This is a genomic window from Nocardia sp. NPDC050630 (assembly GCF_044457245.1).
In the GTDB taxonomy this organism is placed as follows: Bacteria; Actinomycetota; Actinomycetes; order Mycobacteriales; family Mycobacteriaceae; genus Nocardia.
Genome location: NZ_JBITGN010000007.1, coordinates 1 through 57671, shown reverse-complemented (window position 1 = coordinate 57671; position 57671 = coordinate 1). Strand labels below are relative to the sequence as shown.

The window sequence follows — 57671 nt, the reverse complement described above, 5'->3', positions numbered from 1 at the left end:
CCTGCCCGACGCCCACCGAGTAGTTCTCGATCCGTACATCTGGCAGACACGCATGATTCATATTCACCGGCGATCCCGGGTCGGTCAATCACCCGCACCGCCGCCCCTGGAGTGATTCGCAAGGTGTCGGGTCCGTGATCGAGCAGGCCTCGGTCGATGGGGTTGTGCACTCGGCCGATCGCGAACTCGATGGCGACGAGGTCGGTGGGGAGGGGGCCGTCGATCAGTAGACAGGCCACCCTTGGCCTGGCCGACGGGAGCCTCCGGGCCGTCCAGGTGGTCGCGTCAGCCAAAGACTTCGTGGCGAGAGGTTAGCCAGCGGCGCGCACCACCGCGGTGCTCAGAGCGTCGACGTGGGCGCAGGCGTCGGATGGCAGTGGTGGCCAGCTGCCGTCCGTCGGGTGATCGGGGTCGCCGTACTGGGCAAGAGGGACCGCGGTCCAATCGACCGCAAGCTTGATGAGATGGCCGTTCAGGCGGCCGTCGCTACTCGGCCGGTATGTGAGGCTGACGGCGCACCGGGACGGGACAGGGCCGTACACGTTCGATCGGAGGATGATGCCGTTCAACCCCGCTGCCTGGTAAGGGCCATTGCCGGGACTGGACGGTGCCTTCTGCTCGGTATCCATGCGGTATTCGAGATCGACCTGCAGGCTGTATTTCGCACCTGGCTGGGTGAAATTCAGTTGGCAGTAATACGGAGCGATCCAGCTGGTCGAGCTCGAGGTCCAATCGCTGTACTGAGCTTTTACCGCATCCGTGGCCGTGCAGGGATTCTTGCCGTACAGCACGGTCCCATCGGATGGTTTGTCGCGGGGTGTCAGGCTGTCCAGCCGATCGACGATTCTGCTGACATAATCCTTTGCTACAGCGCATTTTTCGGGCCATGGCGTCTTGTCCGGTGCGCCGTCGGCTGGAACTTTGCGCAACCGCATCCGGTGTGCGTAGCCGGTGTGCCCGGCAGGCACGTAGTAATAGCAGGTGTCGGGGAAGGTGGGATCATCGGACAGATGGGATCGGTAGATCGTGTGTCCGTTGACCGTTTCGACCTTGTCCTGCGCACGGTCCGTGTCCTCGTACACCTCGCCGAGTGACAGTTCGAACAGGTAGAGGCCAGCCTTCGAGTCGGGCTCGCCCACGTGATCGCCCACCCTGAGTTGGCACCCGGCGAGCCCCGGCCCCGCACGTGTCGCCGACTTCACCCCGAGATTCATCGATTTCAACGGTTCCGGGTCCAACATCGAGCACGGATCGGTGGCGCGGATCCTCGCCATCAGCGGCTCGGCGTCGGGGCCGGTGACGATGGTGTCGTGCTTGCCTACCGAATCCGCGGGCGCGGATGGCCCGGCGGTGGTGGATGGCGTGGAAGTCGTTGTTCCGGTTGCCTTGGTGCTGCTCGCCGCTACCGGGTGCCCGGCCGCATTCTTTCCGCAGCCGGTCGCCGCGCCCACGCAGAGGAGTGTCAGCGCGGCGGCTGTGGCCAAGGTACGTAGTGTCATTACATCCCTGTCGACGTGCTCGCGGAGCAGAATACCTCGAACCCGGCGTCTCGAAAATATCTCATAATTCGCTCGTCTTGCTCAAGTGCCGGTAGAGCGTGGCACGCGAGACATCGAACTCGGCGGCGATCTCGTCGATCGGACGGCCGGAATCTCGCATATCGCGGGCGGATTCGATCATGTCCGAGGTCATTGCGCCGGGGCGGCCACGGCGGTTCGGGCGGGTCGGCGGAACCTCGGCGGCGGGTATGTGGACAGGGGCGCCAGCGGCGGAATCGCCGAGTAATCGCCGTGCGCCATCCAGAATCGCCGTGCGCAACTCGTCGGCGGGCCGGTCGGCGAAGATGACTACCGGATCACTCAGTGCCGCATAGACCTGCGCGGCCCGCACGCGGATGGTGAAATCGGCATGCGGCCCGGCGATCAGTTCCTGTGCCGAGAGCGCGATGGTCCGCAATCGCGCGAAGGTGGCCTCGTCGGCGGATAATGCCTGGTCCTGCATCTGCATCCGCAACAACTGACCGTGTGAAAGCCACACCTCCAGCAGCCCTGCCACCACCGCCCAGCGGCGCGCCTGGGCGTCCCGCCCGCGTGTCGCGGCCTCGAGCACTTCTTCACTGTCGACCAGCAGCGGCTCGACGAGTGCGGCGACGATCTCGCTTTTGCTCGGGAAGTGATAAAGCACAGCGGTTTTCGTCAGCCCGACCCGTTCGGCAATCTCGCGCACGGAAACCGTGTGGTATCCGCGCTCGGCGAACAGGTCGAGCGCGGCCCGCAGGATGCGGGCACGTGAATCGTCGGCCATGGTGACCGATGCTACCGCTTGACTGACCGTTGGTCAGCGACATACAGTGGCCATACTGACCAGCGGTCAGACATTTCGAGACAGGGAGTAGGCAATGCGGATTCTGATCTCAGGTGCGAGCATCGCCGGACAGACATTGGCGTATTGGCTGGCACGGCACGGCTTCCAGCCGACCGTCGTCGAGCGCGCGGCAGCACTGCGCATCGGTGGCCAAGGGGTGGACGTGCGGGATCAAGCGATCTCGGTCGCCGAGCGCATGGGCATCATGGCGCAGATCCGGTCGGCGGCCGCCGATGTCGCCGGTATGCGGTTCGTGAACGCCACCGGCGATCCCATCGCCGAGGTGGATATGCAGAAAATCAAGGACAAATACGGTAGCGCCGAGGTGGAGATCATGCGCGGCGATCTGGTCCGGATCCTGCACGATCGCAACGTCGACGTGGAATACCTGTTCGGCGAGTCGATTCGGGCCCTCGATGAGGACGAGGACGGCGTCACCGTCACGTTCGAGCACGCCTCCCAACGGCGGTTCGACCTCGTCATCGGCGCGGACGGCCTGCACTCCACCGTGCGACGCTTGGCCTTCGGGCCCGAATCGAATTTCGTCCGTCACCTGGACCACTACTTCGCCTTCGGCAACGCCGATGCCACGCTCGGACCCGACCGCTGGGTCAGCGTCTACAACACGCCAGGCACGATGGCGGGTATCTACCGTTCCGGCAAGCACGCACAGGCCAAGGCGTACTTCATGTTCCGCAGCCCACTGCTCGACCTCGATCCGCGGGATACCGCCGCCGCCCGCGCCTTGCTGACCGAGCGGTTCGGCACCGAATCCGCATGGCATGTGGCACAACTGCTCGACGGCGCACTCGCCGATCCGGACTTGTATTTCGACTCCCTCGGGCAGGTCCAGATGGCTAGCTGGTCGACCGGCCGCATCGCCCTCGTCGGTGACGCCGCCTATTGCGCCTCGCCCGCCTCCGGAGCCGGTGCCGAACTCGCCCTCGTCGGCGCATACCGGCTGGCGGGCGCACTCGCCGCCGCGAACGGCGAGCACCGCACCGGTTTCCACCGTTACGAGCAGAGTCACCGCGCACTGGTCGAGCGCAAACAGCAGATCGGACCGAACCTGCGGCTGATGGTGCCGAAAACCCGCTCGGGCATGGCAATTCGGAATACCCTCACGCGGCTGCCCGTGCTGGAGTCCATGGCAGGTCTGGCACGGATCATGGCGCCGAAGACAAACGAGTCCTTGCCCGAATATCCCGAGATTCCGGTCACTGCCAAGGCGTGCCGTCCGGCGTAGGGTCTATCCGGATCGCTGACTCAGCGGCGTAGGAATTCGAGGGTGGCGCGTTCGAAGGCCGCCTTGGCTTCGATCATGACCCAGTGCCCGCTGTTCGGGAATACGTGCAGTTCCGCATTGGGGATCTGCCGCATCGGCACCAGCGCCATATCCGGCGGACTGACGCGGTCATCCAGACCCCAGGTTAGCAGGGTCGGGCACTGCACCTTGTGCAGCATCGACCAGTAGGGCGGCGTATTCGAATTCGCCAGGAATTTCTGCTGCATGGCCCAGGCGGCCGAACCGTACATCATGGCGGCGGTTTTCTGGGTATCCGGATGTTGCGCGGCCGCCCAGCGTTCCTCGATGATCTCATCGGTGATCACCGCGGGGTCGTAGACCATGGCACGCAACCAGCGCAGCAACTTGTCCCGATCGGGTTTGTCGGCGAACTCCTGCAGCAGCCGAATCCCTTCGCTCGGACTGGAACTGAAGATATTCGGGCCGATCCCGCCGATGGTGACCAGCTTGCGCACCCGCGACGGATGCTGGATCGCCAGATTCGCCCCGACGACGCCACCCAGCGAATTGCCGACCATGGCCGCGGATTCGATGCCGAGCCCGTCCATGAATCGCAGCACCGCCGCGCCCGCGGTCAGCACGGGATGTCCGTCCACCGGATCACTGACGCCGAAACCGGGAAATTCGAGGAGGTAGCAGTGGAAGTGCTCGGCGAAGACCGCGAGATTGCCGCGATAGTTGCGCCACCCGTTGACGCCGATTCCGGAGCCGTGCAGCAGTAACAGCGGCGGCCCGTCGCCCGCCTCGTGATAGCGCAGCACGCCCTGATCGGTGGCGAGCTCGCGTTTCGTGCCTTCGTATGTCACGTCCATACCCGACACGTTAGAACACGTTCTAACTTGGATCGGGTCCGACCGGGGATATCGACCCGTAAACCGAACCGCCGGGTACATAATTGCGAAAACGCTGGGCGATTCAGGACGCAGCGCTCGGCGGACTATCTATGATCTCCGCAACTCGGCACCCCACGACGAGGACCGAATTATGAGCTACCGAACGATCATGACCGCGACCGTGCTCGGTACCGCGATCGCCGCGGCGTGCACAGCGCCGACGGCGAATGCCGCGGTGACCAGGGTTGGGGTGATGCCGGATTCGAACTACGGTCTGGCGACCAACTACGGCACCGACTGTCCGGCCACTGCGGAGGCCTATGTCGACAATGCGACGGAACTCGTCTCCTTCTACGACAACGGCGTCCTATTCGGAGTGGTCCGCCCGCTGGGCGGCATCGCCTTGGTGACCTGGATTCCGAAGACAACGGGTCCGCACACACTCAGCGCCGTGCAGGCCCCCGACGTCACGCCCATCGGAACGGTGGATGTTCGAGTCGGCACCGGCGTACACGTCAGCTTCGCTTGCGTCGTCTTCGGCAGCTGATCCGAGCGGGCCCCGTGACGGGGGCTCTCACAGCACCCCGATGGCCTTGAGTAGTAGCAGGGTCAGACCGGCCGTACCCGCGAAGGCAACGCCGCCGTCGCGGATCACGATGCCCGCGGGCGAGCCGCTGACCTTGGAGAGGATTCCGGAAATCACCGCGACGATGATGCCGACGAGCACGGCGACGACAACGAACAAGACCTGAACGGTAGTGGACACTCGACGCTCCCTCGATGTGGATCGTCGCAGTGTAAAGAGTTCGATGGCTATCGCGTAGCAAAGTTGCGGGAGTCGTTGCTGCTAGGCCGGTTTGGTCGCCGCCAATCCGTACAGCAATGGGAGGATGGGATCCGGTGGCGGGAGCCGGAACCAACCGTTATCGGTGCGGATCATCCGCGACCAGCGCGGCCACGGCAGCATCTCGGTTTCGGTGAGATCGGTGATGCGCAGCCCCGCGCCGATCAGGGCGTTGATCACCTCGCCGAGCCCGTGGCGCCATTCGTAGACTGTGGTGTCGCTGGCCAGTGCCGGACCGTCGGTGTAAGTGTGGTCGCTGTCGCGACGCTGAGGCCCGCGCCCTTCGAGGTAATCATCATGCAGGACAAGCGAATCCGGATCGACGCCAGCGGAAGGCGTGGGGCCGAGGGAATGCAGCAGCGGGTGGAATTCAACGATGTATACCAGGCCGCCCGGGCGCAGTAGTTCGGCGAGTACCGACGCCCAGCGCGGCAGGTCGGGCAGATAGCAGAGCGCGCCCTTGCCGGTGTAAACGATATCGAATTTCCTGTGTCGCAACGCCTTCGGAGCATCGTAGACATCGGCACACACATATTCGACGGCATCGGCGGCGAGCTCTCGGGCGTGCCGGATCGAGGCAGGGGAGAAGTCGAGACCGACCGCGGTCGCCCCGCGTTCGGCGAATTCGATTGTCTCCGTCCCCAGATGGCACTGTAGGTGCAGCACATCGCGGTCGCGCACGTCACCGAGGGCATCCCATTCGAAGGGCGCGAACCAATACGCCGAATCGCGATTGCGATAGAACTCGCTGGCCGCGTGAATCGGGGCACGAGCATCCCAGTTACCGCGGTTCGCCAGCAGCGGATCGAGGCCGTCGACGCTTTCCACCGAGCCATCGTATTCGGGAAACCGGGCTCCCACGGCGGGTGCGCGCAGGATTCACAGCGTTCCCTTGGGTAATTTTGGCACGGTACTTGGAAAACCGAGGTTCACTGGAGTTACAGAGTTGTGCGGATCGGCAGCGTAGGGGCAGGTCCAGCCCAAGGAGGTCAGACCTTGCAGACAACCGCTTCGATCGCCATCGTCCGCCCCGAGCCGGTAAGGCTCGGCATCACGCCCGGTGTGGTGAGCGCGCGTGGGCGGCGTTCACTCAATGCGGACGCCTTCGCCACCTATACCGACCCGGCCGTCGGCCGCACCGCATTCGTCGTCGCCGACGGTGTGGGCGACAGCCTGCCCGCGGCCAGGGCAGCGCGGACCGCGGCATCGGTCGCCGCGCGGGTCGGTGCGGGCAATGGCGCGCTGGCCGGGGTGGTCGCGGCCCAGCAGGAGTTGCTGCGGGAATTCCCGGAGGAGCAGGCCGACAGTGTGCTGGTGATCGCCGTGCTACCCGCCGCTGATCAGCCCGACGGCCCCTGCGATATCGCCTGGGTCGGCGACTGTCGCGCCTACCGTTGGAACGGCCGGGTACTGCATCAGATCACCACCGACCACACCGTCGCCGAGTTCATGCGTGCCAGGGGCGTGCGCCCGGCGAGCCGCATGGACCACCTGGTCACCACCTCCACCCGCACCGCCGGTCCGGATGTCATCGGTCGCGCCGCCACCGGATCGAGCCGGGGCCGACTGCTGTTGAGCACCGACGGCGTACACAAGCGGCTCGATATGGTCGCGATCAAGTCGATACTGGTCGCGGGTCGAACCCCGGCTCTAACCGCGGAAACCTTGGTGGACAACGCACTACAGGCCGGTAGCACCGATAATGCGACGGCACTCGTGGTGGACTGCCGCTGAACCCATTTCCTGCTAGAACTATCCGGTCGGTGTTTCTAGTGGAGTGTGGGGTTATGCGGGCGATTCAGATCAGTGAGCTGGGCGGACCCGAGGTGTTGCGGGAGGTGGAACTCGATGCGCCGACGCCGGGTCCCGGTGAAATCGCGATCGACGTCGAATATGTCGGGGTGAACTTCGCCGATCTGCAGGCTCGTTCGGTCGGGTATCGGGTCCGGGATCTGCCGTTCGTGCCGGGGCTCGAGCTTTCGGGGCGGGTGCGCTCGATGGGCGCCGATGTCGACGGGTTCACGGTCGGCCAGCCGGTGGCCGCGATCACCGAGGGCGGCGCTTACGCCGAGGTTGCGGTGGTGACCGCCGCGACGGTGTTCGCGGTGCCCAATGGTGTCGATTTGCGAACGGCCGCAACCCTTCCCACGGTCCTGCCCACTGCGTATGCGCTGATCAATACCGTTGGCAGAGTGCAGCCAGGGGAGATCGTGCTGGTGCAGGCAGCGGCGGGCGGCGTTGGCACCGTGGTCGGGCAGGTCGCCAAATTGGCGGGCGCGGGTGCGGTATATGGCGTGGTCTCCAGCGAAGCCAAGGCGGACTACGCACGCAAGCTCGGCTACGACGATGCCTTTCTGGCCGAGAGCTTCGAGACCGATATCCGGGAGGCGACCGGTGGACGCGGTGTCGATGTAGTGCTCGACCCGGTCGGTGGGCAGACCTTGCGGCGCGGTCTCGAATCGCTCGCACTGTTCGGGCGGCTGATCTCCTACGGCAATGCCAGTGGTGAGCCGGGCTGGCAGATCGGCCAGCCCGAGCTCTACCCGAGGGGCCTGTCGATCTCCGGATTCTCGATCCTCGGGCTCACCGCCGATGCGCCGCAGGTATTGCGGGAGATCGCCGATCGCGCGTTCCGGTTGGTCACCACGGGGCAAGTCGAGCTGCCGATCACCGCGGAGTTCCCGCTGTCCGAGGTCGCCGAGGCGCATCGGTTGATGGCGAGTCGTACCTCGACCGGCAAGCTGGTGCTCGCGGTCAACGGCTGAGATCGGGCCCGGTCGCTCGCCGAGCGACCGGGCGGCACGAGCCGGAATCCCCCGCTACCAACAGTCCAGGGGTCTCCGAATATCTTTCGAACCGATAGTCGCAGAGACCTTCGAGGATGAATATCAGGACGCCATATTGTTGAATTAGAGAACTATCTTCATCAATATGGACCTGACCTTGAATGATCTTCATACTTACCCCGAGGTGATCGAACGATCACATGTTGCCAATCCCATCGGATCGACGTACAGGAGTGTTGATGAAGATCGGAATTCCCCGCGAGGTCAAAAACCACGAGTACCGGGTCGCATGGACACCCGCAGGGGTGCACGAGCTGGTGTCACGCGGGCACGAGGTGTATATCGAAGCCGGTGCCGGTCAGGGGTCCGCGTTCGAGGATATGGCGTACGCGGCCGTCGGGGCGCGGGTGCTGGATACCCCGGATGAGGTCTGGGGTACCGCGGAAATGGTGCTCAAGGTGAAAGAGCCGGTGGCCGAGGAGTATTCGCGCATGCGCGCGGGGCAGTTGCTGTTCACCTACCTGCATCTGGCGGCCTCCAAGGACTGCACCGACGCGCTGCTGAACTCCGGGATCACCTCGATCGCCTATGAGACCGTCACCGGTAAGGACGGATCGCTGCCGCTGCTCGCGCCGATGAGCGAGGTCGCGGGACGGCTCGCGCCCCAGGCCGGCGCATATCACCTGATGCGCAGCGGCGGTGGCCGCGGCGTGCTGATGGGCGGTGTGCCGGGTGCGCGTCCGGCCAAGGTAGTAGTGCTGGGCGGCGGTGTTTCCGGGAGCAATGCGATCGCCGTCGCGGTCGGTATGCACGCGGACGTAACGGTGCTGGATCTGAACATCGCGCGCCTGCGTGCGCTGGACGAGCAGTATCACGGTCAGGTGCGCACCATCATCTCCAACAGCTTCGAGGTGGAGAGTCTGGTCCGGGAGGCGGATCTGGTGATCGGCGCGGTGCTGGTACCCGGCGCGAAGGCGCCGACGCTGGTGTCCAATGATCTTGTCGCACAGATGAAGCCGGGTTCGGTGCTGGTCGATATCGCCATCGATCAGGGCGGCTGCTTCGCGGATTCGCGCCCGACTACCCATGCTGAGCCGACCTACCGGGTGCACAATTCGGTCTTCTACTGCGTCGCCAATATGCCCGGTGCGGTGCCGTACACCTCGACTGTCGCACTCACCAATGCCACACTGCCGTATGCGATTTCGCTCGCAGAGCACGGCTGGCGCGATGCGGTCGCCGCGGATCCGGGCCTGGCCGCCGGTCTGAGCACGCACCGCGGGCACCTGCTGTCCGAATCCGTTGCGGCCGCACACAATTATGCCGCAGAGACGCTAGCAGCCGCCTAAGCCATCGGGCTGGTTCGCGGGCGCACATGCTCGAAGATGAGGATCGTCTCGGTGGAGGCGACCGCGGGATGTGCGCTCAAATGTTGCAGTACGAAGACCCGAAGTCCCTCGGTGTCGGCGGTGGCGACATGGATCAGATAGTCGTCGGCGCCAGCGATGAAATACACGTTCAGCACTTCGTCGAGTTCGGCCAGTTGCTCTCCGAACTCGGCGAGGTGCGGACGTGCATTGCCATGCACCCGAACCGCGATCATGGCCTGCAGATTCCGGCCGAGCGCGGCCGGATCGATATCGGCGTGGAATCCGCGAATCACGCCGCGCTCCACCAGTGACCGCACCCGCCCCAGACATGTCGACGGCGCGATCCCCGCGACATCGGCGAGGGCGCTATTGGTCATGCGCCCGTCCCGTGCGAGCTGATCGAGCAGTATCCGGTCGATGTCATCCAATTGCACCGCCGGACCGGGTGTGGTCCGCACGGCACCGATCGGCGGTCCGATCGGCGAATCAATCTTCCTCACCGGGCCAACTGTATCGAAGATCATTCGATACAGGGCCGGTCATCGCGTTAGGATCGTCGCGTGGATATCTACTGGCATGCCGTTACGCCGCCGCCGTGCGCCTGATCGGGCGCACCTGCTGAATTCCTGATTCGCGGTCCGGGCTGTTCGTCGAGGGCAGTCTTGGGGTGATGTCGTGCGCCCGTTTCGAATCCCTGTCGAATTCGATGACGGAAGTGCATGGCCTTGTCTGATATCAAAGATGTTGTCGCGGTTGGTGGTTCGCGTGCCGGGGCGTTCAGTGGCCCGGTTCCCATCCTGACCGCGGCGGTGCTGTGGGGGACCACGGGAACCATGAGTTCATTGGCTCCCGCGGGTGCGTCCGCTGCGGCGATCGGATCTGCCGGGTTGGTGCTCGGTGGGCTGTTGTTGTTCTTGTCCACTGGTGCGCGGTTGCGGTGTACGCGCGGTGAACGGTGGTTGGTTGTGGTCGGGGCGTTGGCGGTGGCGGGGTATCCGGTGACCTTCTATCCGGCCGTGGCGCGGACTGGCGTGGCTGTCGCCACGGTGATCGCGCTCGGTAGCGCGCCGGTTTTCGCCGGGCTGCTGGCCTGGGTTTCCGGACAGGGTAGGCCGAACCAGCGGTGGGTCGGTGCCACCGTGGCGGCGGTAATCGGCTGTGCGGTCCTCGTGCTCGGACCCGAAGTGACGGGCGGGACCGCACCGGTCGATCTGCTCGGCATTGTGCTGGCCGCATTCGGTGGACTCACCTACGCCGTCTATTCGCTGATCGGCGGCAGACTCATCGCGCACGGTCATTCGTCGAATGCGGTGATGGGTACGATGTTCGGTGTTGCCGGATTGCTGGTGCTGCCGGTTGTACTGGGCACCAACACATCCTGGCTGCACACTGGTCGCGGCATCGCGGTGGCGCTGCATCTTGCGGTATTCACCACCTTCGTCGCCTACCGCCTGTTCGGTTACGGCCTGCGGCACACGACTGTGCAGGTGGCGACGACATTGACGCTCGCCGAGCCTGCCGTGGCAACGGTGCTCGGTGCGGTTGTCGTCGGTGAGCGGTTGCCGATCATGTCATGGGGCGGGTTGGCCGTGCTGGCACTCGGTCTCGCATTTCTGACACTCGGCGCGCGCGAGCGCTGATGGCTGGTGCGCGACGCCGCCACGCGACCGATTCGCTTGGGCCCGTGGCGGGTTCAGCGGCGTCGCGCACTTTGCCGGAGGAGTGGGAATTGCCGGTTCGGGGCACACGGTTGAACCAGGCGGCGATGAAGGGCAGGCCCGCTTCGGCGGTGGTGGTCCAGGTTACCTGCGTGCCGCCGTCGACCTCGGTGAGCGCGGGACGCGAGACCTTACTGACCCGGTGCAGGCGCTTTGGCGCGCAACACCTCCAAGAAAGCGCGCATCCACTGTGGATGGTCTGGCCAGGCGCGACCGGTGACGATATTGCCGTCGACATGGGCCGGACTGTCTTCCCATTGTGCGCCAACCGCGTTCAGATCCGGTGCCAACGCCGGATAGGCGCTCGACGAACGACCGTTCAGCGCGCCGACGGCAAGCAGGATCAACGGACCATGGCACAGTGCCGCGATCGGCTTGTCCTCATCGACGAAATGTTTGACGACCCGGCGGCACTCCGCATCGCCGCGCAGGTACTCCGGCGCCCGTCCGCCGGGCAGTACCAATGCCGCGTAGCGACTCGGATCGACATCGGCCAGCGCGATATCGGCAGGCCAGGTGTGTCCGGGTTTCTCGGTATAGGTATCGAAACCGTCGACGAAATCGTGCACCACGAACTGCAGCTGCTTGGCGGTCGGGGCGGCCACTCGGACCTCATACCCCTCCTCGAGCAGCCGCTGGTAGGGGTACATGACCTCCAAATCTTCGGCCGCGTCTCCGGTGATCAGCAACACGCTTGTCACGGCACATCACCTCCGGGGTGAATTTTATCGACAATGCCAGCGGAGACAGGGACTTTCGGGCTAAGCGGGGCGGGGATGCGGGCGGATTCGTTCGAGTTGGGCGGCGACGGACAGGATGGTGGTCTCACCATTCGACGGTCCGACCAGTTGGACCGCCAGTGGGAGTCCATCGCTGGCCATGCCCGCGGGTAGTGATGCGGCGGGATGTCCGGTCACATTCCAGAATCCGGTGAAGGCGACCATGGGGACCGAGGCGATTTGTGCGCGGACGGTATTCGCGTTGTCGAGGACACCGACCCGCGGCGGGCGGTGCGCGATGGTGGGGGTCAGCAACAGATCGCACTTATCGAAGATGCGATCGGCCTTGCGGGCCAGGGCGTCACCGCGGCGCATGGCCCATTCGACGACCGGTCGACGTGCCCAGGAAGCGAGCGCCAGGGTTTGGCGAGTACGGCGTTCGAGCCGTTCCGGGTGGTCGATCAGCGGGATTTCGGCGCGCACGCCCCCATAGAACTGCGGATAGAAGGCGACCGTGAAATCGGGATACTCCGGATCGATCTCGAATACCGTATGGCCCAGTTGGGCAAGGAGTTCGGCGGTGTCGTGCACCGCGCGCACATGTTCGGGCACCGCTCTCGCGAGCATCGTCTGCGATTTCGTGCTGTAGCCGATGCGCAGGCTCTCCGGGGTGCGCCGCGCGGCATCCTCGAACGACAGCATCGGATCGGGGGCCTGGAAACGGTCGGCCGGTGTGGCTCCGCAGATGACGTCGTAGATGATCGCCGAATCCAGCACGCTTCGGGTGAGCGGGCCGAGGACGCCCAACGCCCACCACAGATGTTCGTTCGGTGCGGTCGGCACCCGTCCACGCTGGGTTTTCAGGCCGAAGAGTCCGCAGCAGGCGGCGGGAATCCGAATCGAGCCGCCGCCGTCACCGCCGAGCGCGGCCGGTACCAGCCCCGCCGCGACCGCCGTGGCGGAGCCGCCGCTGGAGCCGCCGGTCGAGCGGGTGAGATCCCATGGATTGCGGGTCAAACCGTAGGTAGTGGATTCGGTGTATGGCCACTGCCCGAACTCGGGCATGGTGGTCTTACCGACAATGACCGCGCCCGCTGCCCGCAGCCGTCGCACCACCTCGGCGTCGGCGACCGCCGGGGTGAGATTGGCGCGGGTGCCGAATGTAGTCGGGACGCCAACCACGTCGATCTCGTCCTTCACCGCGATCGGGATACCGTGCAGCGGTCCGCGCTCCCCGACGTCCTGCTGATCCCGCTCGATGGCTTCGATGACGGCCTGTTCGTGCAGTACCCGAGTGAAGGCATTCAGTTCACCCGCCTGATCGATCCCGTCGAGCGTCGCCTCGGTCAGCTCACGGGCCGTCAGCACCCCTTGCTCCAGCAGCTGCCGCTGCTCCCACACACCCGCGGATACGACCTCGCGAAGATCCATCTCCACCGCTCCTCCCGACCCACATGTCAGCGAGTTGCGAGCCGTCGCAAAGTATCGTGACCTGCGGAATCAGTCCTCGATCCGAGCACCGGTCAACTGACCATTCCCGCAATCGATACGGGCCGCGCGTGCGCTGGGTTCAAATTCTGAGATAACAATATTTCCCACGCTACAACCAGGGCACCCCGGCCCGCAGCAACACATTGGCATACGGGCGGGCCTCACCGGTGCGCACCACGAACCGGCACGCCCCGATGCGCTGTTTGAAGTCGTCGTGGTCGATCAACTCCGCGTTCAGGCGGCCGTTGAGCAGTGCCGCGGCCTCCGGATTCTGCTCAGCGACATCACGGCTGCCCCAGGCCGCTTCGACGGTGACCTCCTCGAGGATCAGCTCGAGCACGGGCTCGAACCTGGGAAATCCGTAGCTGATGCCCAGGTCGATGACCGGCACGCCGACAGGTGTCGGCAGACCGGAGTCGCTGACGGCGAAGAGGTCGGTATGGCGCAGCGCCGTGAGCGCGGCGAGTAATTCGGCGTGAATGAGTCCGCTGGTGCGCACAGTGCGATTCTTTCTCGAAGAGGGCTTCAGACGAGCGGCCGGGCTGTGGGGATGGCCGCGAGCGCCGTGACGATCTGGTCCCCGGTGGGGTAGGAGGCGTGAGTTCCCGGTGTTTGGACGGCGAGCGCACCGGCCGCGGTGGCATAGGCCACGGCGCCGCCGAGCGGCATACCATCGGCGAGTGCGGTGGCCAGCGCGCCGACGAAGGCGTCGCCCGCACCGGTGGAGTCCACCGAATTCACCTGTGGCGCAGCCTGATACCCACCCACGACCGGCGCGGGCACATCGCAGCGGTGCGCCCACACCGACCCGGCGGCACCCAAGGTGGCGACGACGGACTCCACACCGCGCGAGCACAGCGAATGGGCCAGGTGGAATGCCTGCTCGGGGGTCCGCGCGGTGGCTCCCGTCAGTGCCGACAGCTCGGATTCGTTGACGATCAGCGGATGGCACCGGCGCAACAGCTCATCCGGCAGCGCCGTCGCCGGAGCGGCATTGAGGACGAAACGGCGCGCCCGCCGCGCGGCCCATTCGACCACGTTCGGCGGCACTTCCAACTGTGCGACAACGACTTCGGCCGAGCGCAGCAGATCGGCCTCGGCCATGGTGTCGAGTTCGGATTCGGGTTCCCAGCGGAAGTTGGCGCCGGGGTCGACCACGATCTGGTTCTCGCCATCGGCGACGGTAATATAGGCCGTGCCGGTTCGCGCATCCCGCACCTCACGCAGCGCGCTGAGCTCGACGCCGTACTCGCGCAACGATTTTCGCAGTCCAGGATCGGCATCACGCCCGATTCGGGCGATGAATTCGACTCGGCCGCCCGCTCGTGCCGCCGCGACCGCCTGATTGGAACCCTTGCCGCCCAGGTTGGTTCGCGAGCGCAGTGCCAGCACGGTTTCGCCGGGCCGCGGCAGCTGTTGCACCTCACAGACGATGTCCTGGTTGACCGAGCCGAGGACGACAACCGTCACGACTCGGCTCCGTTCGCGGTGAGCTCCAGATTGCCGGGTGCGGCACCGGTGATCAATGCGACCAGCCGGTCGCCGTTCACTTCGTTGATCCGATGCGCCGCCACGGATCTGCCACGCCGCAGCACCACGACGTTGTCACAGATCCGCATGACCTGAGCCAGATCGTGGCTGATGATCAATACGGTGATCCCGCGCTCGCGCAGGCCGCGTACCAACTTCTCGACCGCGGCGGTCTCACGCACGCCGAGTGCGGCGGTCGGCTCGTCCATGATCACCATGGATTTACCCCAGGCCACCGCGCGGGCGATGGCGATGCTCTGGCGTTGACCGCCGCTCATTCGGCGCACAGTGGTGCGCACCGAGGGCACATCGACATCCAGATCGCGCAGGATCTCACCGCTGCGGGCGATCATCGCCCTGCGGTTGACGATGCCGAGCGGATACACCAACTCCCGATTGAGAAAGAGGTTCTGCCATACGGCCAGATCGTCGATGAGGGCGAGATCTTGATACACGGTCTCGATGCCCATCTTGCGCGCATCCTCCGGTGAGCGCAGGCGCACCGGTTCGCCCTTGAACAGGATCTGCCCGGTATCCGGTGCCTGCACGCCGGTCAGGCAGCGCACCAATGTCGACTTACCCGCACCGTTGTCGCCGACCAGCGCGGTGACTTCGCCCTCGGGAATCGTCAGCGAGACCCCGGCCAGCGCCCGCACCGAGTCGAAGGACTTGGTGAGCTCGCGCGCCTCCAGCAATGGAATCGTCATGTTTTCGGCCTACTTTCGGAACCGGGCGATCCCGGCGGCCAGCAGCAGCACCGCGCCGACGGCGACCGGCTGGTAGTACTGCGAAATGCCGAGAATGGTGAACCCGTTGATCAGCGAGGTGAACAGCACCGCACCGCAGACGGTGCCGAGCACCGACGCCTTGCCGCCGGACAGTGACGAACCACCCAGCACCACCGCGGCGATCGAGCTCAGCAGGTAGGTGGTCTGCAGTGACGGATCCGCGCCGCCGTTGCGGGCGACCAGCATGACACCGGCGATGCCGCACAGCAATCCGGACATGGCGTAGGCGAACAGCCGGATCCGGTTCACGGAAATACCGGTGTCGCGCGCGGCCTCGAGTCGTCCGCCGGTGGCGAGCAGATGGGTGCCGATCCGGGTGCGGAAGATAATGCCCGCCACGACCAGTGCGGCCAGCAGTGCCAGCAGCCAGAACCAGCGCACCGGTCCGATGCCGTCGAGTGCGAGCCGCTGCAGGAAGCGGGAACTCACGGCCTCGGTATTGCCGTGCGTCAGCAGCAGGGTGATGCCGTTGAGCACGCTCAGCATGCCGAGCGTGACGACGAAATCGGTCATATGCAGTCGGCCGACCAGCACACCGTTGACGATGCCGACCACCAGTCCGGCCAGGATCGCCGCCCCGATGGCCACCGCCATCGGGTAGCCGTGGCTGGCCAGATACCCGAGAACGGCTGCCGCCCATGGCAAGTTGGCGCCGACCGACAGATCGATACCACCGACGGTGATCGCGAATTGCTGGCCGAGCGCGAGCACGGTGAGGATGGTCGAGGCGACCAGTAGATCGCCGATATTGTCCGCCGTCAGGAAGTTCGGGGTGGCGATGAAGAACGCCACCCACAGCACGACCAGTGCGAGCGGTGCCGCGAATTCGGCGACCTTGGCGAGGATCTCCGTGCGCCCCTCACGCGCGCGGAGCTCTTCGGTTGCCTCCGCGGTCACTTGTTCAACAGCCCTTCCACCGGGTTGTCGAAGGCGACGATCGGACGCGGGAACGCCGCGATCTGCTGCTCGACATTGTCCTTGCCGATGAAGGCGATGGGGGAGACCACGCGCTCGGGCAGCTTCTTGCCCTGATGCTCGGCCAGGCAGCTCTGCACCGCGAGTTGACCTTCGGCATACGGGTATTGGGTCACCGTGCCGGTCAGGGTGCCCGCCTTGACGGCGTCCAGCGCAGCTTGGATGCCATCGACGGAGATCACCTTGATCTGACCGGTCCGGCCCGCGTTCTTGATCGCCTGCGCGGCGCCGAGGCCCATGGTGTCGTTGGCGGCGAAGATGCCGGTGATATCCGGATGTGCCTTCAGGATCGCCTCGGTGACCTGCAGGCCCTTGTCCTGTTCGTAGTCGGCGGGCGCCTTCTGGACGACCTCCAGCTTGCCCGCCACGGCATCGGTGAAGCCCTGGTCGCGGTTGATACCGTTCTGTTCGCCCGCGATGCCCTGCAGAATGGCAACCTTGCCGGTGCCGCCCAGCGCCTCGAGCATCTTCTGCCCGGCGATACGGCCCGCGTCGAGATTGTCCGAACCGATGAAGCTCGCATACGACACCCCGGCCTGCGCGGAGGCCTTCGCATCGATCTGGGTGTCGAGGTCGAGAATCGGAATGTTCTTGCGCGCCACCGGTGTCAGCGGAGTGATCACATTCGTGGCGTTGACCGGCACCACGCCGAAGCAGTCGTAGCCCTGTGCCGCCAGGGTGGAGATCTGGGCGTTCTCACCGTCGGCGTCGGTCTCGGACTGCCCGGCCTGCACCGTGACCTTCACCCCGAGCTTCTGTCCCTCCGCGAGGGCACCGTCGCGCAATGCCGCCCAATAGGGGTTGGTGAAGTTCCGGGTGACGATCGCGATCTTGAAATCGCCGTCGCTCCCGTCCTGTCCGCCGCGACCGCAGGCAGCGGCGGCAAGTGCGCCGATGAGGACAAGCGGCGCCATTGCACGCCTGAATCGAGCATTCATCGTGAGTTCGACCTATCCATCTCAGGTATCAACTCGTGTTGATCAACGCGAGTTGATGAGTAGTGTGTGACCCGAGTCACCGGCTGTCAAGTACTTGTGCGCAGTGCTTGGATAGACGGTCGGAGCAAGGAGAGATTTCCGATGGCAGTCACACGAGCCGACGTGGCGCGGCTGGCGGGTACATCACCGGCGCTGGTGAGCTATGTGCTCAATGGCGGACCGCGGCAGGTCGCGCCCGCGACCAGGGTACGGATCGAGGCGGCCATCGCCGAACTCGGCTACCGGCCCAATATGTCCGCACGCAGCCTGCGCATGAACCGCGGACATGCGCTGGGTATGGTGATTCCGGACGGGGCCAACCCGTTCTTCGCCGAATTGTCCGCCGTGATCGAGGCGGCCGCCTTCGCGCGGGGGTATCCGCTGTTCGTCGGCAATGCCGCGGGTGACGCGGAACGCGAACGCGCCTATGTGCGCACCTTCATCGATCGCAGAGTCGAAGGGCTGCTTGCGATTTCATCGTCCTGGGAGACGGGCATCGCTGACGCGTGCGAGGAGGCGGGCATGGTGCTGGTGGCGCTGGACCGCGTCATCGATCCGGCGCGTTGCGCGCACGTCATGTGCGATTCGGTCGCGGGCGCGGAGCAGGCCGTCGCCCATCTCATCGAACACGGCCACCGCGAAATCGCCTGCCTGAGCGGCCCACATGTGTCGACTGCCGAGGACCGCGTACAGGGCTACCGAAATGCCTTGGCCGCCGCCGGACTTGCCGAAGGACGCATCGTGCGAACCGATTTCGGCGGTGCGGCGGGCTATCACGCACTGGCCGACCTCATGGCCGACTCGCCCCGCCCCACAGCAATTTTCGTGACGAGCGATCTGCAGGCGATGGGTATGCTCCGTGCCGCCTACGATGCCGGGCTGCGCGTCCCCGACGACCTAGCGGTAGTCGCCTTCGACGGCATCGAATACTCCCGCTACACCCGCCCGGGCCTGACAACCATGGTCCAGCCCACCCGCCTCATGGGAGAAACCGCAATTGACCTACTACTACAACAACTCGACGACCAAACCCCCCGCCCCGGAGTCCTGAACCTCGAAGCAGTACTCCACCCCCGAGGCTCCTGCGGCTGCCCCGACGAGTTCTGAGGTTACTGGTCGACGGTGAGGCCTTTGGCCTCCAGGATCGCGGCCAGGTTCGAGACCTGAATGGGAGTCTCACCCGTTTTGTAGCGTTCGATGTAGGTCGCCTCGGCGGAGTCGCGCTCGCGGGAGGCGGCGATCACGGATCGGACTTCTTCGCGTCGGACGACGACGACGCCGTCGCAGTCGCCTTTGATTACATCGCCGGGGTAGATGACCTGGCCGCCGAACACGAGGGGCTGATTGATCGGGCCGAGGGTTTCCTTGACGGTGCCCTCGATGCAGACATGCTTCGCGAAGACCGGGAATCCGAGTTCGCGGATTTCTCGGGTATCGCGTACGCCGCCGTCGGTGACGAGGGCGGAAATGCCGCGGGCGGCACACGCATTGGCGAGGACGTCGCCGAATTGCCCGGCGGGCTGGTCGCCGGATGCTACGACGAGCACGTCGCCGGGTTGGGCGTAGCTGATCGCGACCTGCAGCATGATGTTGTCGCGGGGGTGGCAGATGACGGTGAACGCGGATCCGCAGAACGACATGTCGCGGTCGATGGGTTTGATGCCCGAGTCGAGCGCGCCCTTGCGGCCCTGGGCCTCGTGGATGGTGGCCGCTGAGAATGTGCCGAGTTCGGCGATGAGTGCGTGGTCGGCGCGGTCGATCTTGGTGGTGACGTGAACCATGGTTTCTCCGTGATCGGGTCGGACTGTGGTCAGCTCAGTGCCGCAATGGCTTTCGCGATTTCGACGGCGGCGGTGCGCAGCACGTCCGCTGAGGTGGCGAAGGAGATGCGCAGGTATGACGGTGCGCCGTAGGCGGAGCCCTGAATCGTTGCGACCGAGGCGGTCTCGAGCAGATACAGCACGACGTCTTGGTCGTCGTGCAGCACTCGTCCGTCCGGTGTCCGCTTGCCGAGGATTCCGGCACATCCGATGAACAGGTAGAAGGCGCCCTGCGGCCGCACCGGTGCGAGTCCGTCCACGTCGGCGAGCAGGTCGAACATGAGGTCGCGGCGCGCGCGGTAGCGCACGATCGACTCGGCGACGAAGCTCTGGTCACCGGAAATCGCCGCGGCCGCGGCCGCCTGGCTGATCGAGGACGGGCAGGACGAGCTCTGCGACTGCAGTTTGTTGATCGCCGCTATGAGCTGTGGGTGCCCGACTCCGTACCCGAGTCGCCAGCCGGTCATCGCATAGGACTTGGAAACTCCGTTGACGACGAAGATCTGATCGCGTAGTTGCGGCGCCACGGACAGCAGGCTCGGGGTGCGCTGACCGGTGAAGACGATCTCGTCGTAGATCTCGTCGCACAAGATATTCACGTGCGGGTGCCGCTCCAGCACGGCGGCAAGTGCCGCGAGTTCCTCCGTGTTGTACACCGCGCCGGTCGGGTTGGACGGTCCGTTGAGGATCACCCATTTCGTGGCAGGCGTGATCGCCGCGGCCAATCCCGCTGCGGTGAGCAGGAATCGGTCCGATTCGGGGCAGTCCACGACAATGGGCGTGCCACCGTGGAGTGAGACCATATCCGGATAGGACACCCAGTACGGCGACGGCACGATGACCTGATCGCCTTCTTCAACCGTCGCCATCAGCGCCATGAAGATGACCTGCTTGGCTCCGCCGCCGACGGTGATCTCGTTGTCGCCGACTGTGCTTCCGGTCCGGTCGAGTATCCGCGCCGCGATTGCTTGACGCAGCTCCGGAATACCGTTCACCGCCGTGTATTTGGTGAGCCCGGAGTCCATGGCTGTGATCGCTGCGACTTTCACATGATCGGGGGTGTCGAAATCTGGTTCGCCGACGGTCAGGTCGAGGATCACCCGACCCGACTCGCGCAGAGTGCGAACCCGTTGTGCCGCAGCGGAACTCGGCGATTCTCGAATCCGCTCGACCCGGGTGGCGAGGGCGACTGGAGACATGCTTTCCTCCTGGGAAGGTCGACATAGGGATCAGAAAGCCAGCAGCACTTTGGCGGAGGCCGCGGCATCCTTGGCGACGGCGAAGGCCGCCAGGGCATCTCGAACGGGGAACTCGTGGCTGATGACCGGCTCGACGACCAGGCTCCCATCGGCGAGTGCGTCGAGCACCGCGTCGATCTCGTCGTTGAACCGGAACGATCCGACGACCTCGAGCTCACGAGTGATGACCAGCGACAGCGGCGCGGGCTCGAGTCCGGTGGGCAGTAGCCCGAGCAGGACCACCCGGCCACCTCGGGTGGCGCCGCGAATGGCGGATTCGAGTCCGAAGCGGTTGCCGGAGCATTCGATGACGATGTCGGCGTCCACCGCGGCGATCGTGTCGGTGTCGTCGGCCTTCAACATTGTGGTCGCGCCGAGTTCGCGAGCAATAGCCAGTGGATAATCGTGGATGTCGACTGCCGTGATCGCGGCGGCACCGGCGCGGCGCAGCACCGATACCACCAGCGCGCCGATCGGACCGCAACCGATCACCAGCGCGTTCTTTCCCGTGACGTCCCCGGCACGCGAAACGGCATGCCAGGCAACCGAAGCCGGTTCCGCTACGGCGGCCGTTCGCAGCGGAAGACCATCGGGCAGCGGTCGGAGCATCCGGGACGGCAGCACCGCATAACGCGTGAATGCTCCGTGTGTATGAGGGAATTGGGCCGCACTGCCGAGATAGGTGCACCCGGGTGACAGGTTGGGACGATCGGTGGGATAGCGCGGGCTGTTGCCGCCCGGTGTCGCCGGATGTACCGCTACCCGGGTACCCGTTCCGGGCCCGCCACCGTCTGCGGCCTGCTGGACCACCGTGCCGACCACCTCGTGTCCGAGCAGCATCGGTGCCTTCAGGATCGATTCGCCTGCGGCTCCATGGGTCCAGTAGTGCAGGTCGGATCCGCAGATGCCTCCGTATGCGATTTCCACGACCGTATCGGACGGTCGCGGCGGTGTAAGCGCAATGGCTTCGACACGAAGATCGCCCGCGGTATGTGCCACGACTCCCAATGTGCGAGAAGGCAATTCGGTCATCGGTAGCGGCGACCTCAATCCTGCCGCCGGACGAATTCGAGCCCACCGGGCACCTGGAAGGTCGGCGTGATCTCGATCAGGCCCAGATTCACATGCCGCGGCGCGTCGATCGCGAACTCGATGGTGTCGGCGATGTCTTTCGTCGTAACGGATTCGTAGCCTTCGTAATAGGTCTCCCAGGCCGCCCGCATCGCCTCGGGTGTGCCGCCGAGATTGCGTCCGAAAATTTCGGTCTCCACCCGGCCGGGGCAGATCTCGGTAACCCGGACACGCTTGCCGATGACATCGTTGCGGAGCTGGCGCGAGATCTGGTGGATCGCGGCCTTTGTCGCGTGATAGGCCGTGTGGCCGTAGAAGTTGTAGAGACCCGCGATGGAGCTGATATTGACAACATGACCGAGGTCTCGTTCGGCCATGCCCGGCATCAGCAGCCGACACAGATGTAGCACGGCACGGAGATTGACATCGACCATGGCATCGACCGATTCCGGTGCTGCGTCGAGGATATTGCCGGTGGCCGATACCCCGGCGTTGTTGACCAGGATATCGATTTCGAGCTGGCCGACCGCATTGGTGAGTGCGGCGGTATCGGTGACATCGACAGCGAGCGGGATCATCCCAGTCCGGGCGGCCACCTCGTCGAGACGTGCGGCGTCGCGTGCGACGCCGTACACGGTGAGGCCACGCTTGGCGAGCGTCTCGGTGATCGCGGCTCCCATCCCGGTATTGGCTCCGGTGACGAGGGCGGTTCGGTAGTCGTCGAAGGGCATGACACTCCTTGTCTCGGGTGAGGCCGTTCTGCTTGTGGTCAGAGGGTGTCGCGTAGGGGCAGGTGGGCACGATCGGTGACGGTGCTGACCGCCGCGAGCGTGCCGAGTGCGGTGGCGACGGCATAGAGGGCCGGGACGTAGATGCCGAAATGCGGGATGAGCCAGGTCATCAGCAGCGGTGCGGTGCCGCCGAACAGTGCCGAGGAGATGTTGTAGCCGAGCCCGTAGGCGGAGTACCGGACCCGGGTCGGGAACAGTTCGACGATGAGGATATGGATGACCGCGGTGTGCCCGGCGAAGATGACGGCCATGATGCAGGCGCCGAACACCGCGAGTGCGAAACTGCCGGTCGCGATGAGGGCGTAGCAGGGGATAGCGCCGACGGCCATCGCGATCGCGGCGCCGGCGATCACCTTCTTACGGCCCAACTTGTCCGACAGTGCGCCCATGAACGGAATCGCGATGCTGATCGCGACCAGACTTGTGGCGGTGACGATAAGTGCTGTGCCGGTGGAGAATCCGATCTTGTCGCCCTTGAGGAAAGTCGGCATGTAGGAGAACAGGACGTAATAGCCGGAGCCGTTCATCAACGGAATGAACAGGGCGAGGAGCATGGCCCTGCGGTGTTCGGGCGTCGCGAACGCTTCTTTCAGCGGATTGCGTGATAGGCCGCCGGATTCCTTGAGCTTGCCGAAATTCGGGGTGTCGCTGATGGCGCGGCGGATGTACCAGCCGATCAGGCCCATCGGAATCGCGATGAGGAATGGAATCCGCCAGGCCCAGCTGCCGAATCCGCCGCCGTGGATGGCACTCGCGTTCAACCACGGTGACATCGTGAAGGCGACCAGGGTGCCGGTCAGGAGGGCGAGGAAGGAGGCGATCTGGGCATAGCTGGTGATCAATCCGCGTTTGCCCTCGGGCGAATGTTCGGCCAGGAAGGTCATCGCACCGGCGGCCTCACCGCCGACCGAGAATCCCTGTGCCAACCGCAAGGAGATCAACAACGCGGGTGCGGCGACGCCGATGGCCGCATAGGTCGGCAGGACGCCGATCCCCGCCGTCGCGACGCTGATCAGCATGATGACGAAGACGAGCATCTTCTGGCGGCCGATCTTGTCGCCGAGGACGCCGCAGATCACCGCGCCCAGCGGGCGCACGAAGAAGGAAATCGCATATCCGGCGAAGACCAGCAGCAATGCGTCACTCGACGTGGAGACATCGAAGAACACGATGGCAAGGGCGGTTGCCATGAAGGCGAAGATGCCGTTGTCGTAGAGCTCGACGAAGATGCCGACGCAGCCGGCCAGTACGACCTTGCGGATCGAGCCGGACGGCGCCGCATGCGTGTGGTCGGCGGGTACGGGCCCGGCCGGGGCCGGCGAGATCGTGTCGGTCATGGCTACTCCAGGTGACTGTGTCGGATGTGGTCTGCACTGGGCCCCTGCGTGGTTACGCAAGCTGCCGCCTTCGGGGCCTGACCGTGCAGACCAGGCCGGTGGCCAGGGTTGGTGTGGATGGGAATTCGGAGGCAGTCGTAGGCATTTGCCACACGGGTGCGTAGTCGATCGATCGCGGCCTGCTGCGCGCGGTAGCGGCGCACCGCATCGGGAATGCCGATGTGCCGGAATCGGACTCGCTGACCGGGCCGGGCCTGTCCCAGTTGCGACAAGCCGGTTGCGGTGACGACTGCGAGCACTGGATAGCCCGCTGTCACGCCCCGGCCACGGTGCAGTACCAGCAGTTCGTTTCCGGCGGGCACTTCGACCGCTCCGATCGGAACGCCCCGGGATAAGACCTCTGTCCGGCCCGCTCGTTGCGGGACGGCACCATCGGGAATGAGCCGGAGTCCGATGTGATTGCTGTTGTCGCCGACGACGAACGAGGTCTCGAACAGTCGCGTTGCGGTGCTGCCGAATTCGGCGATATCGGGTCCATCGGTGACATCGATGGTCCAACTTCCGGTGAACGCGGGGCGTGCGATGCCGAAGTGGAACAACGGAATTCGAAACTGTGGGTGGTCGAGTTGCGGCCCGTCGATCTCGACGTCGACATTCGCACCCGCCGTCAGTTGTCGACCGAAACCGAGTACCGGATCCGGAGCGCAGCTGTCGAGCAGATAGTTCGCGGAAATCGTCCCGTGCACCGAGATGTAGACCCGAAGTCCGTCGCGGATGTCGCGAACGGTGAGTTCGGTGCCTGCCGCCCAGATGAACGGTTCCCACTGGGCGCGGGTGACACCGTCGACGGATACGTCGGCGGGTGCACCGGTGATCGCGACGAGTAGATCGGTGCTCGCGACGGCACCGAAATCCAGCGCGACCAGTTCGAGCAGCGGCGCCGTGCGCGCACTGCCTACCAGCGCGTTGGCGACCTCGGCGCTGTACTGGTCGAGGGCACCGCCGGTCAGCTGGCCGATCCGTGAGGCCCGGCGGCGACCCAGATCCTGGACAGTGGTGATCCCCGGGGTCGTCACGGTGATGGTCTCAGCCATGCAGCACACCCTCGAACCGGGCCCATTCGCGGGCCGCGATGGCATGGAACCGAAACGTGTCGCCGGGCCGGAAGGCGGACAACGGCTCGGTCGTCGGGTCGACCATGGTGCGCGGGGTCCGACCTATGACGGGCCATCCGCCGGGCGCGGGCCGTGCCGAAACGACAGCCTGTCGACCGGCCACTGCCACGGCTCCGGCGGGTACATGCGGGCGCGGGACGACACGTCGGGGTACCGGCCGCGGAAAGGCGGGACCGTCGAGCATCGGCGCGCCGCCCGGAGATCCGAAGCAGCGCATGGTGAGTGGTGAGGATCCGTGCAGGTGGATTACCTCGGTCGGGGACAGCCCGAGCTGGTCGGCCACGTTGTGGAGATCCGGACCGTACTCGCCGCCGTAGACCACGGGGATATCGAAATGCCGGACCGGGCGTGGTATCGGTGCCACCGATTCTCGTACGAGATTCGCGAGCAGCTGTCGAATATCGTCGTGAGTGCTTGCCGCGCAGTCGAATTCGATGAGCACGGCGTCGTAGGTCGGAATGACGCCGGTAATCGCGAAGCGGTCCGCATCAGTGTCGATCGCCGCGGCGATCGCGTGCACAACTCGCCAGCATTCTTCTCGGTCGGCACCCTGCGCGGTGACGCGTACGGCGGAATCACCGCAGGCCGCGACCTGGAAGGCGAGTCCCGCTACGCCGGACATGGTTCGTTTTCCTTACCGGCGCGATCCGCGAGTACCTCGGGCAGCGCGACGACGTGCACACCCGCCGCGATGAGCGCGGTCCGGATCGCCCGTGCATTGCGCACTGCGTCTGCGTTGTCGCCGTGCAAAAGCAGTGTGTGCGGACGGATGGAAAGGCTTGTGCCGTCGACGGATTCGATGATTTCCTCGGTCACCATGCGCACCGCTCGGCGGGCGAGGACCTCGGGGTCGTCAATAACTGCACCCGGCTCGGATCGCGGGACCAGGGTCCCGTCTGCGCGATAAGCGCGATCCACGATGCCGACGATGCCGACGCGAAGCCCCTGTGCGCGGGCGTGGTCGGCGAGTTCGCCGTCCTGGGCGAGCACGATCAAGTTCGGATCGAACGACCCGACGGCCTCGACAACGGCGGCGGCGTAGTCGGCGCGGGTCGCCACCAGGTTGCCCAGGCGGCCGTGCGGTGCTACATGCGACACCGTGGTGTCGCGCGCGACGGCGAAGGCGTTCAGCGCGCCGAGTTGGTACAGGACATCGGTGCGCACCTCGTCGGCGGAGAGGTCCATGTCCCGCCGACCGAAACCGACCAGATCCGGGAAGCTGGGGTGCGCGCCTACACCGATGCCGCGGGAAACGCACCGACGGACCGTCCGGTCCATGGTCTGCGGATCGCCCGCGTGGAAGCCGCAGGCGATATTGGCGGAGGTGAGGACGTCGAGCAGTGCGTTGTCATCGCCCATCGTCCACGCCCCGAAACTCTCACCGATATCGGCGACGAGATCGATATTCCAAGCCATGGATGCCTCCGCGGGGTGGGAAACTGCGAGCACCGTATGAGTGAACGTGCGGTGTGAAAAGGACGCTACGCAGGTTCGCCCTGGGGCGGGTAATACCGGTTTCGGGTGAGGCGATAACGAACCTCTATGGTGTCTGAGCAGCGACTATGCCGCGGGCTAATAATGTCGGCCGTGAATTCGGTACCGCCGCGTTTCCGCAGAGCAACAATACGGAAATCATCGCGTGCGACGACGTTGCTGCGAGAAAGGTGGATCGACGACGTGGATACCAGACGCTTGTTTTCATTCGTGCGCATCGTGGATGCCGGCAGCATCACCCGTGCCGCGGATATCCTGCACATCGCCCAGCCCGCGCTGAGCCAGCAGATGACGGCCCTGGAGGCTCAGTTCGGTCAGCAGCTGCTGATCCGGCACAAACAAGGCGTCGAACCCACCGATGCGGGCCGGGCGCTGTACCGGCACGCGCAGATCATCCTGCGTCAGGTGCAGAGCGCGCAGGCCGAGGTGAGTGTGGTCGGCCGCGAACTGGCGGGCGGTGTTTCCGTCGGGCTGGCGCCCTACAGCACGGTCAACGCGATCGCTCTGCCATTGCTGACCGCAGTGCGTGAGCGGTATCCGAGCATCCTGCTGCACATCAACGAGAACTTCGGCGGCGTGCTCAGCGAGGCGATGATGACCGGCCGGATGGATATGGCGCTGCTGTACGACGCCGGGCCGATCAAGGGGGTGACCTTCGAGCGACTGCTCACCGAAGAACTGATGGTCGTCGCACCGACGGCGACCGGGCTACCCGGTACGACCGGTTCCGCGGTCTCGATCGCGCAGTTGAAGGATCTGCCGCTGCTGCTGCCCGGCCCGATGCACACGATCCGGAAGGTCGTGGAGCAGGCATACGATCACGCGCTCGAACACGCGCATGTCGTGGGGGAGGTCGAGTCGGTGGCGCTGATGGCGCAGGCAGTGCGAAATGGCTTGGGCGCCACCATTTTACCGTTGTCGGTGGCCCGCCGGATCATGACCGTCGAGAATCTGGAATTGCGCCGCATCGAACCGGCGATCACGGTCCAGGTGTCGCTGGGCACCCCGACCAATCAGCCGCTGTCCAAACCGGCGGAGGCCGTGCGCGAGATATTGCGCGCCGTCGTCGCCAACTATGTCAGGAACAGTGCCGGACGCACGGGTCAATAACCCCGTCGGGTGTCGATGGTCGCGAGCAGCGGCTGTCCGGTGGCGAACCGTTCGACGTTCGCCGCGACGTGATCGGCGAGCATCGCGGTGAGGCCCGTCGCGGGATTGGCGACATGCGGGGTGACGATGGCGTTGCGCAGCGTCCAGAGCGGATGGTCCGCCGGAAGTGGTTCGGGTTCGGTCACATCCAGGGCGGCGCCGCCGATCGAGCCGTTCTCGAGTGCGCGCACCAGTGCGGCGGTGTCGATGAGCGAGCCACGAGCCACATTCACGATCCAGGCGGTCGAATTCATGCTCGCGAGAGCGTCCGCATCCACGAGGTGTGCGGTGTCCGGTGTCGCCGGTGCGGCGAGCACGAAATGATCTGCCCGCGACCAGATTTCGGTTGTCCGATCCGCAGCGACCGTCTCGGCGGCGCTGGGCACCGGAGCGCCCGACCGGGTGACTGCCAGTACATGCGCACCGAATGCGGTGAGCAAGGGGATCATGGCGCGGCCGATGCCGCCACAGCCGACGATTGCCACGGTCGAGCCGTACAGCGTCCCGACCCGTGGATCGAAATCCGTCTTGCGCCAGGATGTCGCGCGTACCTGCTCGGCGAGGACCCGTACACCGGCGAGCAGCAGCAGGACGCCGTGTTCGGCGACGTTGCGCGCGTACGCACCGGCCGCTGAGGTCCAGACGCGAGTCTCATCGATGATCCCGGCGGAGATCCAGGGTTCGACGCCGGCGGCGGGCAACTGCACCCAGCGCACTGCATCGGGCAGCCGGTCGGGGAAGGTGGCCGGTCCCTGCGTCCACACCACCGCGTCCGCGTCGGCGAGTGGAACGAGAATGCCGCCGCCTTGCTCGATGCCCTTGGCGAGGGCGGAGTCGGAATCGGGACCGAGATGGATTCGGGGACGGCTGATATTCGGCACGGTTGCCTTTCGAGCTGGAAGTGGATCAGACGACGGCGGTCAAACCGCCATCGACATACAGGATCTGGCCATTGACGAAATCCGATGCGGGCGAGACGAGAAACAGCAGCGCACCGACCAATTCCTCGGTACGTCCCCAGCGTCCAGCCGGTGTGCGCCTGGTGAGCCAGGCGCTGAAATCGGCGTCGTTCACGAGCGCGGACGTCAACTCGGTATCGAAGTAGCCGGGCGCGATCGCATTGACCTGCAGTCCCAGTGGAGCCCAATCCGCGCACATGCCGCGGGTGAGCATCTTCAGCCCGCCCTTGCTCGCCGAATACGGTGCGATACCCGCCCGGCCCAATTCGCTTTGTACCGAACAGATGTTGACGATCTTGCCGCGTCCACGTTCGACCATCGCGCGGGCGAATTCGCGCCCCACGCAGAAGGCGCTGAAGAGATTGGTATCGAGCACGCGACGGAAATCTGCGTCGGAGAATTCGAGCAGCGGGCCGCGATGCTGGACTCCGGTGTTGTTCACGACGATATCCACCGGGCCGATCTCGTCTTCGACCTGCTGCGCTGCGGCGGTCACCTGGGCGGAGTTTGTCGCATCGAATGCGCGAACGTGTACTGCCGAGCCGGTCTTGTCCGCGATCTCGTCCCGGCTGCGGGCGAGTGCCGCCACGTCACGGCCATTGAGGACTACCGTTGCTCCAGCCTCGGCGAGCCCGGTTGCCAGCGCATATCCGATCCCGCGGCTCGAGCCGGTGACGAGGGCGACCTTGCCCTCGATATCGAAACTCCGATGCGCACTCACCGCACCACCGCCCGGTTCCGCGCGAAATCGACCACCGACCGCGCGATCTCGTTCGGACCCGCCCCGACATCCAATACGACCCCGAACTCATCCGACTCGAGGGGCTCGAGCAATGCGAGTTGAGAATCGAGTAGGACGGGCCGCATGAAATGTCCGCAGCGTGCCGCCATCCGTGACCGAATAGTAGTTGGCGCACCGTCGAGGTGCACGAAAGCGACTGGCGCAGTGACATTTCGGAGCGCATCCCGATACCGTCGACGCAGCGCGGAACACGCCACCACGCCGGCACTTCGCGTGCCCATCCAGTCGCGCACAGCTTCGAGCCATGGTGCCCGGTCCGTGTCGGTAAGGGGGATACCCGCGGCCATCTTCGCGACATTCGATGGGGGATGCAGATCATCGGCATCCAGGAACTCCCCGCCCGTCAGCCCGGCAACCTGCCGCCCGATCGTCGACTTCCCGCAACCTGTCACGCCCATCACGACGATGTGGGGTTGCCGATCGCTGCCCATGAATATTCCCGTCCGCCGATGTCCAGATATGCAGATCGACCATGCCCGAACCCACTACATCAGGGCAATGATCAGGCGATACCGGTTCTGGAGGACGTCATAACGAACGACGAGGGCTGAACGCTTTGGTCGGCGACCGACGCAGCCGCCAAGCAAGCTCGCGGTCCAGATGCCAGCCGCATAAATCATTGGCGAGGTTCACCTCGTGCTGCGCCGCGGCAGTGAAGTTCCCTTCGGTCAGCGCCGGAACAACGGCTTCCAGGATGGAGCCTGCATTTGCCGTCGGGTCGTCTGGAGGCCGACGAATCAGTGGTCGCTGCCCTCATCGGCGAGGCAGAGGAAGAAAAACGGGATCGCTATCAATCCCGAGGACGTCCAGTTCGTTCACATCATGCACAACTCGTCATCCAGCGGCGGGATGGCCTTCTTCTTCTCCGCATGTAGCTGGCAGGGCGAGCTCGAAAATTCGAGAGCCGAAGAAATGTGCTGAGCAGCAATGGGCTGGTAGCAAGCCACACCGACGGCCGCGAGACCGTCGGTGTGAAGAGGCTGGTTAGCCGCAGTGCACTCCGAATTCTTCGAAGAGGTCGTCTTTGATGCGGCCGCCCCAGTCGATGCATTTGCCTTCGGCTTCGACCTTGGCGTATGCGAAGTCGGTGAAGGTGCGGTCGTCGTTTATGACGACCTGGGAGTGGTCCTTCGACTGTCGTACGGCGGCGCCCATCGAGATCGGCTCGCCGGGCTTGTCGCGGACGGTGACTACGCAGTTGGTTCGACCGTTGTAGGTGAGAAAGACTGTGCCGCCCTTCAAATCGTGTTTGTCGATCACGTTGAAGCCTTCACCGCACTGGCCGCCGTATGTTGCCGCGGATGCAGTGCCCGGGAGGAATACCGCCATCCCGGCAGTGATCCCAATCGCGGCCGCTAACACGGCGATCGGCTTTTTGGCGTTGAGCAATGTTGAACCCTTCCTCCATGTGACATCTAGCGTTCGGCTTTTTACCCCGCCCGCTCTGCGTGCAAACTCGCGCGGCTGCGACGCCGAACCTACGGCAGCAGTTGGTCACTGGGAATTTGCGGCCTCCCAGATTTGAGAACCCGCACACCGCGTAAGGGGCGGGTTGTGGCGGATAGGGAGCCTAATCAATTCTGGGAGTGGGTCATTCGGCAAACTCCTGGCGGTAGTCGAACTCCTGGCCGCGCCCGTAGGCGTCAGATCGCGGTGTCGATGTCGTGGGTGACCAGATGGTCGAGGGCTCGCTCCGCGACGGCGGCGATCGTCATCGACGGATTGCAGGCCGCGGCATTGCCCGGCAGGAGCGCACCGTCGACCACATAGAGGCCACGCTGACCAAGGACCCGGCCATCGAGATCGCAGACCGACCCCATGCTCGCGCCGCCGAGGGCATGCCAGGTAGACGGGAACAGTGCGTTGGTGTCGATCAAAATGCTTGTCGGACCGGCGATTCGGCGTACGGTCGGATCGATGTGATTGTTCTGGATACTCGCGTCGCCGTTCTTCGGCCACTGCAGGATCGCGTCGTCGTTCGCCGAATCGTAGATGAACCGGCCGCGGTCCGCGCTGACGCCGTATCCGACCAACATGGTGCTCTTGGCGTCCATCTGCATCGGCGGTATGGATGCCTGGATGACGGTGAACGCGGCCTGAGGATCGTCCCAGTTCTTACTTCCGTAGACCACCGGACCGCCCTGTGCCGCACCGAAATCGGCGATGGGGTCGGTCCAGGCGTAGATCCGGTCGGCATTGGTGCCCCATTGCTGCCCGAGCCCATCGGGTAGATCGGGAATCTTCCCCTTCGCACCGGCCCGCACCAGCAGCTTGGTGGTGTTCAGACTGCCTGCCGACAGCACGAGGGCATTGGTCGTGATGATCTTGTTTTCCAGCACATTGCCGGAGGTGTCGAGTCGTTCGACATGCACGACCCAGCGGCCGTCGGCGGCGCGTTCGATATCGGTGACCTGGTGCAGCGTCTGCACCTCGACCCGTCCGGTCGCCTCGGCCGCGGCGATGTAGGTGACATCGACCGAATGTTTGCCCCCGTTGTTCACACCCATCGCGCCGTCGCCGTTGGTGTACGACGGTTTCATCTCACCCCGCAACTCGGCGAGTGCGTAGTTCCAGTCGATGGGCATCGGGATCTTCGACAACGGCAGTCCGGCCTGTCGTACGCGGTCACCGAATACGCGTGCGGCCGTGTAGTTCCGGTCCGCGATCAACTCGTCCGGTGCCACCGCGAGGCCGAGCATGCGGGCCACCCTCGGATAGTGCACTCGATCCATGGTCGCCCAGTCGAGTTCCTCGGGCAGATTCGCATCGAATACCGGCTGTGTGGGCTGCAGTGACATGCCCTGGTAGACGAGCGAGCCGCCGCCGAGGCCCGCAGCGCACAGTGCGGTCATATTGTCACCGGGCACCGCTTCGACCAGGCCGGTATAGGGTTCGAAAACCAGTGGCCTACCGAACAGGGTCGGACTGGACCGGTACCAGAGCACCCGCTTGTCGAGCGCCGAGGCGTGCGGAAAGGTCTCTGCATTGGGCCCAGTCGGCCAGCGCATTCCGCGCTCGAGCAGCAGCACCGGGACCCCTGCCTGGGCCAGGCGCAGCGCGGTCACCCCGCCGCCGAATCCGGATCCGATTACCACGACCCGGCGTTCCTCCCGGGTGAGCGGGACGCTGTTGACCCGTGCGGCGATACCGGGCGTCGGGGTGGTGTTTCGTGAGCCGAGGATGGCGACCCCGGCAGCTGCGGTCGCGGTCAACAGGGTCCTGCGGGTGATCACCGACATGCTCTTCCTTACACACTTAACCGGACGGCCTTGTCCGGTTGGCTCGATAGTCTGCTGGAGACTGTCGGCGGAGTCAAGCGGTAGCGTTGGGTGGATGACAGCGTCGCGCCGAGCGAACCCCGGACCGAAAGCCGCTGCCGAAAACCGGGCGGCTCTGATTCGAGCAGCTCGAACTGTGTTCGCGGAGAATGGTTTCGACGCACCATTCAGTTTGATAGCGCGCGCGGCAGGTGTCGGGCAGGGCGTGCTGTACCGGCACTTTCCCACCAGGGAGAGCATGGCGATCGCGGTATTCGAAGAGAATATCGTCGAGATCGAAGCACTTGCCACCGACCCGGCGACCACGGTCGGGGACGTGCTGGCCCTGATCGTCGATCAGCTGACAGCATCCGCGGCCTTCCTCGCCATGATCTATCCGTCGAACACCGAGGACGAGCAGTTGCTCGGCGCGGCATGGCGGCTGCTCGGCCTGATCGCCCAGATGCTCGACGACCCCGGCAAGCGCGGCGATATCCGCGCCGATGTCACGGCCAGCGACATCGTCATAGCGGTGGCGATGCTGGCGGCCCTGCTGGCGAAGACCGACTTGAAATCCCGGCGGGCCACATCCCGGCAGGCATGGTCGATATTGGAGCGCGGCCTGCGCACGTGATGCCCGTGGCGAGAGTGTGCGGTAGCTCGCCGCGTGGACGTGGATCGGCGAGTACGGTCAGCACCATGAGCAAGGCCATAGTTGAGCTGTCTCATCCGATCTCGCACGGCATGCTCACCTATCCGGACCTGCCCGGACCGCGGATCACCACACATATCGCGCGGGACCGATCGGCTCTGATCGGTATGACCTACGAGATCGCGCGCATGGATACCGTCGGCAAGACCGGGACATATATCGACGCGCCCTTCCATTTCCATGCCGAAGGCGCGGATATCGCCGAGCTGCCGCTGGAACGGCTGTTCAACGTGCCGATCGTGATGATCCGCGCTACGGGTATCCGCGTCGTGGGACCTGATGTGCTCGGCGATCCGGCACGGCTCTGGGGCAAGGCGGTGCTCATGCACACCGGCTGGTCGGCGCGATGGGGTTCGTCCGACTATCGAGACCCCGGGCATCCGTATTTGGTCGGCGAGGTCGCCGATGCGCTGGTCGCCGCCAATGTGGCACTGGTCGGCATCGACTCGCTCGACGTCGACGACACGTCCCTGCCGACGCGGCCGTGTCACCACGCCCTGCTCGGGGCGGGGATCCCGATCATCGAGCAGTTGACGAATCTGGACGCCGTCCCCGACACCGGTGCCAGGCTGGTCGCGCTCCCGGCGCCGGTGCACGGCATGGGCTCGTTTCCGGTGCGGGCTGTTGCCTGGATCGATCTCTCAGTATTTGGGTGAGATCGGCGGCCGGTATGTCGGATCGACCAGGCGCATGCCCGCGATGTCATCACGGTTGTGCCACTGCGGCAAGGCTTTCCAGCGGTTGTGCAGCCGCTCGAGTGCGTCTGTGTCGAGCTGGACGCCGAGGCCGGGCGCGTCGGGAACGGTGACGGCGCCCTCCTCGAACACGAAGGGTTCGGTGATCACATCCTCGGGCTGCCACGGGTAGTGGGTGTCGCAGGCGTAGGTCAACTCGGGAACGGTGGCGGCCACATGGGTCATTGCCGCGAGGCTGATTCCGAGGTGGGTGTTGGAATGCATCGAGACGCCCTTGCCGTAGGCATGGCAGACCGCGGCCAAGTCGCGGGTGGCGAAGAGTCCGCCCCAGAAGTGATGGTCGGACAGCACGATCTGGACGGCATCGATATCGAAGGCTGGCCGCACCTCCTCGATCGAGGTGACGATCATATTGGTGGCCAAGGGCATTCCGGTGCGGCGATGCACTTCGGCCATATCCTCGCGGCGTGCGGTGGGGTCTTCCAGATATTCGACCACGCCCGAAAGCTGTTCGGCGACAGTCGTTGCGCTGCTCAGCGACCAACCGCCATTGGGATCCAGCCGCAGCGGATGATCCGGAAATGCCTTGGCCAGCGCCTGGATCGCGGCGACTTCCTCCTCGGGCGGAAATACGCCGCCTTTGAGTTTGAACGAGCGAAATCCGCCGTGGGCGGCGAACTTTTCGGCTAGGCGGACGACGCCGTCAGGGTCGATCACCTCGCCCCAGTCGTCGGTCGGTGCGTCGGGGAACGGATGGTCGGCCCACTTGTAGAACAGGTAGCCGGAGTAGTCGACCCGGTCGCGAACCTTGCCGCCGAGTAGGGCGTGCACCGGCAGCCCGAGTTCGCGACCGTGGGCGTCGAGTGCGGCGGATTCGAAGGCCGATATCACGCTGAGTCGGACCTTGTCGGTGGTGAGGGTGCCGCGCAGACCACCCGCGATGGGGTTGTCGATCAGCACCTCCCCGGTGGTGTTCGAGCCGACCAGGCGGATGGCGTTGATCGCGGCCACCGGCATGCCGATCAACTGGGTGGCGAGGTCGCCAGCACGATCGAGATAGACGCGATCGCCATAAGTTTCGCCGAGACCGCAAGCGCCGCTATCGGTTTCGATCTCCACGATGAGACGCGGCGTATACGGCTGATGCACGCCGCCGACATTGAGCAGGGGAGCGTCGGCGATGAGAATCGGGGTCAGACGAACATCGGTGATAACGGGTGACATCTCAGTCTCGCTTTCCGTCGACACGGCGCGGCAGCCGCCACGGGTTGGCTTCGCGCAGGGCGGGTGGAAGCAGTTCATCCGGGAAGCCCTGCCAGGCGATCGGGCGCAGAAAGCGGGCGATGGCCGCGGTACCCACCGAGGTGCTGGTCGGTGCGGTGGTGGCCGGGTAGGGTCCGCCGTGCTGTTGGGCCCAGCTGACGGTGACACCGGTTGGCCAGTCGTTCCACAGCAGTCGGCCCGCGAGTGCGGTGAGTGCGGGCAGGACTGGGCGCACGTCGTCGATCTCGGAGTTCTCCGCAACGATGGTCGCGGTGAGTCCGGGTTCGAGCTCGTGCAGAACCTGTTCCAACTCAACGGGATTCGAGTATTCGACGATCAGTGCCGCCGGTCCGAAGCATTCCGCCTGCAGGGCCGCACCGCCTGAGCGGAAATCGCTGGCGCGCACGCTCAGTAATGTCGGAGCGAGCAGGTCCTCGGGTGCAGAAAGGGCAGTGACTGCGGGACTTTCGCGCAGGGTGGTGACGCGTGATCGGAAGCCTTCGGCGATGTGCTCGTTGAGTAGCGGCCGTCGCGGCACGGCGGCGACCGCGGCAGTCAGCGCATCGGTGAGTTCATGACCCGAAGGAAGCAGCAGCACACCGGGTTTAGTGCAGAATTGCCCGGCACCGAGGGTGAACGATCCGACGAAACCCTCGACGATCTGTTGTCCGCGCGCGCGAATCGCGCCAGGGAACACCACTACCGGATTGACGCTGCCGAGTTCGCCGTAGAACGGGATCGGGCGCGGTCGCGATGATGCGATATCGAACAGCGCACGGCCACCTGCCAGGGAACCGGTGAACGAAGCGGCGGCGATATCCGGATGACGCAGGGCGCTGGTGCCCGCCTCGACGCCGTGGATGACCGCGAAGGTGCCTGCCGGGGCACTGGCCGTGGTCAACGCTTCGCGCACAATCGCGCCGGTCCGTTCGGAGAGGCGGGGGTGACCCGGATGTGCTTTGAGGACAACGGGACAGCCCGCGGCCAGTGCCGAGGCGGTATCGCCGCCTGCGACACTGAACGCGAACGGAAAGTTGCTCGCCGCGAAAACGAGTGTGGGTCCGATCGGCACGAGGCTGCGCCGGATATCGGGCCGCGGTCCCATCGGCCAGCTCGGATCGGCGTGATCGACGGTGGCGGCGAGGAATTCGCCATCGGCGAGCACCTCGGCGAACAGTCGCAACTGAAAGGTGGTGCGGGTTAATTCGCCACGCAGGCGCGGTGTTTCGGGCAGATGGGTCTCGGCCGCGGCGAGCGGGACGAGTTCATCGGCGGCGGCGTCGATGGCGTCGGCGATATGGGTGAGCCACCGTCCGCGTTCGGTGGGGGTGGTGTCGGCGAGACCGCCTGCGGCGGCGGTCGCTTCGGCAATGATTCGCTGCAGTTCGTCAGGAGCGGTGTCCATGAAGATCTCCCGAAGGTAGTCGGTATGCCTGGATGGTGTGTTGGGTGCGGGTTCGGTTGCTGATAGTGATGGTGGTGGCCGCGCTCGGCATGGTGCTGTTCATGCGATCGTGGCGACCAGTGCGGTCAGTTCGGCGAGCTCGGGCCCGGTGAGATCGGTCAGCGGCGGCCGCACCGGCCCGGCCGGGCGGCCGATGGCCGTCAGTGCGGCCTTGACGATCGAGACCGCATATCCGGGACCACGGTCACGGATATCCAGATACGGGATGACGAAATCGCGTAACCGTCGGTAGACCTCCTCGCGATCTCGGGCCCGCACGGCCCGGTAGAAGTCGAGCGCGAACTCCGGCGCGAAGTTGAAGATCGCGGAAGAGTATGTGGTGACACCCATTTCGGTATAGGGAAGTGCGAAGGTCTCCGCTGTCGGTAGCCCGCCGATGTAGGTGAGCCGGTCACCGAGCCGGGCATAGATGCGGGTCATCGTCTCGATATTGCCGACACCGTCCTTGAACCCGACCAAATTGGGGCAGCGTTCGGTCATCCTGGCCAAGGTCACGTCATTGCAGGTGGCATTGGCGCGGCTATAGAAGATGACACCGAGCGAGGTGGCGGCACAAACGGCCGCGACATGTTCGACCAGCCCGTCCGGTCCGGCCTCGGTCAAATACGGCGGCATGAGCAGAATGCCTTCGGCGCCGGCGGTTTCGGCGGAGCGGGCCTGTTCGATCGCCGCGGCGGTACCCGCGGTGGCCGGTGCGACCACCGGGATCCGGCCACCGGTTTCGGCGACCGCGGCGCGTACCACCTGATCGATCTCGGGTGGCGTCAGCGAAAAACCCTCACCCGTACCGCCCGCGGCGAACAGACCCGCCACCTCGTATTGGGACAGCCAGGCGATATGTTTGCGATAGGCGGCCTCGTCGAAGGCCAGTTCGGCATCGAAATGTGTGACAGGGAAGGACAATAGCCCGCGGCCGAGTGCCGGGCCCAGCTCGTCGGCGGACAGATGGGACATGCGGATCCTTTCATGGAGCGGGCGGCAGCGAGTCGAGCAGTTCGATGACTCGGCGCATGGCCGGATTGGCGCAGTCGCGTCGCCAGATCGCGTGTAGGACAACAGGATCCTCGACACCGATGAGCGGCCGGAACCGCACGCCGTCGGGATGCAGATGGGTGGATGTTTCCGGTACCAGGGCCAAGCCGCGCCCGGCGGCCACCAGCGCGAGCATGGTGTGTACCTGGGTGAGTTCGTGGGTGGCGGTGTAGGGCACGGCGGCGAGGATGCCGGAGACCAGATCGGCGAAATAGCGGGCCGGGCCCGGCGCATAGACCAGCAGTGTTTCCCCGCCCAGTTCCTCGATCGCGATCGGACCGTCGCCGTCCAGCTTGTGCTGTTGCGGAACCGCCAGCATCAGGCCTTCGGAATGCACCAGCAGCGAATCGAATTCGGTGCGGTCGAACGGCGGGCGGGCCAGCGCGAGATCGAGACTGCCGCTGCGCAGGTTCTCGAACTGGTCGGAGCTGACCATTTCTCGCAGCACGATCTCGACGCGGTCGAGTCCGGCCTCGATGTGATTGAGGAGCCGGCCGAGGAACCCGAAACCCGACGCGGCGGTGAACCCGATCCGCACCGTGCCCGCCCCGCCAGCGGCGACCAGGCGGGCGGTGCCCGGCGCCGCATTGGCCAGGGCCAGTAGGCGGCGCGCCTCGGTCAGGAAGACCTCCCCGGCCGGGGTCAGCTGCACCTGGCGCTGGGTGCGGTCGAACAGTTCTACGCCGATATCGCGCTCGAGCTTCTGGATCTGACGGCTCAGCGGTGGCTGCGTCATCCGCAGGCGTTCGGCCGCCCGACGGAAATTGCCCTCCTCGGCCACCGTGACGAAGCCGCGGACCTGCTCCAGCGACAGCATCGACATCGTTTTCCTCCTGCGTTGTGGCGTGCACTCCGCCTCGCCCGCAGATTGCGCTCTCCGCAGGCTATGGCTTACTACTGATACTCGTCCAACGCCAACTCGGCATCAACCGATACCGTGAAGGTATTCATCCGAGTGCGACGACCTCGACCCAGTTGGGGTCGCGGCCGACGCCGCGCTGTTGTCGCGGGGTGAGCGAGCCGGTCGCGGGGTCGATGGCGTAGCTGGTGACGGACCCGGATTTCTGCCCCGCGACGACCAGGAACCGCCCGCTCGGATCGATGGCGAATCCGCGCGGCTGGGTCTCGGTGGGTGTGTGTCCGAGCGCAACGAGCAGCGCGGTTGTCGGTTCGATGCGAAAGCCCGTGATCGTACTCGATGTCCGCTCGGACACATACAGATAGCGGCCGTCGGGTGTGCAGCGCAGCTCCGAAGTCCAGGGTGGCCCATCGGAATTCGGCGGTAGCACGGATGTCGATGCGATGAGCGTCAGTGTGCCCGCCGCGGATTCGACGTGGTAACTGTTCACCGTGCCGTCCAGCTCATTCGTCGCGAAGGCGAACGAGCCGGACGGATGGAACAGGATGTGACGTGGACCAGCCCCAGCCGCGGTCTCGACCCCCGGCGGCTCATTCGGTGTGATCCGCCCGGTTTCGGCATCGAAGCGGTACTGCAGAATCACATCACCGCCGAGTGATGCCGCGAACAGATACCGGTTCGACGGATCGGTGAGTATCGAATGCGCATGCGGCGGTGTGGATTCCACCGCGACCGGCGGTCCGATGCCGCCATCGGATGCGATCGGACTGACCGCGATCTTATCGCCCGAATACGAAGCGCTCAATAGATAGCGTCCGCTTCGATCCGTCGCCAGATAGGCCATATTGTCCGGCAACGGCGCGGTCGACCGTGGTGTCAACCGCCCCGTCACCGGATCTGTAGCGAATACCGCCACCGCGAAGGGTGCCGAGCGCAGTGATGCGTAGAGGTACCGGTGGTCCGGACTCATCGCCATGGGCATCACCGCACCGGCCACCGGGTGCGACTCGACGAGCGTCAGTGCACCGTCGTCATCGAGTCGCAGCACCGAGATTTCGCGACTGCCGGCATTCGAGACATAGACCACGCTCATGCGGATTTACCGCTGACCCGGGCCCGCAGCTCCAACTCGATCTGCTCCAGACTGCGACCATTGGTCTCCGGCACGAATCGCTGCACCAGGATGAACATCACCACGCTGACCGCGGCGAAGATCCAGGCCGAATAGCCGAGTCCGAGATGATCGTTCATCACCGGGAACAGGAATGTGATGGCGAAGGTCGAACTCCACAGCACGACACTGCCGACGCCCATGCCGACACCGCGTACTCGCAGCGGGAAGATCTCGGCCATCATCACCCATACCACTGCGCCCCAACCCAATTCGTAACCCGCGAGATAGACATTGAGCAGAATCAGCGTGGTGAGTCCGGTAATCGTGTGATTGTGCACGCCGAGCACAATGGCGCCGAGCAGGAACAGCGACGAGGCCATACACACATTGCCGAGCAGCAGCAAAGGCTTTCGGCCCCAACGGTCCACGACGAAGATCACCCAGGCAGTGAATGCCACCTTGATCGCACCCAGCACAATGGAAGCCAGCAGCGAAGTCGAATTCCCGAAGCCGAGATCCTTGAACATCGTCGGCGCGTAGACATTCACGGCATTGACGCCCGAGAACTGTTGTCCGACAGCAAGAATGAGCGCCACCACTAAAGCGGGACGCGCCCACGGTGCCAACAGATCGCGCAACCGTCCCTTCTGCTGCTCATCCAATCGAATGACCGAACGAATACTGCTGATCTCCGATTCGATCTCATCGGCGCGATGGGTACCCGCCAGCACGGCCCGCGCCTCCTCCTCGCGCCCGGCATGAACCAGCCAACGCGGCGTCTCCGGCAGCACCGACATACCCGCCAACAGCGCAACCGCGGGAATCGCCGCGACAGCGAACATCATGCGCCAGTTACCGCTGCCGGACAGTGCCCAGTCCACGATGTAGGCGATCAGAATGCCCGACACGATCATCAGCTGGTTCAGAGTCGACAATGCACCGCGCGCCCTGGTCGGGGCGAGTTCGGACAGATAGGTGGGTACCGTCGCCGACGAACATCCCACCGCGATACCGGTAATGAACCGGGCGATCACCAGCACCGTCACATTGGGCGCGACGGCGCAGCCCAGCGCGCCGACCGAGAAGACCGCGGCCGCCAACATGATGGTTCGCCTGCGCCCGAGCCGATCGGTGATCCGTCCGGCGATGGCCGCGCCGATCACCGCACCGGCGGCCAGGCAGCCTCCGATCACACCCTGCGTCACCGAGGACAGATGCCAGGACTTCTTGATGAACAACAGCACACCGGAGATGACTCCGAGGTCATAACCGAAGAGAATGCCGCCGAGAGCGCCGAAGAAATAGAGAAATTTGACATTGGACGCGAGTGCCGATTTCGGCGCGGCCGTTGTATTGAATTGCATTGTGCTGTACTTCTTTCGCGGTGGAGCAAAGCTCATCAGCGTCACATGCTGATGGTGCGAAGTTTCGGAGAAAGACGATTCCGTCTCTGTATCGGGTGCTGCGTTTTCGGTGAGGTCAGAGCGGATTCGGTTTGCCGAGAGGGGTTTCCACGAAGGGGCCACCGATAAGCCACGGACTGGGATCGCCGACAGTGGGAATATCGGCGGCGAATTGTTCGGCATCGTCTCGGCTGTGGTAGCCGAGCTCTTCGGCCTCGCGCAGGGATACGACGCCACGGGTATTGGCCGAAACACCCCAGATCACCCGATAGCCAGGTCGCTCGGCGGCCAAGCACGCCTCGAACAGTCGCGCACAATCGTTGGGCGACAACCACATCGACAGTCCGCGCGCATCGTGTGGACGTTCGAAACACGAGCCGATCCGGATGCAGATCACGTCCATGCCGAAGCGAGAGTGATAGAGACTGCCGAGTGCCTCGACGGCCACTTTGCTGACACCGTAATAGGTATCGGGCCGGGGTGCGGCGTCACCGGGAATCGGTTCATCGCCGACGGCGCGGAATCCCACGGCATGGTTACTCGAAGCGAGCACGACCCGCGGCACACCGGCCTGCCGCGCCGCCTCCAGAACCGTATGCGTGCCATCGATATTGACGGCGAGAACATTGTCCCAGCTGTCTTCTCGACTGATGCCGCCGAGATGGATGATCGCATCCACATCCCGGCAGGCCGCGGCCATGGTGGCCGGATCGGTCAGCGATCCGGTGACGAGCTCGACCCGCTCGCCTGCGGTCGGCGCGGGCAGTCCGGTCAGATCCAATAGCCGCAGAATGCGATCGGGACGCCGCAGCCGGGGCCGCATAAGCGTGCCGATACCGCCCCCGGCGCCGGTAATCAGAATTCGGTGCTCATTCATTCGGCATCGGTCTCGCTCATACAACCGAAACTGCCCACAGAACTGCTGTTTTCGCACATTGTGTCCTCCTGTGTGCGAGCGGAAGTGTGGGGTAGGTCACTTCCGCTCGAACGTGTCAGAAGGGTATGGCGTTGAATTGATGCCTGTCCAACACCGTTTATATATCGACCGATGCCACACAGGTATCGGTTGATCACCTACGTAGGCCATTCATCGGCGCGGCCAGCAAATCGCCCAGATGAGCACCGCCAGTGGCAGCCCGACTGCCAGTAACAACCCGAGCCAGCCGCTCATCCGAGTTGCCCTGGTCCTCGTACCGTCGCCCCTCTCTACTTGACGTGGCTTGCCGACGCCTATCTGGATGCAGGCAACGACTCGCGTGCGATCACGGCCGCCGATCAGGCGCTCACTTTGGCTGGCCGCGTCGCATCGGTGCGCCCGCTGGCACGAGTGCGAGAAGTCGCGCAGCGGTGTGCCACCAGAGGCGCGGGCGGTGCCGAGCTCGCGCGTCGTGCCGCTGCCGCACGGATGCCTATTCTGACAGAGTTGTAGTGCGCTCGACCCATTCGGCGTAGCTGTCCAGACACCACTCGACCGGAATTGCGGTGACTTCGGGACTGTCCCACGGGTGCAGTTCGGCAATACGCGCGGCCAGCCGTTCACGGCCAGCGGTGGCGGTACGCAGCGTCACCCGCCACTCCAGTCCTTCGCCTAGTTCGCCGCGATGCCAGAAAACTGACACCGCGGGTCCGGTGATCTCGGCACCGGCCGCGAGCCGTTCGCCGACAACCGCCTTAGCGATGGCTCGCGCGTCGTCTTCGGTGGGGGTTGTCGAGGTAACCGACCACACTCGTACTGCCGTCATGGCAATCACCCTAGGTGGTCTCGTCACGCTGGGTCACCCACACGCGACGCGCCAGTGATCGTGCGTTTCGTCGCCGCAGTACCTGCGGTTGGGCGGGTCGCCATTTGTCCACCCGCCCAACCGGATTCGCTCTACTTCGCCAGCGTGACGTCCCCGCTGCGCTCCAACTTGGAATGCATTCGCGAGTACCCGAAGTATACGGCGAGGCCGATCACCAGCCACACCAAGAAGCGCACCCAGGTTTCCCACGGGAGCGACCAGATCAGGTAGATCGAGAAGCCGATGCCGATGAGCGGCACCACCGGCATGAGCGGCAATGTGAACGCGCGCGGTTGATCGGGGCGGGTGCGGCGCAGCACCATGACCGCGACCGACACCACGATGAAGGCCATCAGAATGCCGATATTCGTCAGTTCGGCGACCACGGTGATATCGAGCAGACCGGCCATGGTCGCGGATCCGATGCCGACGATCCAGGTCACCCGGGTCGGCACCTTGCGCACCGGATGCGTCTTGGCGAACCACTCCGGCAGCAGTCCGTCGCGGCTCATCGCGAACCACACGCGTGTCACGCCGAGCATGAAGGTGAGCACCACCGTGATGATGCCGACGATCGCGCCGATCGCGATGATATTCGCGACGCCCGGCATGCCGACCGATTCGAAGGCAGTGGAGAAACCGCTGGTCGGGCTGATTTCGGTGTACTTCTGCATCCCGGTCAGCACCAGCGTGGCCAGTACGTACAGCACCATCGCGATGGCCAGCGAGTAGATGATGGCCTTGGGTAGATGCTTCTTGCCGTCGACGGATTCCTCGGCGGCGGTGCTCATCGCGTCATAGCCGAAGACGGCGAAGAAGACCGTTGCCGCACCGGTCCACACCGCGCCCGCACCGAATGGGAAGTACGGGGTGTAGTTGGAGCTGTCGATATGGAAGACGCCGAGCACGATGATCAGCACGACCAACGCGACCTTGATACCGACGGCGACCGTCTCGAAGCGGCCGACACTCTTGATGCCGCGGGAGAGCAACCACGCGGTGCCCAGACAGAACAGCACCGCGAAGACGTCGATAACGTGGCCCTCGCCGGTGCCGTGCGCGCCCATCATCCAATCCGGCAGCGTGATATCGACTTGTCCCAGTAGGAATCTGAAGTATCCGGAGACACCGATCGCGACCACCGCAGCCACCGCGATGTACTCCAGCAGCAGATCCCAGCCGATGAACCAGCCCGCGATCTCGCCGAGGGAGACATAGCCGTAGGTGTATGCGGATCCGGCCTTCGGCACCATCCCGGCGAATTCCGCGTAGCACAGCGCGGCACACGCGCTGGCGACACCGGCGATCAGGAACGAGATGAGCACCGACGGGCCCGTGACTGAATGCGCGACCGAACCGGCCAGGGCGAAAATGCCCGCACCGATAATGCCGCCGACGCCGATCGCCGTGAGCTGCCACAGCCCGAGCGAGCGCTTCAGTTGCTCGTCCGCGGGCCCGGTCTCCTCCTCGATCTGCTCGAGGGGTTTGCGGCGCAACATCTGGCTGCGCAACTCCGCGAGGGACATGGGTCTTCCTTTCGATCCTCTGCGCTACCCGACATCAGTAACGCAGATCACATTCTCAGCAGCACTCAGCTAATCGGACCATAAACGCGCTGTGATCGGCGAGTTGGATAAATAAACTTCGGCGGCCTTGTCCGACTGCACAGACAAGGCCGCCGAGCGGGGGATCAGCGCTGGTTGCCCGGTCGCAGCGAGCGCAGGAAGAACGCCACATTGGCCGGTCGTTCGGCGAGACGGCGCATGAAGTAGCCGTACCACTGATCGCCGTAGGGCACATAGACCCGAACGTGGCGGTCTTCGCCGACGAGTCGGCGTTGTTCGCCGTCGCGGATGCCGTAGAGCATCTGGAACTCGAAATCATCGGAGCTGCGCCGGTTTGTGGTAGCGAATACCCCAGCGGCCTCGATCAGTGCCGGATCGTGGGTAGCGACCATCGGATAGCCGTCACCGTTCATCAGCACCCGCAGACAGTCCAGATAGGACTGGTCGACCTCGGCCCGGCTCTGATATGCCACCGATGCGGGTTCGCGATATGCGCCCTTGCACAGGCGAATTCGCGAGCCCGGACCGGAGAAGTCCCGGCAGTCCGCCTCGGTGCGTCGCAGATAGGCCTGCAGAACGGTGCCGAGCGAGGGGAAGTCGGCACGCAGCTCCCGCACGATCGACAGCGTCGAATCGGTGGTGGTGTGATCCTCGGCGTCGATGGTGACCAGTACGCCCGCATCCGCTGCGGCGGTACAGATCTGGTGCGCGTGCTCGCGGGCGATCGCATGACCATCCACTGGCAAGGATTGGCCGAGCGCCGAGAGCTTGAGCGAAACCTCCAGTGGTCCAACGGTTCCGGACTCACGCAGCAACGTGAGCAACGACAGCAGTGACAGATAGTGCGTCACCGTATTGCGTGCCTGTTCGATATCGGTGGTGTCCTCGCCGAGGTAATCGACGGAGATATACCGACCCGAGCTCAGCAGATTCTGCACGGCCGCAACCGCATTCGGCTCGGATTCACCGGCGACGAAGCGGTCCACCAGTTTCTTGGTGGTCGACATGCGGGTAACGGTGCGTTCCATGCGCGGCGAGCGCGAGGCGGCCAGCATGGCGGGGCGAAGCAGACCGGAAATAGCCATCAGATCTCCTCGGGTGCCTGGTGCGGATAGGTGTGCTCGGTCGGCGGGACGAAGGTTTCCTTGATGGTGCGGGCGGAGGTCCAGCGCAACAGGTTCTGTGGCGACCCGGCCTTGTCATTGGTGCCCGACGCGCGGGATCCGCCGAAGGGTTGCTGACCGACGACCGCGCCCGTGGGCTTGTCGTTGATGTAGAAGTTGCCCGCGGTGAAGCGCAGGCTTTCGGTCGCCTTGGCCACCGCACCGCGGTCGTCGGCGATGATCGCGCCGGTCAGGCCGTACGCCGAACCGCCGTCGACCAGGTCGAGCGCCGCCTCGAAGGATCCGGCGACCGAATCGTCGTAGACGTGGACCGCGAGAATCGGGCCGAAATATTCGGTGCTGAAGGCCTCGTCGGTGGGATCGTCACCGAGCAGGATGGTCGGGTCGACGAAATATCCGACGGAGTCGTCGGCATGTCCGCCCACCGCGATGGTCAGACCCGAGGTGGCCTTGGCGCGGGCGATGGCATCGGCATTGCGATCGAAGGCGCGCCGATCGATGACCGCGCCGCCGAAATGCGAGAAGTCGGTGACATCGCCGTAGCTCAGCGCGCCGACCTTATCGATGAGATCGCGACCCATCTTGGCCCATACCGACTTCGGAATGAAGGCACGCGAGGCGGCCGAGCACTTCTGGCCCTGATAGTCGAATGCGCCGCGGATCAGCGCGGTGGTCAGCACATCCGGATCCGCCGAGCTGTGCGCCAGCACGAAATCCTTGCCTCCGGTCTCACCGACCAGACGCGGGTAGGTGTTGTAGTCGGCGATATTCATCGCGACCGAACGCCACAGATGCTGGAAGGTCGCGGTCGAACCGGTGAAGTGGATGCCCGCCAGCCGCCGATCGGTCAGCGCGACATCGGAGATCTTCGGTCCCGCGCCGTGCACCATATTGATGACACCGGGCGGCAGACCCGCGGCCTCGAGCAGTTTCATCGTCCAATACGCGGCCACCGCTTGCGTAGGCGACGGCTTCCACAAGATGGTATTGCCCATCAGGGCGGGTGCGGTCGGTAGATTGCCCGCGATCGCGGTGAAGTTGAACGGGGTGATCGCGTAGACGAAACCCTCGAGCGGGCGGTATTCGACCTTGTTCCACACACCCGGGGTGGAGATCGGCTGGTCAGCCAGGATCTGGCGGGCGAAATGCACATTGAAACGCCAGAAGTCGACCAATTCGCACGGTGCGTCGATCTCGGCCTGATGAGCGGTCTTGGACTGCCCCAACATGGTTGCCGCGGCAATGGTTTCGCGCCACGGACCGGACAGCAGATCCGCTGCCCGCAGGAAGATCGCGGCGCGATCCTCGAAGGACAGCGCCCGCCAGCCGGGTGCGGCGGTGGTGGCGGCCGCGATCGCATCCTCGACATCACCGGCCTCGGCGGTGGTGAGCGTGCCGAGTACGGCGGCATGGTTGTGCGGCTGTACGACGTCGATGCTCTTACCCGAGGTGCGCCGGTGCTCGCCGCCGATAACATGGTGGATCTCGGTCGGTGTCGCGGCCAGTTCGGTCAGCTTCGCCCGCAGTCGTGCGCGTTCGGCGCTGCCCGGTGCGAAGGTGCCGACCGGCTCATTGGCCGGGCGTGGCGTGGACACGATGGCGTCCATGGGTCCTCCTGTGCTTTTCGCGCGACCTGCAAGCAATCGCTGGCGGTGCTGGTATATGACGGTGAGCCGAAGTCAACACCGCAAAACAGCCCGCAGAATCGGACAAGCGGACAAAGATGGGATGACCGGATTGGCGAGTCGTATGAAAGTGGGCAGTGGTCGTGGCTAGCGAGGGTGAGTTGGTGGCCGCGGACCTGGACCTGTTCGGATTGGCGCAGATGGTCGCCCAGAATGCTGGCGGGATGGTGTCCATCGAGGACCCGCAATCGCATGTGCTCGCGTATTCGGCCTCGGATCAAGCGGCCGATCAACTGCGGGTGCTGTCGATCCTCGGCCGGGAGGGACCGCGCGATTATCTGCAGGTGCTGCGCAAGTGGGGTGTGTTCGATCGGCTGCGCGGAACCGACGATGTCATCGACATACCGGCGCACGAAGAACTGGATATCAAGCGCCGCCTGGTGGTGAGCATTCGCGAGCACGCCGAGGACAATGCCCCGCGCGTGCTCGGTTCGATCTGGCTGCAACAGGGCGACCGGCCATTCAAGCCGGATGCCGCGGAGATCCTGCGCGGCGCGTCGGCCATCGCCGCACGCCTGATTTCGCGCAATCTGGACGCGCCATCCACCGAGGCGCTGCTGATTCAACGGTTGTTCGGAACTGGTGGTGGGACCACGGACGTGCCTGCAGTAGCGAGTGCGTTGAATCTGCCGCTGACCGGTCCGGCAGCGGTGGTCGGCTTCGCGGTCGCTCCCGGCGGGAAGTCCCCCGCCGCCTTCGGCAATATGCTTCGCCTGCGCGCCAGCTCATTTCGCGGCGATTCGGTGACAACCATCCTCGGCGATCGGGTGTATGTGCTACTGCCGCAATACCGATCCGCGCATGCGGTGACCGCGTGGACTCGTCAGCTGGTCGAGCAACTCGAAGTCACACTCGAATTGCGCGCCGCCATCGCCTGTCCCATACCGGATCTGGCGCATGTCGCGGGCGCGCGTTCGGAGGTGGACCGTGTCCTCGACAGTACGGCCGCGACCTATCCGCGGGGTCGGGTGACCACGCTGGCCGAATCGCGCACCGCGGTATTGCTCGCCGAAATCCTCGATCTCGTCCGCACGCGGCCCGAACTGCACGATCCGCGCCTGCGCAAGCTGCTGGACTACGACCGCAAGCACTCCGCGAATCTGTGCGAGAGCGTCGAGACCTACCTGCGCGAGCACGGCGATGTGCGCAATGCCGCGACGGCACTGCAGGTGCACCCGAACACTCTGCGCTACCGGATCCGCCGGGTCGAGGACATTGTCGGGATGGACCTCACCGATCCCGCCGATCGTCTTTTGCTCGAACTCCAACTCGCCTTGCATCGCCGATCAGCCGAATAGGGGAGAGCGCGAGCGATGATTATTCCGGTTCCGATCCGTCTGATCTGGTGACACGGCATCAATAACCGACCAAGGAGATACCGATGCGGAAAATCACCGCCGGACTGTTCATCGCGCTCGACGGCGTTGTCGAAAACCCCCAGGATTGGCACTTCCCATACTTCAACGAGGAGATGGGCGCGGCCGTCGACAGCCAGCTCGGCGCGGCCGATACATTGCTGTTGGGCCGCAAGACCTACGAGGGTTTCGCCGGGGCATGGCCGGAGCGGGAGGCCGCTGGGGATGTGGACGCCGAAATGGCCAAGAAGCTCGGCGACGCGCGCAAGATCGTGGTCACGCACCAGGATCTCAGCTTCACCTGGCGCAATTCCGAAGTGCTGAAGGGTGATCTGGTGGAGGCTGTGACGGCGCTGAAGGACGAACCCGGCGAAGCACCCATCGGAATCAGCGGCTCGGTATCCATCGTCCGCCAGCTGCTCGAGGTCGGGCTCTTGGACGAACTGCACCTGCTGGTGCACCCGATCGCGGTGCGCAAGGGTTTGCGATTGTTCGAGGAAACCGATTCCGCGCTTCCGCTGCAACTGCTTTCGTCCGACACGTTCAAAACCGGTGTCATCCATCTGGTTTACGCCAAGGCGGCGGCTGAAGGCGCCGAAGGATACGAATACGCGAAACAGTTCCTGCCCCAAGAGGATTGAGATTTTCAATCCGCGTCGAGGACCTTGCGAGCGCGGCTGTAGTTCTGGTTGCGCTCCGCGCTCCCATTACTGCCGCCGTTGATCGTTTGGGTGATCGCACCGATGTCCGATTTATCGGCGTCGTCGTTCAAATCCTTATCATCCCAATACCATCCCGCGGTGGCGAAGGCGTACTTCGGGTGTTTGGCCAAGTCGGGGTTTCCGACGAAATCGACCTCGAGGGCATCGCTGGCCTTCTGGTAGTTGGTGCGTCCGGTAAGTTGCAGGGCGCCCCGACCGTGGAAGCGGCTGCCATCGCCGGTCTGCTTGTTTCCGAGGTCTTTACGTGCCCCGTAATTTCCCTCGAAGTAGGCCTTGTCACCGTATTCTTCGAGGGTTTTCAAATTGTCCGTCTCCACGCCGACCTGTGCGAGGAATGCGGCCGCGCGCTCGGGCGTATCGATGCCGTAGTCACGCATCGCCTGGTCGAGGTAGGGCAGATACTTCTCCAGTTTGCTCTTGGGCGTGTGGGGGAAGATCGCTGCGAGCTGTTCCAAGGTCACCGGACTCATCTTCCCGGCCCGTTCCGAATTCGTTCCGAGGAGGTCGCGGAAGTCGTTCTCCACACGCAGGACCTTTGTGACAATTTCGGTCAACAGCGATTTTTCCTCAGTCGCCGTCAACTTGTTCGATCGTGCGGAGACAGCCAACGAAGCCGCCTGCAGTACCAACCCCAGCATTTGCGCTTCGTCCCGGATCTCTTTGGCCATCTTGGCATTATCGCCCGCGACATCCCCAACTTTGCCCGAGAGCTTGGTATCGCGCTCTTTCAAACCGGCGGTCAGCTCTGCGAGTTCGGCCGATTTCGTATTGTAATGCGCTGTCACCACGGACTTGTTGGCCACATCGTAGAGGTTCGCCGCATCGAGCAGGGCCGTCAGATCAGGAATATCGGAGGGATTTCCGGTGCCGAGTTGGTCGACCATCAATCGAAATGCCGTCCGAGCGAGCTCGACCGCGTGCTGCACGGTCCTCGAAGAGCCGGGCGGTGCCGCCAGTTTGTCGATCTGCTCGCGCGCCTCGGCCACCAATGGCGATGCGGTCTGCTTCAGCGATTTCGGGGTGAGCAGCCCATATTTCGCTTTACCCCAGGGATCGAGCTCGATCGGATCGTAGGGGCCGTCCACCCGCGGCATTGTCGCACAATAGGTTCGGCGCTTTCGGGCCTCGACTCCCCAGCGGTGGGCCTAGCCGCTAGTCGCTCAGCGCCTGCTCGGTGCGCGGGATGGCGAGGGACCACGCGGTTTCGGTCGGGGCGGGCGTGGTGACCGTCAGGGTCGCGCCGTAGCCGACAAGTGTTTCCGGCAATGGTCCGGGCGCATCGTCCATTATTGCGAGACCAGTTGGTGACCAGGTGATTTCGTGTGTAACGATGGCAAGTTGGTGATCATCAAGGGTGACATTGACCCGGATATCCTTGGCGACCGCCCGCTGGCTCAATGTCTGTAGTACCCGTTCCACGGCTTCGAGCGTGGCGGATGCGAGAGCGGGATCGAGATCGTTGACTGGTCCTTCGAAGCAGACTTGGGACTGTGCGCCGAGTGCCTCGGCGGCCTCGCTGGTGAATTCCATGATCTGGGTGCGGAATGGGGTCTCGTTCTCGACTTCCGAGGCGAGTCCTGTGACGGTATGGCGGATGTGATGGATGACGGCGTCGAGTTCCTGGACCGCCGCATCGATGCGGGTGGCGACGGCCGGCACGCGGGCCAGGGGGCGGATCCCGCTCAATCGCATCCCGATGCCGAACAGTTGATCGATCACCGTGCGATGCAGTTCGTGGGCGATGCGGTCGCGTTCGTTGATGACCCGCAAGGCCCGCAGTCGCGTCTCGGCCAGCCGGAGGTTCACCAGGTGGTCCACCCGTGCTTGGAGTTCGGCGAGCTCGAATGGTTTGCGCAGGTAGTCGCTGGCACCGGCACGCAGCATATTCAGTCGTGACTGCTCGTCAGCGCGTGCGCTGACGATGAATACCGGGGTGTTCCGCAGCTCGTGGTCGTTGCGTACCTCGCGCAGAAGTTCGTCGCCGCTCATGCCCGGCATCATGATGTCGCACAGGATCAGATCCGGCTGGTGGGTTCGCGCCAGCCGCAGTCCCGTGCCGCCGTTATCGGCGGTGACGACCCGATAGGAATCGGAAAGCGCTTCCCGAATCAGGGCGTTGAGATCGGCGTTGTCCTCGACGACAATGACCGACGGCTTCGGTTCCGACTCATCCGATCCGGTATCCACGACGGTGGTGCGGTCGCCACGTTCGGGCGTCAGCTCCGCGATCATCGCGTCGGCGGCGCTACTTGTCCGAATCGGTGTCGGCTCAGTGTCCGACCGGCGGACCGGAGTGCCGGGAGGGGCGTCTCGCGGTAGCTCGATAACGATCACCGCCCCGCCCTCCGGTGCGTCGCCGATGGTGATGTCACCACGGTGCAGACGCACCAGATCGCGGACGATGCTCAGGCCCAAACCCGTGCCGCCCACCGAACGGGTCGCCCCGCCATCGACCTGACGGAACCGCTCGAAGACCGCGGTGCGGTGCGACGCCGGAATGCCTGGTCCGCTGTCGGCGATCTCGATGACCACATCGTCCTCGGCGGGGCGCACGGTGCAGCGGATAACGCCTCCTTCGGTGACGAACTTGAAGGCGTTGGACAGCAGGTTCAGCAGGATGCGCTGCAAGTGGTCGGGATCGAGCGCGGCGGGAACGGGCTGCGGCGCGTCGACGGCCAAGCGGATGCCGCGGTCAACGGCCATGGACTCGAAGAACGCCGAGCCGAGCCGCACCTGCTCGGTGACATCGATCCAGGCGTACTCGGGTCGTATCGCATCCGTCTCCAGCTTCGAGGCGTCGAGGAGGTCGTCGATCTGACGCCGCAGTATGCGCGCATTGCGCAAGATCAACTCGAGGCCATCGCGGTCGCCGGGCGCGCACCGGTCGAGCGACTTTTGTGTCTGCGCCAAGATCAACATGAGCGGGGTTCGCAGCTCGTGGCTGATATTGGCGACGAACTGGCTCTTCAGTTCGTCCAGCTCCTTCGCGCGAGCGTACAACTGAGCCAGCTCGGCATTGGCCTCCTTGAGCTGTCGGCTGGTTTCGGCGACCTCACGGGCTTGGGCGAACACCTCCTGTTCGATTTCCTGCCTCGAAGCCCGCAGCGCGGCCGTTTCCTGCTGTTTCGCCGCATCGGATGCTTCGAGCCGAATGAAATCGGTGACATCCTCGACGCGGTGGATGACATAGCGCAGCTCGCCGTCGGTACCGAGGACCGGAGAGTTGGTCGGGCTCCAGAATCGCTGTTCGAAGGTGCCGTCGGGCCTGCGGATGTCGTAGCGCTGTATGGGCATCGCATCGGTGACTTGGTCATGCAGCACCCGTTCCAGCGAAACCCGCAGGTTGCGGACTCCTTCTGCCGTCGGATCGTCTGGATTGTCCGGAAATACCTCGAAAACGTTCTTGCCGAGGATGTGCTGGCGTTCGGTCATCGTCGCGGCGGCATATGCGTCGGTTACCGCGACGATAGACAGGTCGGGATCGAGTACCAGGTACAGACCTGGTGCGGACTCGAACACGGCGCGGAAGTCGATCTCCACGGACACACGTCGACTCTATCCCTCTCGCGGGGCCACCGATATGGGCAGGTCAGGCCTGTACGGGCGCCTCGGACTCGCCGCTCTCGACGACCGTTCGCCTGGGTCCGGTGAACCAGTGTTTGGCCGATACGAGCCACCAGATGCCGATCGCGCCGACTACGCCGACCAGCGTGATCGGTGCGTAATTGACGGTGTTCCAAGTGAATTCGCTGTTCCATGGATAGCCGCGGTCATCGGTCGGCAGGATGAACAGCAGGCTGATCAACGCGATCCAGATCAGCGCGATAATGCCGATAGGTCGGTACCAGGCGCCGAGTTGCCAAGGGCCGGTATGGAATCGGCTGCCGTGTAGCTGACGCAACAGTATCGGGATGCCGTAGGCGATGTAGAGGCCGATGGTGGCGACGGAGGTGGCTGCCGCATAGGCGGTCGGTGCGTTCTCCGCAGGCACCAGCATCGAGGGGATCAGCAGGACGAACGAGAAGAACGAGATGAACAGCACCGCGTGCACCGGCACCTTGCGGGCCGAAAGTCGCGACCAGTAGGCCGATCCCGGCACGGCACCGTCACGGGAGAAGGCGAACAGCATGCGCGAGGCCGAGGTGACCGAGGCGTAGCCGCAGAACAGCTGCGCGATCGCGGCGATGATCAGTAGCAGACCGGACCAGAACGAATTCAGCGAGTTCTCCAGGATATAGATCACCGGATAGCCGCTGTTCTTCGTCGGATCCAGCGCATCGTCGAGATTCGGGATGGCGAAGGTCACCGCCATGATGAGCAGGTATCCGGCGACGGCCGAGACGACGATGGTGTTGATGATGCCCCTCGCCGCGGTGCGCGCCGCGTCGTGTGTCTCCTCCGACATATGCGCGGATGCGTCGTAGCCGGTGAACGTGTACTGCGCATGCAGCAATCCGAGCAGGAAGCTGAATGCCACGCCGCCGAAGCCGACCGCGCTGTTGTCGACGGTTTCGGTGAAGACGAAGCCGACGCTCTGATGGTGGCTCGCCCCGAAACCGAGGACGACGACGAAGATCGCCACGCCACCGACATGCCACCAGGCCGAAATATTGTTGATCACCGCGGACAGATGCGGGCCGATCGCATTGAGTACGGCGTGCAGGACCAGAATCGCGGTGAAGACCAAAAAAATTGCGGTGCGGTCGGTTCCGATATCGATACCGATCACATTGAGTACCGCGGTGGTGAAGATGGCGGCGCCGTAGTCGATGGCCGCGGTCACCGCGATCTGGCCGATCAGATTGAACCACCCGGTGAACCAGCCCCAGACCGGGCCGCCCAATTCCGACGCCCACCAGTACAGACCGCCGGAAGTCGGGTAGGCCGAGGCCAATTCGGCCATCGCGAGGCCGACGAACAACACCATGACCGAGACCAGCGGCCAGCCCCACGCCATGGTGATCGGGCCGCCGTTGGCCAGACCGATGCCATAACTGGCCAACCCGCCGGTAAGGATGGAGACGATGGTGAAGCTGATGGCGAAGTTGGAGAATCCGGACCAGGATCTGGCCAATTCCTGTTTGTAGCCGAGTTCGGCGAGGCGCCGTTCGTCATCGGATGGTGTGGTGGCTTCGGTCATGATCGCTCCCGGGTGAAAACGCGGCCCTCATACGGCGTTTGCCAGAAGCTAAGTGTGAAGTGAGTGCTGGTCAATCGCAGGGGAATATGGAAACCGGGCCGTAATCTCTCGGCAATCGCGCATTCCGTGGTAGGCAGGACGGATGCGACCGATGCGCTCCTCCTACGACGTGGTGGTGGTCGGTGGTGGTCACAACGGGCTGGTGGCCGCCGCATACCTGGCGCGAGCCGGGCGTTCGGTGCTGATGCTGGAGCGTCGAGAGCACACCGGTGGGGCAGCGGTTTCGGAGCGGGTGTTCGCGGGTGTCGACGCGCGGTTGTCGCGGTATTCGTATCTGGTCAGTCTGCTGCCGCGCCGGATCATCGAGGATCTGGGATTGCGGTTCACAACGCGGCGTCGGCGGATCTCGTCGTATACGCCGGTCGGGGACGGTGGACTGCTGGTCGATACCGGTTCCGAGGCCAGGACCAGGGAAAGCTTCGTACGGCTCACCGGATCGGAGCGAGATTTCCGGGCGTGGCAGGAGTTCTACGGCGCGACCGGGCGGCTCGCGCAGCGGGTGTTTCCTACGTTGACTCGACCATTGCCGACGCGCTCGGAGCTCGAGCGAGTTGTCGATGATCCCGCGACCTGGGCGGCACTGTTCGAGCGGCCGCTGGGGGAGACGGTCGAGTCCACCTTTTCCGACGACACCGTGCGCGGTGTCGTGCTCACCGATGCGCTCATCGGGACCTTCACCCATGCGCACGATCCTGAACTGCGGCAGAACCGGTGCTTGCTCTACCACGTGATCGGTGGTGGCACCGGCGACTGGGATGTGCCGATCGGCGGGATGGGCGCGCTCACCGACGCACTCGCCGACGCCGCCCGCGCGGCCGGTGCGGAGCTGATCACCGGATGTGCCGTGACCGAGGTCGAATCCGACGACTTCACAGCCGAAGTGCGCTATGCGGACGGTGTGGTCGGTGCCCGGTACGTGCTTGTCAATGCGGCACCGCATGAGCTCACGCAGCTGCTCGGAATTCCGGGGGAGTCGAAACCCGAAGGCTCCCAATTGAAGGTGAATATGGTGCTGCGTCGGTTACCTCAGCTGCGCGATGTTTCGACAGATCCACGCGAGGCGTTTGCCGGAACCTTCCATATAGCCGAGTCGTATTCGCAATTGGAGCAGGCATATCGCGAAGCGTGCGCCGGGCGGATTCCTTCGGCGCCACCATCGGAGATCTACTGTCACACCCTGACCGATCCGTCGATCCTCGCGACCGATTCCGATCTGCACACTCTGACCTTGTTCGGATTACACACTCCGGCAAGACTTTTCGAGTCCGATCCAGAGGCGGCGAAGGCGATGGCCGTGCAGGCCGCGCTCGCCCAACTGGATGCGGTACTCGCCGAACCACTGGTCGATTGCCTCGCGCTCGACGAGGACGGTGCCCCCTGTATCGAGGCCAAGTCGCCGGTAGATCTGGAACGTGAGGTCGGTCTTCCCGGCGGGCATATCTTCCACCGCGACCTGGCGTTCCCTTATCGCGGCGAGCACGCCGATACTCCGGCGGCTCGCTGGGGTGTGGCTACCGATGTGCCCAACGTCTTCATCTGCGGTGCGGGCGCGATTCGTGGCGGCGGCGTAAGCGGTATCCCCGGCCACAATGCCGCTATGGCTGTCCTCGAAGCGCACTGATCACGAGTCGTCCAATGTGTGCGGCATCACAATTGCGATTGTGTCATGCAGATTTGGCATTACGGTTTCGCGAGGGATTAGCTGGAGTCGAGCATGCCGTGGAGGCCCTCCCTGGAGGGTTTGTGTTTGCGCATGATGGAATCCGATTGTGGCGTTCGGGTTTCGCGCATGGGTGTCCGTCGGATAGCGGTGGGGCGGATGAAGCATCGAATGTGATGCAGATCGCATCATGATCGACTTCCGCATGACTCGACGGCAATCGAGTGGCAAACCTTAACGATTAGGTCACGCACCGTTTGCATGCTGCGGTTTTCATGGGGGTCGCTTCCGCAGCCCACCCCGTTAGGAACCAAAGCATGTTGATGAGGAAATTCGCCGCGACCTCGGCCCTGATGATCGCGGCGGTCGGTGTCACGGCCGGGACGGTCAATGCCGCTCCCGAAACCGACAACGGCGTCGTGAACTACACGACCACCACGACCCCGTCCTCGACCATCATCAGGACCGATGCCGGTTCGCTGGTCAATGACAATGGCGTCTTCAAGATCAAGGCAGTCGACGGCACCACCCTCGCTGGCACCGATCTGTCCTTCCGGGTGGACGACTACGTCTTCCCGATCGCAGCCGATATCCAGGACCACACCGCGACGCTGACCCCGCAGTTCGATATGGCCCACGCGGTGTACAAGCCGGTCGCGCTGCCGTACGAGGACAAGGCGCCGTGGAAGTCCGAATATGACCGTGAGCAGGCTGCCTTCAACCGCATGAAGGACACCATCGCCATGGGCGCCACAATCGGCACCCTCGTCGGCGGTCTCGGCGGCGCCGCCGTCGGCTGTGTCCTGGGCGGTATCGCCGGTGCGACCGTCGCCGCGGCCACCATTGTCGGCCTGTTCGGTCCCTTCCTGCCCGCCGCCGCGATCGGCTGCATCGGCGGCATCATCGCCGTCGGCGCGCTCGGCACCCTGGCCGGACAGATCTTCGTCACGGCTCCGGTAGCCATCGCCGCCGCGGTCCAGTACTTCACCACAATCAACCAGCCCTTCGTAGCACCGAAGTAAATTCGGCACACAGATCGGCGGGGGGGGGGGGGCGGGGGGCCCCCCCCCCCGGGGGGGGGGGGGGGCCCCCCCCCCCCCCCCCCCCCCCCCCCCCGCGGGGGGGGGGGGGGGGGGGGTGTGTGGGGGGGCGGGGGGGGGGCCGGGGCCTGGGGGCCCCCCCCCCCCCCGCCCGGACGCGACCGCGGTGCGCATCGTTCGCGGTCGTGCCGACGAACGGACA

54 protein-coding genes are annotated in these 57671 nt (G+C 64.7%); 14 read left to right on the top strand and 40 right to left on the bottom strand.

The window, feature by feature from the left end; genetic code table 11:
• Positions 1–311: 311 nt before the first annotated feature.
• Together ACIBG0_RS19410 and ACIBG0_RS19405 are read right to left on the bottom strand one after the other, a co-directional pair.
• Positions 312–1499 (bottom strand): DUF3558 family protein, encoded by a 1188-nt coding sequence (locus ACIBG0_RS19410; RefSeq protein ID WP_397034197.1) that lies wholly within the window; start codon positions 1497–1499, stop codon positions 312–314.
• 61 nt (positions 1500–1560) lie between these two features.
• Complete coding sequence (locus ACIBG0_RS19405) at positions 1561–2304, bottom strand: TetR family transcriptional regulator (RefSeq protein WP_397034195.1); 744 nt, start codon at positions 2302–2304, stop codon at positions 1561–1563.
• Between the two features lie 94 nt (positions 2305–2398).
• Here ACIBG0_RS19405 and ACIBG0_RS19400 point away from each other — a divergent pair, with 94 nt between their 5' ends.
• On the top strand, positions 2399–3610 hold the full coding sequence (locus tag ACIBG0_RS19400; protein WP_397034193.1) for an FAD-dependent monooxygenase: 1212 nt from the start codon (positions 2399–2401) through the stop codon (positions 3608–3610).
• A gap of 20 nt (positions 3611–3630) precedes the next feature.
• Here ACIBG0_RS19400 and ACIBG0_RS19395 read toward each other — a convergent pair whose 3' ends face one another.
• Positions 3631–4482 (bottom strand): alpha/beta fold hydrolase, encoded by an 852-nt coding sequence (locus ACIBG0_RS19395; protein WP_397034192.1) that lies wholly within the window; start codon positions 4480–4482, stop codon positions 3631–3633.
• Positions 4483–4654: 172 nt separating this feature from the next.
• Between ACIBG0_RS19395 and ACIBG0_RS19390 the strand changes: the two genes are divergently transcribed.
• Complete coding sequence (locus tag ACIBG0_RS19390; protein ID WP_397034190.1) at positions 4655–5050, top strand: hypothetical protein; 396 nt, start codon at positions 4655–4657, stop codon at positions 5048–5050.
• A 27-nt stretch (positions 5051–5077) separates the two neighbouring features.
• On the opposite strand, the gene ACIBG0_RS19385 is transcribed toward ACIBG0_RS19390, so the two are convergent.
• Both ACIBG0_RS19385 and ACIBG0_RS19380 read right to left on the bottom strand, forming a co-directional pair.
• Positions 5078–5269, bottom strand: a complete 192-nt coding sequence (locus ACIBG0_RS19385; RefSeq protein ID WP_062987240.1) for a hypothetical protein — start codon at positions 5267–5269, stop codon at positions 5078–5080.
• An 81-nt stretch (positions 5270–5350) separates the two neighbouring features.
• A complete protein-coding gene (locus ACIBG0_RS19380) occupies positions 5351–6175 on the bottom strand; it encodes a class I SAM-dependent methyltransferase (protein WP_397034188.1) in 825 nt (274 codons plus the stop codon).
• A gap of 168 nt (positions 6176–6343) precedes the next feature.
• Between ACIBG0_RS19380 and ACIBG0_RS19375 the strand changes: the two genes are divergently transcribed.
• The 3 genes from ACIBG0_RS19375 (at position 6344) to ald (ending at position 9482) form a co-directional block, all read left to right on the top strand.
• On the top strand, positions 6344–7081 hold the full coding sequence (locus ACIBG0_RS19375) for a PP2C family protein-serine/threonine phosphatase (RefSeq protein WP_397034186.1): 738 nt from the start codon (positions 6344–6346) through the stop codon (positions 7079–7081).
• A gap of 53 nt (positions 7082–7134) precedes the next feature.
• A complete protein-coding gene (locus ACIBG0_RS19370) occupies positions 7135–8112 on the top strand; it encodes a zinc-binding alcohol dehydrogenase family protein (RefSeq protein WP_397034184.1) in 978 nt (325 codons plus the stop codon).
• A 260-nt stretch (positions 8113–8372) separates the two neighbouring features.
• The gene (gene ald, locus ACIBG0_RS19365; protein ID WP_397034182.1) at positions 8373–9482 is read left to right on the top strand and encodes an alanine dehydrogenase; all 1110 of its coding nucleotides are present in this window, start codon (positions 8373–8375) and stop codon (positions 9480–9482) included.
• On the opposite strand, the gene ACIBG0_RS19360 is transcribed toward ald, so the two are convergent.
• Entirely contained in the window at positions 9479–9982 is a 504-nt protein-coding gene (locus ACIBG0_RS19360) for an Lrp/AsnC family transcriptional regulator (protein WP_397034631.1), read from the bottom strand. The genes ald and ACIBG0_RS19360 overlap by 4 nt on opposite strands.
• A 240-nt stretch (positions 9983–10222) precedes the next feature.
• On the opposite strand from ACIBG0_RS19360, the gene ACIBG0_RS19355 reads away from it, so the two are divergent.
• A complete protein-coding gene (locus tag ACIBG0_RS19355; RefSeq protein ID WP_397034181.1) occupies positions 10223–11143 on the top strand; it encodes an EamA family transporter in 921 nt (306 codons plus the stop codon).
• Positions 11144–11352: 209 nt separating this feature from the next.
• On the opposite strand, the gene ACIBG0_RS19350 is transcribed toward ACIBG0_RS19355, so the two are convergent.
• The 7 genes from ACIBG0_RS19350 to ACIBG0_RS19320 form a co-directional block, all read right to left on the bottom strand.
• Positions 11353–11922 (bottom strand): DJ-1/PfpI family protein, encoded by a 570-nt coding sequence (locus ACIBG0_RS19350; RefSeq protein ID WP_397034179.1) that lies wholly within the window; start codon positions 11920–11922, stop codon positions 11353–11355.
• A gap of 60 nt (positions 11923–11982) precedes the next feature.
• The gene (locus tag ACIBG0_RS19345) at positions 11983–13371 is read right to left on the bottom strand and encodes an amidase (RefSeq protein ID WP_397034178.1); all 1389 of its coding nucleotides are present in this window, start codon (positions 13369–13371) and stop codon (positions 11983–11985) included.
• Between the two features lie 169 nt (positions 13372–13540).
• The gene (gene rbsD, locus ACIBG0_RS19340; protein ID WP_397034176.1) at positions 13541–13930 is read right to left on the bottom strand and encodes a D-ribose pyranase; all 390 of its coding nucleotides are present in this window, start codon (positions 13928–13930) and stop codon (positions 13541–13543) included.
• Positions 13931–13956: 26 nt separating this feature from the next.
• Positions 13957–14901 carry a ribokinase gene (locus tag ACIBG0_RS19335; RefSeq protein ID WP_397034174.1) on the bottom strand — a complete coding sequence of 315 codons (945 nt, stop codon included), beginning with the start codon at positions 14899–14901 and terminating at the stop codon, positions 13957–13959.
• Positions 14898–15668, bottom strand: coding sequence for an ATP-binding cassette domain-containing protein (locus ACIBG0_RS19330; protein WP_397034172.1), 771 nt, complete (start codon positions 15666–15668; stop codon positions 14898–14900). The genes ACIBG0_RS19335 and ACIBG0_RS19330 overlap by 4 nt, the downstream gene beginning before the upstream one ends.
• Before the next feature lie 9 nt (positions 15669–15677).
• Positions 15678–16646, bottom strand: a complete 969-nt coding sequence (locus ACIBG0_RS19325) for an ABC transporter permease (protein ID WP_397034170.1) — start codon at positions 16644–16646, stop codon at positions 15678–15680.
• A complete protein-coding gene (locus ACIBG0_RS19320; protein WP_397034168.1) occupies positions 16643–17638 on the bottom strand; it encodes a substrate-binding domain-containing protein in 996 nt (331 codons plus the stop codon). The genes ACIBG0_RS19325 and ACIBG0_RS19320 overlap by 4 nt, the downstream gene beginning before the upstream one ends.
• Positions 17639–17803: 165 nt before the next feature.
• Between ACIBG0_RS19320 and ACIBG0_RS19315 the strand changes: the two genes are divergently transcribed.
• Positions 17804–18808 carry a LacI family DNA-binding transcriptional regulator gene (locus ACIBG0_RS19315; RefSeq protein WP_397034166.1) on the top strand — a complete coding sequence of 335 codons (1005 nt, stop codon included), beginning with the start codon at positions 17804–17806 and terminating at the stop codon, positions 18806–18808.
• A 2-nt stretch (positions 18809–18810) separates the two neighbouring features.
• On the opposite strand, the gene ACIBG0_RS19310 is transcribed toward ACIBG0_RS19315, so the two are convergent.
• The 8 genes from ACIBG0_RS19310 to ACIBG0_RS19275 are packed head-to-tail and all read right to left on the bottom strand — an operon-like array spanning position 18811 to position 26549.
• Entirely contained in the window at positions 18811–19482 is a 672-nt protein-coding gene (locus ACIBG0_RS19310) for a 4-carboxy-4-hydroxy-2-oxoadipate aldolase/oxaloacetate decarboxylase (RefSeq protein ID WP_397034164.1), read from the bottom strand.
• Positions 19483–19511: 29 nt separating this feature from the next.
• Positions 19512–20720, bottom strand: coding sequence for an aspartate transaminase (locus ACIBG0_RS19305; protein WP_397034163.1), 1209 nt, complete (start codon positions 20718–20720; stop codon positions 19512–19514).
• 30 nt (positions 20721–20750) lie between these two features.
• Positions 20751–21791, bottom strand: a complete 1041-nt coding sequence (locus ACIBG0_RS19300) for an L-idonate 5-dehydrogenase (RefSeq protein WP_397034161.1) — start codon at positions 21789–21791, stop codon at positions 20751–20753.
• Between the two features lie 14 nt (positions 21792–21805).
• Complete coding sequence (locus ACIBG0_RS19295) at positions 21806–22561, bottom strand: SDR family oxidoreductase (RefSeq protein ID WP_397034159.1); 756 nt, start codon at positions 22559–22561, stop codon at positions 21806–21808.
• A gap of 38 nt (positions 22562–22599) precedes the next feature.
• Positions 22600–23958 carry an MFS transporter gene (locus ACIBG0_RS19290; RefSeq protein ID WP_397034157.1) on the bottom strand — a complete coding sequence of 453 codons (1359 nt, stop codon included), beginning with the start codon at positions 23956–23958 and terminating at the stop codon, positions 22600–22602.
• A gap of 2 nt (positions 23959–23960) precedes the next feature.
• A complete protein-coding gene (locus ACIBG0_RS19285) occupies positions 23961–25052 on the bottom strand; it encodes a biotin-dependent carboxyltransferase family protein (RefSeq protein ID WP_397034156.1) in 1092 nt (363 codons plus the stop codon).
• Positions 25045–25755 (bottom strand): allophanate hydrolase subunit 1, encoded by a 711-nt coding sequence (locus ACIBG0_RS19280; RefSeq protein WP_397034155.1) that lies wholly within the window; start codon positions 25753–25755, stop codon positions 25045–25047. The genes ACIBG0_RS19285 and ACIBG0_RS19280 overlap by 8 nt, the downstream gene beginning before the upstream one ends.
• Positions 25743–26549 (bottom strand): LamB/YcsF family protein, encoded by an 807-nt coding sequence (locus ACIBG0_RS19275; protein WP_397034154.1) that lies wholly within the window; start codon positions 26547–26549, stop codon positions 25743–25745. Before ACIBG0_RS19275 ends, ACIBG0_RS19280 begins: the two co-directional genes overlap by 13 nt.
• 276 nt (positions 26550–26825) lie before the next feature.
• On the opposite strand from ACIBG0_RS19275, the gene nac reads away from it, so the two are divergent.
• The gene (gene nac, locus ACIBG0_RS19270) at positions 26826–27737 is read left to right on the top strand and encodes a nitrogen assimilation transcriptional regulator NAC (RefSeq protein ID WP_397034630.1); all 912 of its coding nucleotides are present in this window, start codon (positions 26826–26828) and stop codon (positions 27735–27737) included.
• Here the strand turns inward: nac and ACIBG0_RS19265 are convergent.
• The 5 genes from ACIBG0_RS19265 to ACIBG0_RS19245 all read right to left on the bottom strand — a co-directional run bounded on the left by ACIBG0_RS19265 (position 27731) and on the right by ACIBG0_RS19245 (position 32776).
• The gene (locus ACIBG0_RS19265; protein ID WP_397034153.1) at positions 27731–28657 is read right to left on the bottom strand and encodes a D-isomer specific 2-hydroxyacid dehydrogenase family protein; all 927 of its coding nucleotides are present in this window, start codon (positions 28655–28657) and stop codon (positions 27731–27733) included. The two genes, nac and ACIBG0_RS19265, sit on opposite strands and share 7 nt — an antisense overlap.
• 25 nt (positions 28658–28682) lie before the next feature.
• Complete coding sequence (locus tag ACIBG0_RS19260; protein WP_397034151.1) at positions 28683–29456, bottom strand: SDR family oxidoreductase; 774 nt, start codon at positions 29454–29456, stop codon at positions 28683–28685.
• Positions 29453–29968, bottom strand: coding sequence for a gluconokinase (locus ACIBG0_RS19255; protein WP_397034149.1), 516 nt, complete (start codon positions 29966–29968; stop codon positions 29453–29455). The genes ACIBG0_RS19260 and ACIBG0_RS19255 overlap by 4 nt, the downstream gene beginning before the upstream one ends.
• 553 nt (positions 29969–30521) lie before the next feature.
• Complete coding sequence (locus ACIBG0_RS19250; protein WP_397034147.1) at positions 30522–30926, bottom strand: spore-associated protein A; 405 nt, start codon at positions 30924–30926, stop codon at positions 30522–30524.
• A gap of 254 nt (positions 30927–31180) precedes the next feature.
• Complete coding sequence (locus ACIBG0_RS19245) at positions 31181–32776, bottom strand: GMC oxidoreductase (protein WP_397034145.1); 1596 nt, start codon at positions 32774–32776, stop codon at positions 31181–31183.
• A gap of 94 nt (positions 32777–32870) precedes the next feature.
• Here ACIBG0_RS19245 and ACIBG0_RS19240 point away from each other — a divergent pair, with 94 nt between their 5' ends.
• Both ACIBG0_RS19240 and ACIBG0_RS19235 read left to right on the top strand, forming a co-directional pair.
• Positions 32871–33428, top strand: a complete 558-nt coding sequence (locus tag ACIBG0_RS19240) for a TetR/AcrR family transcriptional regulator (protein WP_397034144.1) — start codon at positions 32871–32873, stop codon at positions 33426–33428.
• Positions 33429–33493: 65 nt separating this feature from the next.
• Positions 33494–34162, top strand: a complete 669-nt coding sequence (locus ACIBG0_RS19235; protein ID WP_397034143.1) for a cyclase family protein — start codon at positions 33494–33496, stop codon at positions 34160–34162.
• Here the strand turns inward: ACIBG0_RS19235 and ACIBG0_RS19230 are convergent.
• The 11 genes from ACIBG0_RS19230 to pruA all read right to left on the bottom strand — a co-directional run bounded on the left by ACIBG0_RS19230 (position 34148) and on the right by pruA (position 47414).
• Positions 34148–35425 (bottom strand): glucarate dehydratase family protein, encoded by a 1278-nt coding sequence (locus tag ACIBG0_RS19230; RefSeq protein WP_397034141.1) that lies wholly within the window; start codon positions 35423–35425, stop codon positions 34148–34150. The two genes, ACIBG0_RS19235 and ACIBG0_RS19230, sit on opposite strands and share 15 nt — an antisense overlap.
• Before the next feature lies 1 nt (position 35426).
• Positions 35427–36869, bottom strand: a complete 1443-nt coding sequence (locus ACIBG0_RS19225; RefSeq protein WP_397034140.1) for an aldehyde dehydrogenase (NADP(+)) — start codon at positions 36867–36869, stop codon at positions 35427–35429.
• Positions 36870–36968: 99 nt separating this feature from the next.
• Complete coding sequence (gene kdgD / locus ACIBG0_RS19220) at positions 36969–37883, bottom strand: 5-dehydro-4-deoxyglucarate dehydratase (RefSeq protein ID WP_397034138.1); 915 nt, start codon at positions 37881–37883, stop codon at positions 36969–36971.
• A gap of 10 nt (positions 37884–37893) precedes the next feature.
• Entirely contained in the window at positions 37894–38784 is an 891-nt protein-coding gene (locus ACIBG0_RS19215) for a LysR family transcriptional regulator (RefSeq protein WP_397034136.1), read from the bottom strand.
• A 124-nt stretch (positions 38785–38908) separates the two neighbouring features.
• Entirely contained in the window at positions 38909–39913 is a 1005-nt protein-coding gene (locus ACIBG0_RS19210) for a lactonase family protein (RefSeq protein ID WP_397034134.1), read from the bottom strand.
• Positions 39910–41520 (bottom strand): sugar porter family MFS transporter, encoded by a 1611-nt coding sequence (locus ACIBG0_RS19205; protein WP_397034133.1) that lies wholly within the window; start codon positions 41518–41520, stop codon positions 39910–39912. Before ACIBG0_RS19205 ends, ACIBG0_RS19210 begins: the two co-directional genes overlap by 4 nt.
• A complete protein-coding gene (locus ACIBG0_RS19200) occupies positions 41414–42214 on the bottom strand; it encodes an NAD-dependent epimerase/dehydratase family protein (RefSeq protein WP_397034131.1) in 801 nt (266 codons plus the stop codon). Before ACIBG0_RS19200 ends, ACIBG0_RS19205 begins: the two co-directional genes overlap by 107 nt.
• A 532-nt stretch (positions 42215–42746) precedes the next feature.
• Positions 42747–43079, bottom strand: a complete 333-nt coding sequence (gene cutA / locus ACIBG0_RS19195; protein ID WP_397034130.1) for a divalent-cation tolerance protein CutA — start codon at positions 43077–43079, stop codon at positions 42747–42749.
• A gap of 131 nt (positions 43080–43210) precedes the next feature.
• Positions 43211–44644 (bottom strand): amino acid permease, encoded by a 1434-nt coding sequence (locus tag ACIBG0_RS19190; RefSeq protein WP_397034128.1) that lies wholly within the window; start codon positions 44642–44644, stop codon positions 43211–43213.
• A gap of 164 nt (positions 44645–44808) precedes the next feature.
• Entirely contained in the window at positions 44809–45768 is a 960-nt protein-coding gene (locus tag ACIBG0_RS19185; RefSeq protein ID WP_397034126.1) for a proline dehydrogenase family protein, read from the bottom strand.
• Positions 45768–47414 (bottom strand): L-glutamate gamma-semialdehyde dehydrogenase, encoded by a 1647-nt coding sequence (gene pruA / locus ACIBG0_RS19180; RefSeq protein WP_397034124.1) that lies wholly within the window; start codon positions 47412–47414, stop codon positions 45768–45770. Before pruA ends, ACIBG0_RS19185 begins: the two co-directional genes overlap by 1 nt.
• 161 nt (positions 47415–47575) lie before the next feature.
• Here pruA and ACIBG0_RS19175 point away from each other — a divergent pair, with 161 nt between their 5' ends.
• Entirely contained in the window at positions 47576–48790 is a 1215-nt protein-coding gene (locus ACIBG0_RS19175; protein ID WP_397034122.1) for a PucR family transcriptional regulator, read from the top strand.
• Positions 48791–48873: 83 nt separating this feature from the next.
• Entirely contained in the window at positions 48874–49488 is a 615-nt protein-coding gene (locus tag ACIBG0_RS19170; RefSeq protein WP_397034120.1) for a dihydrofolate reductase family protein, read from the top strand.
• A 5-nt stretch (positions 49489–49493) separates the two neighbouring features.
• On the opposite strand, the gene ACIBG0_RS19165 is transcribed toward ACIBG0_RS19170, so the two are convergent.
• From ACIBG0_RS19165 to ACIBG0_RS19155, 3 genes are all read right to left on the bottom strand, one after another.
• A complete protein-coding gene (locus tag ACIBG0_RS19165; RefSeq protein ID WP_397034118.1) occupies positions 49494–50555 on the bottom strand; it encodes a glycoside hydrolase family 19 protein in 1062 nt (353 codons plus the stop codon).
• Between the two features lie 166 nt (positions 50556–50721).
• A complete protein-coding gene (locus ACIBG0_RS19160) occupies positions 50722–53115 on the bottom strand; it encodes an ATP-binding protein (RefSeq protein WP_397034116.1) in 2394 nt (797 codons plus the stop codon).
• A 43-nt stretch (positions 53116–53158) separates the two neighbouring features.
• Positions 53159–54709, bottom strand: a complete 1551-nt coding sequence (locus ACIBG0_RS19155; RefSeq protein ID WP_397034115.1) for an amino acid permease — start codon at positions 54707–54709, stop codon at positions 53159–53161.
• Between the two features lie 151 nt (positions 54710–54860).
• Here ACIBG0_RS19155 and ACIBG0_RS19150 point away from each other — a divergent pair, with 151 nt between their 5' ends.
• Positions 54861–56390 carry a phytoene desaturase family protein gene (locus tag ACIBG0_RS19150; protein ID WP_397034629.1) on the top strand — a complete coding sequence of 510 codons (1530 nt, stop codon included), beginning with the start codon at positions 54861–54863 and terminating at the stop codon, positions 56388–56390.
• A gap of 356 nt (positions 56391–56746) precedes the next feature.
• The gene (locus ACIBG0_RS19145; protein ID WP_397034113.1) at positions 56747–57451 is read left to right on the top strand and encodes a hypothetical protein; all 705 of its coding nucleotides are present in this window, start codon (positions 56747–56749) and stop codon (positions 57449–57451) included.
• Positions 57452–57671 lie beyond the last annotated feature (220 nt).

Coding starts and splice junctions, on each gene's coding strand:
- ACIBG0_RS19345 (WP_397034178.1), bottom strand. CDS start 13,371: ATGGATCTTCGCGAGGTCGTATCCGCGGGTGTGTGGGAGCAGCGGCAG.
- ACIBG0_RS19410 (WP_397034197.1), bottom strand. CDS start 1,499: ATGACACTACGTACCTTGGCCACAGCCGCCGCGCTGACACTCCTCTGC.
- ACIBG0_RS19390 (WP_397034190.1), top strand. CDS start 4,655: ATGAGCTACCGAACGATCATGACCGCGACCGTGCTCGGTACCGCGATC.
- ACIBG0_RS19275 (WP_397034154.1), bottom strand. CDS start 26,549: ATGGCTTGGAATATCGATCTCGTCGCCGATATCGGTGAGAGTTTCGGG.
- ACIBG0_RS19305 (WP_397034163.1), bottom strand. CDS start 20,720: ATGTCTCCAGTCGCCCTCGCCACCCGGGTCGAGCGGATTCGAGAATCG.
- ACIBG0_RS19185 (WP_397034126.1), bottom strand. CDS start 45,768: ATGGCTATTTCCGGTCTGCTTCGCCCCGCCATGCTGGCCGCCTCGCGC.
- ACIBG0_RS19210 (WP_397034134.1), bottom strand. CDS start 39,913: ATGAGCGTGGTCTATGTCTCGAATGCCGGCAGTCGCGAAATCTCGGTG.
- ACIBG0_RS19290 (WP_397034157.1), bottom strand. CDS start 23,958: ATGACCGACACGATCTCGCCGGCCCCGGCCGGGCCCGTACCCGCCGAC.
- ACIBG0_RS19300 (WP_397034161.1), bottom strand. CDS start 21,791: ATGACCGAATTGCCTTCTCGCACATTGGGAGTCGTGGCACATACCGCG.
- ACIBG0_RS19200 (WP_397034131.1), bottom strand. CDS start 42,214: ATGAATGAGCACCGAATTCTGATTACCGGCGCCGGGGGCGGTATCGGC.
- ACIBG0_RS19400 (WP_397034193.1), top strand. CDS start 2,399: ATGCGGATTCTGATCTCAGGTGCGAGCATCGCCGGACAGACATTGGCG.
- ACIBG0_RS19150 (WP_397034629.1), top strand. CDS start 54,861: ATGCGCTCCTCCTACGACGTGGTGGTGGTCGGTGGTGGTCACAACGGG.
- ACIBG0_RS19315 (WP_397034166.1), top strand. CDS start 17,804: ATGGCAGTCACACGAGCCGACGTGGCGCGGCTGGCGGGTACATCACCG.
- ACIBG0_RS19245 (WP_397034145.1), bottom strand. CDS start 32,776: ATGTCGGTGATCACCCGCAGGACCCTGTTGACCGCGACCGCAGCTGCC.
- ACIBG0_RS19145 (WP_397034113.1), top strand. CDS start 56,747: ATGTTGATGAGGAAATTCGCCGCGACCTCGGCCCTGATGATCGCGGCG.
- ACIBG0_RS19370 (WP_397034184.1), top strand. CDS start 7,135: ATGCGGGCGATTCAGATCAGTGAGCTGGGCGGACCCGAGGTGTTGCGG.
- ACIBG0_RS19280 (WP_397034155.1), bottom strand. CDS start 25,755: ATGTCCGGCGTAGCGGGACTCGCCTTCCAGGTCGCGGCCTGCGGTGAT.
- ACIBG0_RS19190 (WP_397034128.1), bottom strand. CDS start 44,644: ATGTCCCTCGCGGAGTTGCGCAGCCAGATGTTGCGCCGCAAACCCCTC.
- cutA (WP_397034130.1), bottom strand. CDS start 43,079: ATGACGGCAGTACGAGTGTGGTCGGTTACCTCGACAACCCCCACCGAA.
- ACIBG0_RS19320 (WP_397034168.1), bottom strand. CDS start 17,638: ATGGCGCCGCTTGTCCTCATCGGCGCACTTGCCGCCGCTGCCTGCGGT.
- ACIBG0_RS19240 (WP_397034144.1), top strand. CDS start 32,871: ATGACAGCGTCGCGCCGAGCGAACCCCGGACCGAAAGCCGCTGCCGAA.
- ACIBG0_RS19170 (WP_397034120.1), top strand. CDS start 48,874: ATGCGGAAAATCACCGCCGGACTGTTCATCGCGCTCGACGGCGTTGTC.
- ACIBG0_RS19405 (WP_397034195.1), bottom strand. CDS start 2,304: ATGGCCGACGATTCACGTGCCCGCATCCTGCGGGCCGCGCTCGACCTG.
- ACIBG0_RS19215 (WP_397034136.1), bottom strand. CDS start 38,784: ATGTCGATGCTGTCGCTGGAGCAGGTCCGCGGCTTCGTCACGGTGGCC.
- ACIBG0_RS19155 (WP_397034115.1), bottom strand. CDS start 54,709: ATGACCGAAGCCACCACACCATCCGATGACGAACGGCGCCTCGCCGAA.
- ACIBG0_RS19310 (WP_397034164.1), bottom strand. CDS start 19,482: ATGGTTCACGTCACCACCAAGATCGACCGCGCCGACCACGCACTCATC.
- ACIBG0_RS19330 (WP_397034172.1), bottom strand. CDS start 15,668: ATGACGATTCCATTGCTGGAGGCGCGCGAGCTCACCAAGTCCTTCGAC.
- kdgD (WP_397034138.1), bottom strand. CDS start 37,883: ATGTCCCATCTGTCCGCCGACGAGCTGGGCCCGGCACTCGGCCGCGGG.
- ACIBG0_RS19235 (WP_397034143.1), top strand. CDS start 33,494: ATGAGCAAGGCCATAGTTGAGCTGTCTCATCCGATCTCGCACGGCATG.
- ACIBG0_RS19205 (WP_397034133.1), bottom strand. CDS start 41,520: ATGCCGAACAATTCGCCGCCGATATTCCCACTGTCGGCGATCCCAGTC.
- pruA (WP_397034124.1), bottom strand. CDS start 47,414: ATGGACGCCATCGTGTCCACGCCACGCCCGGCCAATGAGCCGGTCGGC.
- ACIBG0_RS19255 (WP_397034149.1), bottom strand. CDS start 29,968: ATGGGCAGCGATCGGCAACCCCACATCGTCGTGATGGGCGTGACAGGT.
- ACIBG0_RS19295 (WP_397034159.1), bottom strand. CDS start 22,561: ATGCCCTTCGACGACTACCGAACCGCCCTCGTCACCGGAGCCAATACC.
- ACIBG0_RS19285 (WP_397034156.1), bottom strand. CDS start 25,052: ATGGCTGAGACCATCACCGTGACGACCCCGGGGATCACCACTGTCCAG.
- ACIBG0_RS19395 (WP_397034192.1), bottom strand. CDS start 4,482: ATGGACGTGACATACGAAGGCACGAAACGCGAGCTCGCCACCGATCAG.
- ald (WP_397034182.1), top strand. CDS start 8,373: ATGAAGATCGGAATTCCCCGCGAGGTCAAAAACCACGAGTACCGGGTC.
- ACIBG0_RS19355 (WP_397034181.1), top strand. CDS start 10,223: ATGGCCTTGTCTGATATCAAAGATGTTGTCGCGGTTGGTGGTTCGCGT.
- ACIBG0_RS19230 (WP_397034141.1), bottom strand. CDS start 35,425: ATGTCACCCGTTATCACCGATGTTCGTCTGACCCCGATTCTCATCGCC.
- ACIBG0_RS19225 (WP_397034140.1), bottom strand. CDS start 36,869: ATGGACACCGCTCCTGACGAACTGCAGCGAATCATTGCCGAAGCGACC.